At 42.9% G+C, this 57,671-nt stretch carries 60 protein-coding genes, 2 pseudogenes and 1 other annotated feature (2 of these 63 running past the window's edge); of the genes and pseudogenes, 17 read left to right on the forward strand and 45 right to left on the reverse strand.

Annotated features, from left to right (window positions below; genetic code table 11):
• The 5 genes from BLT91_RS11310 to BLT91_RS11330 form a co-directional block, all read right to left on the reverse strand.
• Positions 1 to 64 carry the 5' portion of an ABC transporter ATP-binding protein gene (locus BLT91_RS11310; protein ID WP_090820813.1) on the reverse strand. The gene continues 968 nt to the left of window position 1, outside the view, so 64 of the gene's 1,032 nt are visible here — the first part of the coding sequence; the start codon lies at positions 62 to 64; the stop codon falls past the left edge of the window.
• A 97-nt stretch (positions 65 to 161) separates the two neighbouring features.
• Positions 162 to 986, reverse strand: coding sequence for an ABC transporter permease (locus tag BLT91_RS11315; protein WP_090820815.1), 825 nt, complete (start codon positions 984 to 986; stop codon positions 162 to 164).
• 29 nt (positions 987 to 1,015) lie between these two features.
• Complete coding sequence (locus BLT91_RS11320) at positions 1,016 to 2,023, reverse strand: LacI family DNA-binding transcriptional regulator (protein ID WP_090820817.1); 1,008 nt, start codon at positions 2,021 to 2,023, stop codon at positions 1,016 to 1,018.
• 291 nt (positions 2,024 to 2,314) lie between these two features.
• Complete coding sequence (locus BLT91_RS11325; RefSeq protein ID WP_254776897.1) at positions 2,315 to 3,070, reverse strand: sugar phosphate isomerase/epimerase family protein; 756 nt, start codon at positions 3,068 to 3,070, stop codon at positions 2,315 to 2,317.
• Complete coding sequence (locus BLT91_RS11330) at positions 3,067 to 4,008, reverse strand: aldo/keto reductase (RefSeq protein ID WP_090820819.1); 942 nt, start codon at positions 4,006 to 4,008, stop codon at positions 3,067 to 3,069. Before BLT91_RS11330 ends, BLT91_RS11325 begins: the two co-directional genes overlap by 4 nt.
• 463 nt (positions 4,009 to 4,471) lie before the next feature.
• On the opposite strand from BLT91_RS11330, the gene BLT91_RS11335 reads away from it, so the two are divergent.
• Positions 4,472 to 5,395 carry a phosphotransferase gene (locus tag BLT91_RS11335; protein WP_090820821.1) on the forward strand — a complete coding sequence of 308 codons (924 nt, stop codon included), beginning with the start codon at positions 4,472 to 4,474 and terminating at the stop codon, positions 5,393 to 5,395.
• A gap of 105 nt (positions 5,396 to 5,500) precedes the next feature.
• Here BLT91_RS11335 and coaW read toward each other — a convergent pair whose 3' ends face one another.
• The 3 genes from coaW to BLT91_RS11350 all read right to left on the reverse strand — a co-directional run bounded on the left by coaW (position 5,501) and on the right by BLT91_RS11350 (position 7,972).
• Positions 5,501 to 6,331, reverse strand: coding sequence for a type II pantothenate kinase (gene coaW, locus BLT91_RS11340; RefSeq protein ID WP_090820823.1), 831 nt, complete (start codon positions 6,329 to 6,331; stop codon positions 5,501 to 5,503).
• Between the two features lie 32 nt (positions 6,332 to 6,363).
• Complete coding sequence (locus BLT91_RS11345) at positions 6,364 to 7,005, reverse strand: pyridoxamine 5'-phosphate oxidase family protein (protein WP_090821200.1); 642 nt, start codon at positions 7,003 to 7,005, stop codon at positions 6,364 to 6,366.
• Between the two features lie 88 nt (positions 7,006 to 7,093).
• A complete protein-coding gene (locus tag BLT91_RS11350; protein ID WP_175532246.1) occupies positions 7,094 to 7,972 on the reverse strand; it encodes a GNAT family N-acetyltransferase in 879 nt (292 codons plus the stop codon).
• A gap of 323 nt (positions 7,973 to 8,295) precedes the next feature.
• Between BLT91_RS11350 and BLT91_RS11355 the strand changes: the two genes are divergently transcribed.
• A complete protein-coding gene (locus tag BLT91_RS11355) occupies positions 8,296 to 10,878 on the forward strand; it encodes a PAS domain S-box protein (RefSeq protein ID WP_090820827.1) in 2,583 nt (860 codons plus the stop codon).
• Positions 10,879 to 11,139: 261 nt separating this feature from the next.
• Here the strand turns inward: BLT91_RS11355 and BLT91_RS11360 are convergent, their stop codons facing one another.
• The 8 genes and pseudogenes from BLT91_RS11360 to BLT91_RS11395 form a co-directional block, all read right to left on the reverse strand.
• A complete protein-coding gene (locus tag BLT91_RS11360; protein WP_090820828.1) occupies positions 11,140 to 12,645 on the reverse strand; it encodes a long-chain-fatty-acid--CoA ligase in 1,506 nt (501 codons plus the stop codon).
• 27 nt (positions 12,646 to 12,672) lie between these two features.
• Positions 12,673 to 14,115, reverse strand: coding sequence for a bifunctional 2-methylcitrate dehydratase/aconitate hydratase (locus BLT91_RS11365; protein ID WP_090820830.1), 1,443 nt, complete (start codon positions 14,113 to 14,115; stop codon positions 12,673 to 12,675).
• 26 nt (positions 14,116 to 14,141) lie between these two features.
• Positions 14,142 to 15,266, reverse strand: a complete 1,125-nt coding sequence (gene prpC / locus BLT91_RS11370) for a bifunctional 2-methylcitrate synthase/citrate synthase (RefSeq protein WP_217635208.1) — start codon at positions 15,264 to 15,266, stop codon at positions 14,142 to 14,144.
• Entirely contained in the window at positions 15,263 to 16,159 is an 897-nt protein-coding gene (gene prpB / locus BLT91_RS11375; protein ID WP_090820832.1) for a methylisocitrate lyase, read from the reverse strand. The genes prpC and prpB overlap by 4 nt, the downstream gene beginning before the upstream one ends.
• A gap of 21 nt (positions 16,160 to 16,180) precedes the next feature.
• Positions 16,181 to 16,567, reverse strand: coding sequence for a PaaI family thioesterase (locus tag BLT91_RS11380; RefSeq protein WP_090820834.1), 387 nt, complete (start codon positions 16,565 to 16,567; stop codon positions 16,181 to 16,183).
• Positions 16,568 to 16,598: 31 nt separating this feature from the next.
• The gene (locus BLT91_RS11385; RefSeq protein WP_090820836.1) at positions 16,599 to 18,380 is read right to left on the reverse strand and encodes an acyl-CoA dehydrogenase family protein; all 1,782 of its coding nucleotides are present in this window, start codon (positions 18,378 to 18,380) and stop codon (positions 16,599 to 16,601) included.
• Positions 18,381 to 18,400: 20 nt separating this feature from the next.
• Positions 18,401 to 18,571: pseudogene (locus tag BLT91_RS11390) on the reverse strand (acetyl-CoA C-acyltransferase); the annotation flags it as partial.
• Positions 18,572 to 18,596: 25 nt separating this feature from the next.
• A complete protein-coding gene (locus BLT91_RS11395) occupies positions 18,597 to 20,768 on the reverse strand; it encodes a heterodisulfide reductase-related iron-sulfur binding cluster (protein ID WP_090821205.1) in 2,172 nt (723 codons plus the stop codon).
• Positions 20,769 to 20,974: 206 nt separating this feature from the next.
• Here BLT91_RS11395 and BLT91_RS11400 point away from each other — a divergent pair, with 206 nt between their 5' ends.
• From BLT91_RS11400 to BLT91_RS11415, 4 genes are all read left to right on the forward strand, one after another.
• The gene (locus BLT91_RS11400; protein WP_090820838.1) at positions 20,975 to 21,559 is read left to right on the forward strand and encodes a TetR/AcrR family transcriptional regulator; all 585 of its coding nucleotides are present in this window, start codon (positions 20,975 to 20,977) and stop codon (positions 21,557 to 21,559) included.
• 31 nt (positions 21,560 to 21,590) lie between these two features.
• Positions 21,591 to 22,358: an electron transfer flavoprotein subunit beta/FixA family protein gene (locus BLT91_RS11405; RefSeq protein ID WP_090820840.1), complete on the forward strand. Its 768-nt coding sequence runs from the start codon at positions 21,591 to 21,593 to the stop codon at positions 22,356 to 22,358.
• Positions 22,359 to 22,402: 44 nt separating this feature from the next.
• The gene (locus BLT91_RS11410; protein WP_090820842.1) at positions 22,403 to 23,374 is read left to right on the forward strand and encodes an electron transfer flavoprotein subunit alpha/FixB family protein; all 972 of its coding nucleotides are present in this window, start codon (positions 22,403 to 22,405) and stop codon (positions 23,372 to 23,374) included.
• A gap of 83 nt (positions 23,375 to 23,457) precedes the next feature.
• Positions 23,458 to 23,847: a PaaI family thioesterase gene (locus BLT91_RS11415; RefSeq protein WP_090821207.1), complete on the forward strand. Its 390-nt coding sequence runs from the start codon at positions 23,458 to 23,460 to the stop codon at positions 23,845 to 23,847.
• Between the two features lie 117 nt (positions 23,848 to 23,964).
• Here the strand turns inward: BLT91_RS11415 and BLT91_RS11420 are convergent, their stop codons facing one another.
• From BLT91_RS11420 to BLT91_RS11450, 8 genes are all read right to left on the reverse strand, one after another.
• Positions 23,965 to 25,494: a solute symporter family protein gene (locus BLT91_RS11420; RefSeq protein ID WP_217635216.1), complete on the reverse strand. Its 1,530-nt coding sequence runs from the start codon at positions 25,492 to 25,494 to the stop codon at positions 23,965 to 23,967.
• A gap of 138 nt (positions 25,495 to 25,632) precedes the next feature.
• Positions 25,633 to 27,153: a solute symporter family protein gene (locus BLT91_RS11425; protein ID WP_090820846.1), complete on the reverse strand. Its 1,521-nt coding sequence runs from the start codon at positions 27,151 to 27,153 to the stop codon at positions 25,633 to 25,635.
• Positions 27,150 to 27,467 (reverse strand): DUF485 domain-containing protein, encoded by a 318-nt coding sequence (locus BLT91_RS11430; RefSeq protein ID WP_090820848.1) that lies wholly within the window; start codon positions 27,465 to 27,467, stop codon positions 27,150 to 27,152. Before BLT91_RS11430 ends, BLT91_RS11425 begins: the two co-directional genes overlap by 4 nt.
• A 130-nt stretch (positions 27,468 to 27,597) precedes the next feature.
• A complete protein-coding gene (locus tag BLT91_RS11435; RefSeq protein WP_090820851.1) occupies positions 27,598 to 28,365 on the reverse strand; it encodes a LytR/AlgR family response regulator transcription factor in 768 nt (255 codons plus the stop codon).
• Positions 28,362 to 30,116, reverse strand: coding sequence for a LytS/YhcK type 5TM receptor domain-containing protein (locus BLT91_RS11440; RefSeq protein WP_090820853.1), 1,755 nt, complete (start codon positions 30,114 to 30,116; stop codon positions 28,362 to 28,364). The genes BLT91_RS11435 and BLT91_RS11440 overlap by 4 nt, the downstream gene beginning before the upstream one ends.
• A gap of 167 nt (positions 30,117 to 30,283) precedes the next feature.
• On the reverse strand, positions 30,284 to 30,763 hold the full coding sequence (locus BLT91_RS11445) for a GNAT family N-acetyltransferase (RefSeq protein WP_090820856.1): 480 nt from the start codon (positions 30,761 to 30,763) through the stop codon (positions 30,284 to 30,286).
• A 26-nt stretch (positions 30,764 to 30,789) separates the two neighbouring features.
• Entirely contained in the window at positions 30,790 to 30,927 is a 138-nt protein-coding gene (locus BLT91_RS31515) for a hypothetical protein (RefSeq protein ID WP_175532247.1), read from the reverse strand.
• A gap of 278 nt (positions 30,928 to 31,205) precedes the next feature.
• Positions 31,206 to 31,388 carry a hypothetical protein gene (locus BLT91_RS11450; protein ID WP_090820858.1) on the reverse strand — a complete coding sequence of 61 codons (183 nt, stop codon included), beginning with the start codon at positions 31,386 to 31,388 and terminating at the stop codon, positions 31,206 to 31,208.
• Between the two features lie 181 nt (positions 31,389 to 31,569).
• Here BLT91_RS11450 and BLT91_RS11455 point away from each other — a divergent pair, with 181 nt between their 5' ends.
• Positions 31,570 to 32,205 (forward strand): FMN-dependent NADH-azoreductase, encoded by a 636-nt coding sequence (locus BLT91_RS11455; protein ID WP_090820861.1) that lies wholly within the window; start codon positions 31,570 to 31,572, stop codon positions 32,203 to 32,205.
• Between the two features lie 631 nt (positions 32,206 to 32,836).
• Positions 32,837 to 33,058, reverse strand: a binding site (T-box leader).
• A gap of 56 nt (positions 33,059 to 33,114) precedes the next feature.
• On the opposite strand, the gene BLT91_RS11465 is transcribed toward BLT91_RS11455, so the two are convergent.
• The 4 genes from BLT91_RS11465 to BLT91_RS11480 form a co-directional block, all read right to left on the reverse strand.
• Positions 33,115 to 33,474 carry a VOC family protein gene (locus tag BLT91_RS11465; protein WP_090820864.1) on the reverse strand — a complete coding sequence of 120 codons (360 nt, stop codon included), beginning with the start codon at positions 33,472 to 33,474 and terminating at the stop codon, positions 33,115 to 33,117.
• Positions 33,475 to 33,966: 492 nt separating this feature from the next.
• Positions 33,967 to 35,766, reverse strand: a complete 1,800-nt coding sequence (pepF, locus tag BLT91_RS11470) for an oligoendopeptidase F (protein ID WP_090820865.1) — start codon at positions 35,764 to 35,766, stop codon at positions 33,967 to 33,969.
• A gap of 43 nt (positions 35,767 to 35,809) precedes the next feature.
• Positions 35,810 to 36,484 (reverse strand): ribose-5-phosphate isomerase RpiA, encoded by a 675-nt coding sequence (gene rpiA / locus BLT91_RS11475; protein ID WP_090820867.1) that lies wholly within the window; start codon positions 36,482 to 36,484, stop codon positions 35,810 to 35,812.
• A gap of 297 nt (positions 36,485 to 36,781) precedes the next feature.
• Entirely contained in the window at positions 36,782 to 37,435 is a 654-nt protein-coding gene (locus tag BLT91_RS11480) for a YdcF family protein (RefSeq protein ID WP_254776898.1), read from the reverse strand.
• Positions 37,436 to 37,589: 154 nt separating this feature from the next.
• Between BLT91_RS11480 and BLT91_RS11485 the strand changes: the two genes are divergently transcribed.
• Genes BLT91_RS11485 through BLT91_RS33515 form a run of 3 tightly spaced genes read left to right on the forward strand, consistent with a single transcriptional unit; the run spans position 37,590 to position 38,527 of the window.
• Positions 37,590 to 37,895, forward strand: coding sequence for a hypothetical protein (locus tag BLT91_RS11485; RefSeq protein WP_090820870.1), 306 nt, complete (start codon positions 37,590 to 37,592; stop codon positions 37,893 to 37,895).
• Positions 37,882 to 38,412, forward strand: a complete 531-nt coding sequence (locus tag BLT91_RS11490; protein WP_175532248.1) for a PspA/IM30 family protein — start codon at positions 37,882 to 37,884, stop codon at positions 38,410 to 38,412. The genes BLT91_RS11485 and BLT91_RS11490 overlap by 14 nt, the downstream gene beginning before the upstream one ends.
• Entirely contained in the window at positions 38,405 to 38,527 is a 123-nt protein-coding gene (locus BLT91_RS33515; protein ID WP_302847490.1) for a hypothetical protein, read from the forward strand. Before BLT91_RS11490 ends, BLT91_RS33515 begins: the two co-directional genes overlap by 8 nt.
• Positions 38,528 to 38,564: 37 nt before the next feature.
• Here the strand turns inward: BLT91_RS33515 and BLT91_RS11495 are convergent, their stop codons facing one another.
• On the reverse strand, positions 38,565 to 39,104 hold the full coding sequence (locus BLT91_RS11495) for a P-loop nucleotide/nucleoside kinase family protein (RefSeq protein ID WP_090820874.1): 540 nt from the start codon (positions 39,102 to 39,104) through the stop codon (positions 38,565 to 38,567).
• A 253-nt stretch (positions 39,105 to 39,357) separates the two neighbouring features.
• On the opposite strand from BLT91_RS11495, the gene BLT91_RS11500 reads away from it, so the two are divergent.
• On the forward strand, positions 39,358 to 40,356 hold the full coding sequence (locus tag BLT91_RS11500) for a carbohydrate deacetylase (RefSeq protein WP_090820876.1): 999 nt from the start codon (positions 39,358 to 39,360) through the stop codon (positions 40,354 to 40,356).
• Positions 40,357 to 40,440: 84 nt separating this feature from the next.
• Here BLT91_RS11500 and BLT91_RS11505 read toward each other — a convergent pair whose 3' ends face one another.
• The 4 genes from BLT91_RS11505 to BLT91_RS11520 form a co-directional block, all read right to left on the reverse strand.
• Positions 40,441 to 41,307, reverse strand: a complete 867-nt coding sequence (locus BLT91_RS11505) for a VOC family protein (RefSeq protein ID WP_090820878.1) — start codon at positions 41,305 to 41,307, stop codon at positions 40,441 to 40,443.
• A gap of 72 nt (positions 41,308 to 41,379) precedes the next feature.
• Positions 41,380 to 42,270 carry a nucleoside hydrolase gene (locus BLT91_RS11510; RefSeq protein WP_090820880.1) on the reverse strand — a complete coding sequence of 297 codons (891 nt, stop codon included), beginning with the start codon at positions 42,268 to 42,270 and terminating at the stop codon, positions 41,380 to 41,382.
• Positions 42,271 to 42,309: 39 nt separating this feature from the next.
• Positions 42,310 to 43,179 (reverse strand): aminoglycoside 6-adenylyltransferase, encoded by an 870-nt coding sequence (locus BLT91_RS11515; RefSeq protein ID WP_090820882.1) that lies wholly within the window; start codon positions 43,177 to 43,179, stop codon positions 42,310 to 42,312.
• A 559-nt stretch (positions 43,180 to 43,738) separates the two neighbouring features.
• Entirely contained in the window at positions 43,739 to 44,554 is an 816-nt protein-coding gene (locus tag BLT91_RS11520) for an MBL fold metallo-hydrolase (protein WP_090820884.1), read from the reverse strand.
• 384 nt (positions 44,555 to 44,938) lie between these two features.
• Between BLT91_RS11520 and BLT91_RS11525 the strand changes: the two genes are divergently transcribed.
• Both BLT91_RS11525 and BLT91_RS32295 read left to right on the forward strand, forming a co-directional pair.
• Entirely contained in the window at positions 44,939 to 45,211 is a 273-nt protein-coding gene (locus BLT91_RS11525; protein ID WP_090820886.1) for a hypothetical protein, read from the forward strand.
• A 40-nt stretch (positions 45,212 to 45,251) separates the two neighbouring features.
• Positions 45,252 to 45,353 carry a YjcZ family sporulation protein gene (locus BLT91_RS32295; RefSeq protein ID WP_217635209.1) on the forward strand — a complete coding sequence of 34 codons (102 nt, stop codon included), beginning with the start codon at positions 45,252 to 45,254 and terminating at the stop codon, positions 45,351 to 45,353.
• Between the two features lie 191 nt (positions 45,354 to 45,544).
• Here the strand turns inward: BLT91_RS32295 and BLT91_RS11530 are convergent, their stop codons facing one another.
• Positions 45,545 to 45,943 (reverse strand): EamA family transporter, encoded by a 399-nt coding sequence (locus BLT91_RS11530; RefSeq protein ID WP_175532249.1) that lies wholly within the window; start codon positions 45,941 to 45,943, stop codon positions 45,545 to 45,547.
• A 703-nt stretch (positions 45,944 to 46,646) separates the two neighbouring features.
• On the opposite strand from BLT91_RS11530, the gene BLT91_RS11535 reads away from it, so the two are divergent.
• Positions 46,647 to 47,246: a hypothetical protein gene (locus BLT91_RS11535; RefSeq protein WP_217635210.1), complete on the forward strand. Its 600-nt coding sequence runs from the start codon at positions 46,647 to 46,649 to the stop codon at positions 47,244 to 47,246.
• 144 nt (positions 47,247 to 47,390) lie between these two features.
• Positions 47,391 to 47,715: pseudogene (locus tag BLT91_RS11540) on the forward strand (YjgB family protein); the annotation flags it as partial.
• Positions 47,716 to 47,727: 12 nt separating this feature from the next.
• Here the strand turns inward: BLT91_RS11540 and BLT91_RS11545 are convergent.
• A complete protein-coding gene (locus BLT91_RS11545; RefSeq protein ID WP_090820892.1) occupies positions 47,728 to 48,804 on the reverse strand; it encodes an NAD(P)H-dependent flavin oxidoreductase in 1,077 nt (358 codons plus the stop codon).
• A 171-nt stretch (positions 48,805 to 48,975) separates the two neighbouring features.
• Complete coding sequence (locus BLT91_RS11550; protein WP_090820894.1) at positions 48,976 to 49,788, reverse strand: DUF2935 domain-containing protein; 813 nt, start codon at positions 49,786 to 49,788, stop codon at positions 48,976 to 48,978.
• Positions 49,789 to 50,291: 503 nt separating this feature from the next.
• Between BLT91_RS11550 and BLT91_RS11555 the strand changes: the two genes are divergently transcribed.
• Entirely contained in the window at positions 50,292 to 50,771 is a 480-nt protein-coding gene (locus BLT91_RS11555) for a C40 family peptidase (protein ID WP_090820896.1), read from the forward strand.
• 65 nt (positions 50,772 to 50,836) lie between these two features.
• On the opposite strand, the gene BLT91_RS11560 is transcribed toward BLT91_RS11555, so the two are convergent.
• Both BLT91_RS11560 and BLT91_RS11565 read right to left on the reverse strand, forming a co-directional pair.
• The gene (locus BLT91_RS11560) at positions 50,837 to 51,196 is read right to left on the reverse strand and encodes a hypothetical protein (protein WP_090820898.1); all 360 of its coding nucleotides are present in this window, start codon (positions 51,194 to 51,196) and stop codon (positions 50,837 to 50,839) included.
• A gap of 146 nt (positions 51,197 to 51,342) precedes the next feature.
• On the reverse strand, positions 51,343 to 51,573 hold the full coding sequence (locus BLT91_RS11565) for a hypothetical protein (RefSeq protein ID WP_090820900.1): 231 nt from the start codon (positions 51,571 to 51,573) through the stop codon (positions 51,343 to 51,345).
• A 217-nt stretch (positions 51,574 to 51,790) separates the two neighbouring features.
• Here BLT91_RS11565 and BLT91_RS11570 point away from each other — a divergent pair, with 217 nt between their 5' ends.
• Positions 51,791 to 52,135 carry a DUF1904 family protein gene (locus tag BLT91_RS11570; RefSeq protein ID WP_090820902.1) on the forward strand — a complete coding sequence of 115 codons (345 nt, stop codon included), beginning with the start codon at positions 51,791 to 51,793 and terminating at the stop codon, positions 52,133 to 52,135.
• 173 nt (positions 52,136 to 52,308) lie between these two features.
• On the opposite strand, the gene BLT91_RS11575 is transcribed toward BLT91_RS11570, so the two are convergent.
• From BLT91_RS11575 to BLT91_RS11605, 7 genes are all read right to left on the reverse strand, one after another.
• Entirely contained in the window at positions 52,309 to 53,136 is an 828-nt protein-coding gene (locus BLT91_RS11575) for a glycerophosphodiester phosphodiesterase (protein WP_090820904.1), read from the reverse strand.
• A gap of 43 nt (positions 53,137 to 53,179) precedes the next feature.
• Entirely contained in the window at positions 53,180 to 53,938 is a 759-nt protein-coding gene (locus BLT91_RS11580; RefSeq protein WP_090820906.1) for an MgtC/SapB family protein, read from the reverse strand.
• Between the two features lie 15 nt (positions 53,939 to 53,953).
• Positions 53,954 to 54,955, reverse strand: coding sequence for a CehA/McbA family metallohydrolase (locus BLT91_RS11585; RefSeq protein ID WP_090820909.1), 1,002 nt, complete (start codon positions 54,953 to 54,955; stop codon positions 53,954 to 53,956).
• Positions 54,952 to 55,413, reverse strand: a complete 462-nt coding sequence (locus tag BLT91_RS11590; RefSeq protein WP_090820911.1) for a hypothetical protein — start codon at positions 55,411 to 55,413, stop codon at positions 54,952 to 54,954. Before BLT91_RS11590 ends, BLT91_RS11585 begins: the two co-directional genes overlap by 4 nt.
• 107 nt (positions 55,414 to 55,520) lie before the next feature.
• Positions 55,521 to 56,366, reverse strand: coding sequence for an ABC transporter permease (locus tag BLT91_RS11595; RefSeq protein ID WP_090820912.1), 846 nt, complete (start codon positions 56,364 to 56,366; stop codon positions 55,521 to 55,523).
• Entirely contained in the window at positions 56,363 to 57,505 is a 1,143-nt protein-coding gene (locus BLT91_RS11600) for an extracellular solute-binding protein (protein ID WP_090820914.1), read from the reverse strand. Before BLT91_RS11600 ends, BLT91_RS11595 begins: the two co-directional genes overlap by 4 nt.
• A 32-nt stretch (positions 57,506 to 57,537) precedes the next feature.
• A protein-coding gene (locus tag BLT91_RS11605; protein WP_090820916.1) for an ABC transporter ATP-binding protein crosses the window boundary here: on the reverse strand, positions 57,538 to 57,671 show its 3' end. Its footprint extends 889 nt past the window's final position; the window shows 134 of its 1,023 coding nt (coding positions 890-1,023); its start codon lies off the right edge, out of view; it ends in the stop codon at positions 57,538 to 57,540.

Here is a 57,671-nt window from a genome sequence, read left to right on the forward strand (position 1 = left end):
CTGTTACGCCTTCTCCTGTTTTGTAGCGCTTCGTCAGTTGTTGAACGGAAAGCTGAATGTCCATATGTGCCCCCTAAAAGTTTTGTTGAGCATTGCTTCTAAGCGATTACTTCGAAACAAAACTCGCATCGGAAGCATACGCTTGGCTAATGGGTCTATCGTCATTTGAGTTGGAAGCCGCTGGACATAATATCTGCGCTCACAAAGCGCTGTGCAGCCAGCAGTAGGATGATCGTCGGCGCTGTCAAAATAATGGAAAATACAGCACCCGCGTAGGCCGGATAATCGCTGATGATCGAATACATGACGATCGGCATCGTTTTATAATTGGGGATGCCCACCAGAAAAGTACCCTGCGCTTCATCGAGCGAGTTAAGGAAAGTAAAGATCGAAGCCACGATAATGCCCGGCATCGCCATTGGCAGCGTAATGCTGCGGAATACGCGAAATGGGCTCGCTCCCACATCCCTGGCCGACTCCTCCTGAGCCTTATGCACATTGCGGAAAGCAGCGGTTGGAATCCAGGTCATAAACATGAGCACATTGATCATATGGATCAATACAACTCCTATCAATGTGTTCATCAGTCCGAGCTTATAAAAAAGCACGGCGATCGAAACATAGAGTCCCATTTTCGGAAAAGCATGTGTCAGCAGAAATGAGAACAAGAAAAACCGACTAAGTGGGAAACGTATGCGAGCAAACGCGTAGGCTGCCGGGATACAAAGCACAATGGACAGAGCGGTCACGATGGTTGCAATTCCAAACGACAAGCTGATCGATTTCGCGATATCCTCTTGCTTGAACACAAACGTCCACCATTTCAGTGACCATTCGTGCGGTAAAACATCCGGGTAGCTCCATTTGCCGGTAAAAGCCAGTATGGCCAGGTTGAGAAGCGGGCCCAAGAAAAAGATGACGAACACTACAAGTATGAGAAATTCCACGATTTTCCGTGGGCCTATCGCTTTTAAATACCAACGCATGCGGATTAACCACTCCTTTTCAATAGAAATTAATGGGTCGATTGTCGGACAATCAATTTGGGTACAAGCTGCTTGGGATTCTCAATGTTCGGTTCCTGACGGATGAGCTTGTCTAACAAGCTAAAGGCCTGAGTCCCCATCTCCTCTGTATTGACCCTGACGGTTGTTAAAGAGGGTGAGAACATAGCGGCAAAATCGATATCATCAAAGCCTACAACCGCTACCTGTTCAGGAATACGTACCGACTGCTCCAACAAAAACTTCATGGCGCCCAGCGCTATCATATCGTTGGTGGCAAATATTGACGTATACCTGCCTGCGCGAAATTGGTCCCAATTGCTGCGCATTAATTCATACCCTTCTACGAAGGTGGAAGTCGATGCATGTAAGATCGAAGAGGATGGGATCGAATCCCCTATTCCTTCCAAGTAATTTTTAAAACCTTTCAGCCTCAAATGATGGCTGCGATGCGTCTGTGGTCCGGCAATCGCGAAAATTCGCCGATGCCCTAATTCTGATAGATACTCAGCGGCCATCCGTCCACCTTCTTCGTCTTGATTCACAATATGGATGACACCGTCGACGTCTGTGGAGCCATTGACCATCACGTAGGGGACTCCGAAGTTAGTGATGTAATCAATGACGTTCTGTTGCAGGCGACTGATCAGAATCAGTCCGTCCACTCTTTTTTCCATCATAAAATCAGCGGAGCGCAGCGACATTTCGTGATCCGTTGTAACGAAAACGGAATAATTCAAACTTGCAGCTGTCATTAAAATGGCATCAAGGATTTTGCCGTAAAACGGATGAGATGCAATAGGATGATGCCGGCGATAAATCAGTACGCCAATGTTATGCGTTCTTTGTGAAACCATAGCCCTTGCCACTGCGTTGGGCTTATATTGCAATTCTTCAATCAGTTGGAGCACCTTATCGCGTACCACTAAACTGGTATAACCCTTTCCAGAAATCACTCGCGAAACTGTTGATTTGGATACTCCGGCACGCAGGGCAATTTCCTTAATCGTAAGTTCCATGCTGCAACCCCATTTCTTCGTGTGAGACCGTTCCCACATATCAAAAATAACGTATGACTGTTTTTCCTGTGTTAACCAGATGATAAGTAATTGTAAAGACTCAACTATAACCAAACATATCCATATACTCGTGAGAAACCATGCTCCCTAATAAAACAAAAAAAGCTCTGAGGATTCTATCCCACAGAGCCTTTCTATGTCCGGAAGTTTTCTTCCAACCTCAAAAAATGATTTATCCGCGCTACCAACTTGAATTCCGTTAAGATTGTAACCTCACCTTCATTTCAGAATTCAGACGATTGACTTCTCTAGCTCCAACAAATTATTTAAGCTTAAGGCTAAGCTATCCATTGGGTTTCCCGGACAATAGTCTTGTTCAACAGCAAACCACTCTACGCCATTTTGTAATCCCCATTTCAGAATCGGCACAAAATCGATTAAGCCGGTTCCGATTTCTGCGAAATATTGTCTGCCGTCTGCTGTCATATCTTTTAGATGGAGAATTGGCATGCGGAATGCATAATTTCGAATGAAAGACAGTGGGTCTTGACCAGCCTTTTTAACCCAATACGTATCAATTTCCGGATGAATTGTTGGATCATCGAGCACATATTCAAGGGCAAATTTCCCGTCAATCGTTGTATGAAATTCAAAATCATGATTGTGATATCCGGCTCGGAATCCCGTGCCGCTTACATTCGCAGCAACATCGTGTAAATCTTTGCGAACGCTGGCATAACCTTCAGGGTTCATCAATTCATTCGGTAACGAGTGACAGATGAAATCCTTTGTATCGAAAAGGCGTGCTTCCTCCAAAACAGCGTCTAGATCATGTTTCATACGATCCAAACCGACATGAATACCAGCAGTTCGTAATCCAATTTCTTTCATTATAGCGGCGATATCTGCAGCAGGGTACCCGTGTAATCCATCGATTTGAACGGCTGCCCAACCCATTTTTTTCAAATCTCTCAATACGGTTGGAAAATCCTTTTTGACTTCATTTCTCAGTGTATATAATTGTGCTGCTAATTTGTGTCTGATCATTTTACGATCTCCTCCCTTTGCAAATCTAGCCATTCGATCTCTTGAGAAGTTAATTCAAGATTCATTGAAAGTATCGAAGATTGAAGCTCTTCCGGATTCCGGGGCCCAATGATCGCACAAGTCGGAAACGATTGATTAAGGACATAGGATAAGGCAATTTGAATCGGTGTTACCTGTTTTTCCTTCGCTAGCTTCACTGCGCGGCGATAACGCTCCCAGTTATTTTCGCTATAGTAAACTCTCACCATTTCCTCATCAGCCCGATTGTCCGGCGAGAAATTCCCTGAGAAAAATCCGCCTGCCTGAGATGACCAAGCTAAAAGCGGCAGTTGATTACGCGAATGCCAGGAACAAGTTTCGTCGTCGGCCGAAACGCAGCCCTCCCACCTAGGCTCATTTGCCTTTGCAAGACTCAAGTTTGGACTGTTAAAAGCAAACCCAATAAGATTATGTGAAGCAGCATATTCATTAGCTTCCTGAATTCGACGGAACGACCAATTCGAGGCTCCGATAGCCCGTACTCGCTTAGCTTGAATATGTTCATTTAACTCTTCTATAATAGGCCCGACCGCTACGCTTGGATCATCGCGATGCAGCGCGTACAAATCGACATAATCAGTGCCAAGTCTTTCTAAGCTTTCCATTAAATCCTTGCGGATTGCTTGCGGATTCACCCGACGACCCGGACTGCCATCATCATGATGAGCGCCTTTGGTCAAAATAACGACATTCTCCCGGAGCTGCTTCTCTGCCAGCCATTGACCAAGAATCTTTTCTTTATTCCTATATTGATGTGCCGTATCAAACATATTGCCGCCAGCAGCGATGTAGGCATCCAGCATGGTCCTCTCCGGCTCTTCCAGCTTTCTTAAATCCCCAGTTCCCATAATTAATCGGGAGATTGCTTTCTCCACTCCCGGTATATGCATAAACTTCATATTGATCCCTCCGTCTGCGTTATACATCTTTTTTAAAATAGGCCGTAAGCTCAACTCAAACTTGAATTCCTTTTCGTTGAAGCGGTATGGCATCCAACTAAATATTCTGGTATCGTTACCAGAACGACGGTGAGAAGTCATCTGGTAGCGTTTTCAAACGGTTGATTAAAATACTCTGGTTCGCTTCCAGAACTAAAATTAAACTCTCCTAGTATCGTAACCTAGTATAGTTAAACTAATCGTAGAATATCTCAGATACTTTTATGTGTCAATTTGTTTTTTTCTGTTTTTTATAACATCTCTCTTAACCAATTATTCCCACCATTTTTACCATTTGTTACTACTTCATGCTTTTCTGGGCATACTGAAAAATAATTTTATTCTTAAATCAGAAATCAACTGATCCTTCGAATTTCATTATTGAAAGCATATTATTAATAAAAAAAGGGAGGTCGATGAAAAATTGATCCAGTTTAAACCGAAAATGGATCTCAGTACGGCAGAAATTTTTTTACAAAATGTTTTGAACGGTCCAGTTTCTGGTGTACAGCCGATCGAACAAGGCGAACTGAGCAAAGTTTTCAGCTACAGCCATCAAGGCAAGGATTTTGTTATCCATTTTAACAGCAGCAGAGAGGGTTTTGAGAAAGAGCGGTATTTGCATGAAACCTTCTCCTCCCAAGGAATACCAATTCCGCGAATCTTGGAGATAGGCAGAGCAAACGAATTATATTTTTCAATTGCGGAAAAAGCTTCAGGCAGGACTATCATCAGCTATCCGGAAACTGAAATAAAACAAATTCTTCCTGATCTTGTTGAACAATTTACAAAGATCAACCAAGTAAGATTAGGCCAAACAAAAGGGTATGGGTGGATTCAGCCTTCGGGAGACGGCTCCTATGATAGCTGGCTTGAATTTCTTATCTCTTTCTTTCGAGAAGAGCAATCCGGCTTTTGGAACGGTTGGTATGCGCTTTTTGAGCACAGTTTCTTAGAGCAGGATGTATTCCAGTACATATATGACATCATGATTGATTTGTCCAAGTGTTCACCCGAAAAACGTTATCTCGTGCACGGCGATTTTCATTTGGGGAACATGCTCACGAACGGACGCACCATTACCGGCATCGTCGACTGGGAGATGGCCATGTACGGAGATTTTGTATTCGATTTAGCCACGCAGCACCTATGGACACCGCAGCTGCAATTTCCCCAAATGGTACGCGGTGCTTGGGCAAGCGAAGGGCATGATATTCCCAAATTCGAGGAGCGACTTCTGTGTGCCCTGCTCTTCAAAGGCTTGGATGGACTCAGGTTCTTCGCCAAAAAAGGCGACCGGAATGCCTACGACATGGTGAAGAGCGAGCTTCTTGGGCAAACAAAATAAATCCCCATCCATTCATTCGGCACTTATTTCGTTAGATTAAAACTATATTTTCAAGGTCTGCCCATTAAAGCGTCAAGGGCTGCAACGTGGCAGCCCTTCTGAAATTCAACTACTATTCTTAGTAAATATAAGGTTATTTGAAAATAAAGCACCAATAGCTCCGGAAAATTCACCATTTTCAACAAAGATGGGGAACGCTCCTCTAAGAATTGTATAACTTTTCACAGTCTCAATAAGAAGGTTATTTTGAATAAATGAGGATCCAATAAAAACAACCGATGGTACACCGCAACTCTTTGCCGCAAGAACACTAGTTGTCGCTACGGTTTCGCCTACCAGTCCGATTACCGAAGCTAGAAGTTCTTCGTGCGGAACCTCATCTTTAGAATCAAAATGTAAAACTCTCCCAAAATTACTAGCAGTTAAGTCTCCCGGAATTGGAGGTTCTGCTCCCTCATAAATGTGTTTCACTTTCAAATCAATTCGATCTCTAACTCCCTTAGCTGCTAATTTAACGATAGATTCATAATCAGTTATACCGGTGAGCAAACGAGATAATCCTAACAAAGTACCGCCACCAACACCGGTTCCACCAATACGTTCATGTTTGCTACTCCCAACATGGTGTATCGAAGTGCCTGTACCCACATTAGTTAGTACATACTCTTGCTGTTTTGGATCGGATTTATGGAGAAGATATTGTACTCCGCGAATTGTTGCCTCAAACTCAACAATATGTAAAGGTTTTCGTATCATGAATGATTCAAATAAAGCAGCTTTGCCACCGGTGAGACAAATCTTTGCTCCTTCTAACTTATTAATCTTTGAAACAACTTGTTCTATTTGCGTTACAGGGAATTTGCTAAAACTAAGAGATTTATTTTCCATGCATACAACTTTGATTAACGTACCACCGGCATCAATTCCAATAAACATAATTGCTTTGTACTCCTCTCAATGTATCCCCATCAGTAAAGCCGCGTATTATAGCCTTCATTCAGTTCTCTTGCCACTTGTTCCGCAGTAACATCTGGGATCTTTGCATGATCTACCAACATTTGAGGAACCGAAGGAAAGAATTCTTTGGATAACCAAGAATCCGGGGACCATAGTCCTGATCTTATGAACGCTTTTGCACAGTGCGCATAACACTCCTCCACCACTACACCAATACCAAACAAGGGGCTACGACCATTTACAACACTCTTATCAAGAAGTTCTGGATCACGGCATACAAAGGCTCTCCCGTTCACTCTTAGGGTTTCTCCTAAACCTGGAATAATAAATAGAAGTGCAATATGAGGATTTGTTAAAATATTTTGAATTGAGTCCATCCTCCGATTGCCAGGACGTTCTGGAATAAATAAATGATGGTCATCGAGAACCATTACAAACCCAGGTGCATCTCCCCTTGGAGAAACGTCACATTGTCCACTCGAATTCGAAGTAGCCATTGATAAAAAGGGAGATTTGGAAATAAACTCTCGGCAATGCTGGTCTAGAGTTGGTATCACTTTATTTGCTGCTCTCTGGCTAGGATACCCATATAGAGAACGCAACTCCTCAAATTGTTCCTCTGTAGAAATGATTTCGCGAAATCCAGAACTCATACTTGCACCTTCAATCTTTGGATATACCAGCATAATACTTTATGTTAAATCAAGCTCCTAGCTTTAAACTCTAGATTTAGAATCTCTCCTACATAAGACGTGTCATATGTACTTGTTCCACAAATGAGGTAAATCCTAAACTCTCTAATAGCTCGATGAGCTCCTTATTGGAATCTCTTAGGTTCATGGCCAATCGCCTACATGAGAAAGATAATGGCGCATATAGTTCGTTTAACGCAGCTTTAAGGATATCTACCGCATCCGTACGGTCTGGAATCGATTCACATTGGTAAAGAACGATGGTTGTCAGGTTTCCGTCTTCTCCGAAAATACGCTTAAACAGTGCGTAACCAACCGCTTCATCGTCATTGGAAACGATTAAGCATTCCCCTTCTTTCATACTGGCCCATTGCGTTTGCCATGCTGAGAAATGCTTATAGAAAGACAGTCCTCTGACTTCAAGTGGTTGCCCTCTTTTTGTAATGTAACAGCGTGGATTGGTCGGTGCCAAAAGACTGGCGTCCAAAACTTCTGTATGCTGTAAACTAATTAGCTGCTCGGTAATTTCATATCCGACATATTGATAGAGATTTACCGCGGATTCGTTTTGAATGAGCGCTTCCAGAAAAGCGATATCCACTCCCTGTTCACGATACAACTGAAAGTTTCTTTCCATTAGTTTTTTTCCGATCCCTTTTCCCCTATGCTCAGGCGAGATGCCAGTGCCACCGTTCCAAGCCACTTTCTTTCCTTCAATGAATCGGAACCCATTCATCACGAAACCAATAGGTTCACCGTTTGCATACACCGCTAACGAGTGCTCTAATGAAAGTCCCTCGCTGACTACTCTTAAAAGAAACCTGTCCAAGTTCATAGTAAGATTTACAAAATAACCTTCGAACCCCTTGTTCCACAACGTCAAGATGTCTTCCGCCGATAATTCACTCATTTTTTTATAAGTCATCATAAACCTTTTCCTCCCGTTTTTATGCTTATATTTACCGTTCCGGAAGCATTCTGGATTAATTTGGAACATTGGTCACCTAGCACAAAATATTTGGTTATTCATGTTTCGTCCCTATGTCATTTATTTACATTATATAACGTAGGGAGTATTTCGTTAAGCATCTTTCTTTCCTTCCTTTCTTCCTATCATTTGTAATTTGGCAAAAATCGCTGTTCATGCGGCATTCCAAAAATTAAGTCGATAAATGCAGGAAAAAGATGATAATGGTAGAAACCATAACTTAATCTAGTGTCCTAAGCCCTAAACAGGAGGAATTTTACAACATGTCCATTGACCATAGATTAATAAATGAGTCTTTATTTATTCAAGCATTTAATTATGCACCGATTGGCATGGTTCTCGTAGCTGCGAACGGAATCTTTCTAAAAGCTAACCCAGCTATCTGCTCCATGTTAGGGTATTCTGAATCTGAATTAAAAAATATAACCTTTCAAGAGATCACTCATCCAGAGGATCTAGAGCTTGATATTCTATTCATGACCGAATTACTCGCATACAAACGCGATTCGTATCAGATGGAGAAACGGTATATTCATAAAAATGGACATATCGTATGGGCAATTTTAGCCGTTTCATTAGTCCATGATGACGAAGACGCCACTCAATTCTTTATTTCCCAGATTATCAATATAACCGATCAAAAGCATATGGAGATCAGCTTACGTGAGAAAGAACGTCTTCTGCATGAAAGAGATCTTCACTATCGATCCATTGTGAATCATAGTTTTGATTTCATTTCCATACATAACCCGGACGGTACTTATCAAGACCTATCCGCTTCCTATTATGAGGTTCTTGGGTATTCGTCAGAAGAAATGATTGGCAAACCAGGTTTGACATTTGTTCATCCTGATGATGTTCATAAGGGGACTCAGGACTATGAGGCTGTCCTTCAAACAGGTAAACTGCCTAACCTCGTTTATCGAATACGCAAAAAGAATGGTGAATATTTATGTCTTGAAGCAATCAGCATCACCATTACCGATCCTAACACGGATGAAATCATAAAAATTATCGTCGTATCCCGAGATATTACCGAACGAATGAGAATGATAAAAACGCTGGAGGAAACTCAAGAATTATACCGGATTATTTCAGATAACGCGCAAGATATCATTACGTTTGCTTCACCAGATGGAGTAACACGTTATATTTCACCCGCTGTTAGAAATTTACTTGGCTATGAAATGGAGGAATTGCTTGGGATACAATGGACCGATGTATGGCACCCAGAAGATCTAGCCGATTTTACTCAAATGGGTATCTTTCAAGATTCAGATGTCGATATTTTTAAATGCCGTGTTCGTCATAAACAGGGTCACTACGTTTGGTTCGAGACGACAGTCAAAATAATCCGCAATGAAAAAGGAGAAATCGCTCAAGTTTTGGGTGTAGGCAGAGATATTACAAAACGTAAACAAGCTGAAGATGAGTTATGTACGACACAAGAAAGATTAGAATCCTTCATTAAGAATAATGGGGATGCAATTTGGGTAGTTGACCGTGATGGAAAAGTTAAGGAAGCCAACGCTGCCTTCGAGAAGATGTTCCAGTGGCACTCCCAGGAATTAATCAACCAGACAATGCCCATCATACCTGAACATCTCAGACAACAGTCCTTCGCTCTTTGCGAGCAGGTCCTATCTGGACATTCGGTTATCGGTTACGAAACGATTCGACTGTGTAAAGATGGAACCTTAATCGATGTGAGTACAACATTATCCCCTATACGAGACACAATGGGGCATATTATTGGAATAGCTGGTATATGCCGCGATATTACAGAGAAGAAACAAGCGGAACAGAGTTTAAAGGCGACCAAAGAACAGCTGGAATCTTACATTGATCATAACGTTGATTCCGTCTTAATTTTAAATTTGGAATACAAAGTTGTAAGGGTAAATCATGCCTTTGAAATAACGTTTGGATGGTCATCATCAGAAATCGTCGGAACGAATGTGTTCGATCTTCCACTCATTCCAAATGATCTTAAGCCTGGGGTAGTCTTAGCGCTTGAAAGAATGCAACCCTATTCTGTCGAAACGGTTAGAAGGAAAAAAGGCGGAGACGAGATTCCCGTCATGGTATCGTTATTTACGATTCAGGATGAGGCTAGGAACCCCAATGGTTGGGCAGTTACCCTAAGGGATATAACCGCAAACAAGAATGCGGAAGAATTGCTGATCAACTCTGAGAAGCTGTCTGTTGCAGGTCAATTGGCCGCGGGAATCGCTCATGAGATCCGTAATCCCATTACAGCGATTAAAGGCTTCATGCAGCTCTTGAAATCGGGATATTCAGAGAAACAACTGTATTATGATATCATGTCTTCAGAAATTGAACGTATCGAAATGATTCTCAGTGAGCTGTTAATCCTGGCAAAGCCTCAATTGGTTCATTCCGAACGTAAAGATATTCGAATTCTTTTGGCTCAGGTAACCACGTTATTAGACACGCATGCCATTATAAACAATGTCCAAATAGTAACGGAATTTGAACCGGGTATCACCCATATTTTGTGTGATGAGAATCAATTAAAACAAGTGTGTATCAATTTCATTAAAAATGCGATCGAAGCCATGCCGCAAGGGGGAACCGTCGTTATTCAATTAAAAAGTAAAAGCGAAGATACGATACTTCTGCGTTTCATTGATCACGGATGCGGGATCCCTGAGCATATCCTATCTAAACTAGGACAACCCTTTTATACCACGAAGGAAAAAGGAACTGGCCTCGGCTTCATGGTCAGCAAGAAAATCATTGAGAATCATAATGGAACAGTGAATGTATTCAGCAAAGAAAATGAAGGAACTACGATTGAGGTCCGCCTTCCAACAGCATATTAACGTTGATCTTTATAAACGACAACAACTAGAAAACATAAAAAGCGGGAAGCAGCTGCAACTGGGGAAGCTTTTCAAGTTCATTTGAAAACCAACTCCCATGGTTCATACTTTGGCTTCTTATCGCTTCTCTCCTGAATACAATCGGCGTTATTCCAGTGGGAATCCAGCCTTATATTAATGAATTACTTTCATAGTAGAAACGGAGTGAAATGAACAAACAAGCTGCCCCCATTGAAATAGGAGCAGCTTGCTAGTTGTTACTTAGGCTTGTTCTCTAAGCACTCTGCGCATCGTTTTGCCTGAACTATTCTTAGGCAGCTCTGACATAAACTCTACGATTTTCGGTAACTTGTACTTGGCTAGTTTATCTTGACAAAATTGTAGAAGATCATTCATCGTCAAGCTTTCGTCCTTACAGACAACGAAGGCTTTGACCGTTTCCCCATAATTCTGATCAGGAACACCGACAACCGCCGCTTCGAAAATAGCCGGATGTTGATACAACACTTCTTCCACTTCTCTGGGATACACATTGAAACCACCCACGATAATCATATCCTTCAAACGGTCGACAATAAAAATGTAACCGTCTTCATCCATTTTGGCCAAATCGCCTGTATAGAGCCATCCGTCTCTCAATGAGGCCTCTGTCGCCTCGGGCATACCCAAATAGCCCATCATCACATTCGGGCCTTGCACTATCAATTCGCCAACTTCTCCTCTTGGCACTTCATTTCCGTATGTGTCGACCACTTTATTGGTCACATTCGGGATATCTACACCGATAGATCCCGGCTTACGCAAACCGCGCAGCGGGTTGAAGGCTGTAACTGGAGACGCTTCGGAAAGTCCATAGCCTTCGTTTACATGGACTTTATACTTCTCCTCAAACTTATAAAGAACTTCAACTGGCAGAGATGCTCCCCCTGCTGCACACTTGCGGATCGAAGCAAAGTCTTCTGCTGTTGCGCCCGAAAATTGAAGCAAGAAGTTATACATCGTTGGAACGCCTGCGAACATGGTCGCTTGCTGCTCACGAATCGTTTTCACCACATCGGCTGGGCTGAATTTAGGAACAACCAAAATCGTTGCTCCCGCAGCGATTGGGCCGTTCAGACAAACAGTCATACAGTAAACATGGAACATTGGAAGTACGGTAACGATCCGATCTTCATGACTGAGTTCAAACAACTCGCCAACTGAATGGGCATTGGTTGCCATATTGCGATGGGATAGCATGGCACCTTTCGGTTTTCCTGTTGTTCCCGATGTGTATAAAATGACGGCTAGATCATCTTCATTCATGAGAGCGGATTCAATATAATCTCTGCCAGCTTCCATTAACTGCTTCCAAGCAAATCCTGCTTGCACATCGCCTGTGTAGACTGCTAGTTTCAAGGTAGGCAGCTTGTCTTTAAGACTAGTTAACACGGGCTCAAGCCCAGGAATAGCTATAACAGCTTTTGCCTGGCTATTGTTCAAAATATAAGCGATTTCTTCGGACGTATACGTTGGATTGATGGGAACAACAGCCGCTCCTAGGTGTAGAATGCCGTAATAGGCAATGATAAACTCTGGCGCATTACCAAGCAGTATTGCTACCTTGTCGCCTTTTCCAATACCATGGGTTGATAATCCGGATGCACAACACTGAACCTGTCGATTCAGTTCCTCATAAGTTACGCTCTGATCACCAAATACATAAGCACTCCGCTCTGCGTATTTGGCAACACTTTGTTCCAAGTTCTTATTCAAGTTCAAACTCATGATACACCCTCTCCTCTTTGAACGGTATCAAATAACAAACAGATCAACAAATTCATTCACGGGTGTTAATTCAAGTTTGGTCTGGTCTAAGCATAACGCATAGATCTCTTTGCTCTGTTTAGAAGGGAATCTGGTTGCCAAATTGGCTTCAAATTTCTGTTCTAGCACAGGAATACCTTCCGGACGTCTTCTACGATGGCCAATCGGGTATTCGACTTCCACCTTCTGAGTGGATGTGCCGTCTTTAAAAAACACTTGTACGGCATTTGCAATCGAACGCTTTTCCGGATCGTGGTATTCTTTGGAGTATCTTTCATCTTCAACCGTTACCATTTTTTCGCGTAATGCATCGATTTTAGGATCGTACGCGACGGTATCTTCATAATGATCGGCTGTTAAATCGCCATGAAGAAGTCCAATAGCTGTCATGTACTGTAGACAATGGTCGCGGTCTGCCGGATTATGCAGAGGTCCTTTTTTATCAATGATACGGATGGCCGATTCATGAGTCGTAAGGATAATTTTATCAATTTCATCTATTCGGTTCTTCACCTGATTGTGAAGCTGCAAAGCGCATTCGACTGCCGTTTGCGCATGGAATTCGGCTGGGAAGGAGATCTTGAACAGCACCTGCTCCATCACATAAGATCCATAAGGACGTTGAAACTTAAATTCATTTCCTTTGAACAGCACATCGTAGAATCCCCAAGTTTTGGCTGTAAGAGCGGAAGGGTAGCCCATTTCGCCTTTTTGGGCCATGAGGGCTAACCGAACTGCTCGGCTAGTTGCATCACCCGCAGCCCAAGATTTGCGGGATCCTGTGTTAGGGGCATGTCGATACGTTCTCAACGCTTGCCCATCAATCCATGCATTTGACACCGCATTAATGATTTCTTCTTTGGAAAGCCCAAGTATAGAGGAAACAACGGCTGTAGATGCTACTTTCACTAAAATGACGTGATCTAGGCCAACACGGTTGAAGCTGTTTTCCAAAGCGATAATACCTTGAATTTCATGTGCTTTTATCATGCCCTCCAGCACGGTACGCATTGTAAGGGGAGCTTTGCCTTCAGCAACCCGTTTGCGGCTAATGTAATCGGCCATAGCCAGTATGCCGCCCAAGTTGTCGGACGGATGGCCCCATTCCGCAGCCAACCATGTATCGTTATAATCAAGCCAGCGGATCATGCAGCCAATATTGAACGCAGCCATAACAGGGTCGAGTTGATACTGCGTGCCTGGCACCTTGGCGCCGTTCGGAACAACTGTACCCGGCACGATCGGTCCAAGATGCTTCGTGCATTCTGGGTAACGCAGAGCAAGCAGACCGCAGCCTAACGTATCCATGAGGCATAAACGAGCTGTTTCATAAGCCTCTTTGCTATCAATATTGAATTCGGAAACATAATTAACAATGTCTACAATGACTTGATCCGGTTCGGGTCTAACGTTACTGATATGAGCTGACATTTCAGATCCTCCAATATGATGAATGATTAGTTGCGATGCTCGATTGGGAGCCAGGCTGTTGGTTTAGGACCAGTATAGTCAGCGCTTGGACGAATTAATTTGTTATTCGAGCGCTGCTCCATCACATGCGCAGCCCATCCGGCCGTACGTGAAATGACAAAAATAGGTGTGAACATCGGTGTTGGAATGCCTAGCAGATGATAAGCCGATGCGGAGTAAAAATCTAAATTCGGAAACAGCTTTTTCTCACTCCACATGAGGTTTTCTATGGTTTCCGAGATATTATACAAAGCCATATTTCCTGCTTCTTCACACAATTGTCTGGACCATACTTTAATGACATCGGAGCGTGGGTCAGAAATCGAGTACACCCGATGTCCGAAGCCCATAATTAACTTTTTCTCAGCCAGCATGTTACGTAAACCAACCTCAGCTTCTTCAGGTGTATCAAACTGCTCAATAAGCTCCATTGCAGCTTCATTCGCCCCTCCGTGCAGCGGTCCTCTCAATGTTCCGATTCCTGAAGTAATGGAAGAATAAAAATCGGATAAGGTTGCTGCCGTTACTCGGGATGCAAACGTAGATGCATTAAACTCATGTTCAGCATATAAAATGAGCGATACATCCATGCAGCGTTCATGCATTGCGCTTGGCTTTTTGCCATGAAGCAAATGCAAGAAGTGACCTGCAATGCTTTCATCGTCCGTCTCCGTTTGAATGCAAGTGCCGTTATTATGGAAGTGGTACCAGTACAACAGCATGGAACCGAAAGAAGCCATCAGACGGTCGGCGATATCAAATTGCTGATAGGCCGCACCTTCTTGTTCCACCGTTCCAAGCATGGAACAGCCTGTGCGGAGAACATCCATAGGATGAGCGCTCCCCGGCACCAACTCAAGTACATGTCTGACTTCTTGCGGCAGCCCGCGAAGCTTGGAAAGTTTTTCTTTGTATCTGATTAATTCACTCTGATTCGGCAGTTTACCGTATAACAACAAATAGGCGGTTTCTTCAAATGTGGCATGCTCCGCCAAATCGCTGATGGAATAACCCCGGTAGTTAAGTCCTTTCCCTTCCTTGCCTACTGTAGCAATGGCTGTCTGTCCAGCACTAATGCCAGCTAATCCACCCGTTTTTTTTGCCATTGTCATTTGAGTTCCCCCTTCTCTCCTTCGAATAATTCATCCAACTTTTTCTCATATTCAAAATATTTCAAGAAGTCGTAAAGCTCCATCCGGGTTTGCATAGAAGCAATCACATTTTTCTGCGTTCCTTCAGTGCGTATCGTGTTATACACATTTAAAGCTGCTGCGTTCATAGCACGAAAAGCGGAAAGCGGATACAGAACCATGCTTACGCCTGCTTCCCCCAGCTCCTCTGTCGTAAATAAAGGCGTCTTTCCAAACTCCGTGATATTAGCTAGAACTGGAACCTTGACAGCTTCCGCGAATTTGCAGTATTGATCTAGATCGTAAACGGCTTCCGCGAAAATCATATCCGCACCGGCTTCAATGTAGGCACAAGCTCTTTCAATGGCCGACTCTTCCCCTTCTACCGCCAAAGCATCCGTACGCGCCATGACTACAAAGCTCGGGTCGTCTTTTGCATCGACGGCTGCTTTAATCCGATCCACCATCTCCGCTTGGCTGACGATTGCTTTATTCGGACGATGTCCGCACCGTTTGGCCATCACCTGGTCTTCAATATGAACACCGGCTGCTCCAGCAAGGCTCATCTGACGAATAGTCCGGGAAATATTAAAAGCACTTCCAAAGCCTGTATCTGCATCAACCAGCACAGGAAGCGACGACGCGGATGTAATCCTCCGAACATCTTCAAGCACATCATTCAAGGTTGTAATCCCTAGATCAGGAAAACCAAAGGAAGCGTTTGCAACTCCGGCACCAGATATATACAAAGCCTTAAACCCTACATGTTCTGCCATCATGGCAGCGTAGGCATTCACAGCCCCGACCACCTGCAGCGGCTTCTCCGTTTCGAGCGCTTTTCGAAACCGAAGCCCTGGTGATTCTAGCTTACTCATTCTGATCCCCTCATTCCTTTTCTAATTAATGACACGGAAAGTTGATGTCCCCATGGCTGACAACTCACCGTTCTCACCCGTAATCGTGCCGCTGAGCGTTATCATTTTTCGTGATTGATGAACAATTTCAATAGTGGCAAACAGCTTGCCTTCCCTAAGTGCGCTAAGAAAGTGAACATTTATACTCGTCGTGACAACCTGCTCATTAGGTCTAGCCCGCATAGCGGCAGCGCCCATCGCGTTGTCGAGCAATGCGGAAAGCACACCGCCATGGACGATGCCTAGGACATTGAGATGATGAGGTAACAAATCCAAGCTAATCACTAGTTTATCTTCATCGGCACTCTCGAACTGGCATCCAAGATAACCCCAGAATGTATTCTCAATATCAACGAATGTAGGCTGCACTAAGCACTCTCTCCTTCAAGAAAGCAAAAGACTATATTGTGTATCTCTCAACCTGAATAACTCGTGCGGCAATGCTGCGTTTTAGTGCTAATGAATCCAGTGGATTCACTTGACTAAGCTTCTTCAGCACGGATAATTGCGTGCGTAATGCATCACCGGAGTCCATTGTCATAAGCGCTTCCTTTGCACGGGATTCAACTTTCTCAAAAGCTTCGCGTATAAATACTTGTGTCATCTCGATCGCATTTACCGCTTTGTCTTCACCTGATTTCTGGGCGATCTTCTTCGTGCGCAGCAGGACGCTTTCCATCGCGAATACCTGAATCATGATGTCAGCAAGGTGGCTTAACACCTCTTGTTCTTTATCTAAGGCCTTTTGATACTTTTGTACAGCGAGCCCCCCGACCATGAGGAATATTTTCTTCGTCATATCGATCAAGTGCGTTTCTTCTTCCAACAAGTCATCAAAGAACTGATTAGGCACAAATGATTGCAATTCGTTTTGCAGCTCAGCCGCTTTCTGAAACAACGGCAGCTCACCTTTGGTTGCTTTTTTCACGAGCGTTCCCGGAATAAGCAGACGATTAATTTCATTCGTCCCTTCAAATATACGGTTGATTCGTGAATCTCTATAAATACGTTCGATTTTGTATTCTTGAATAAATCCGTATCCACCATGAATTTGCACACCTTCATCCGCGATGAAGTTAAGCGCTTCCGAAGCGAATACTTTGTTAATCGAGCATTCAATTGCATATTCGGCAATTGCCTTCGTAGATTGATTCCCAGCGTCAGGAGCATTGTAATCGAGGTGCTGCAGCGATTCATCGAATAAGCCCGCTGTGCGGTAAAGCATGCTCTCCATGGCGTAATTGATGATATTCATTTCCGCCAGTTTTTTACCGATTAAAGGGAATTTAGCAATTGGCGTATTGAATTGTTTGCGCGTATTAGCGTACTTACTCGAAAGTTCGATGGCCTCTTTCCCAGCACCCACACACCAGGCTGCCAGTTTGTAGCGGCCAATATTCAAAATATTGAATGCGATCAGATGGCCTTTGCCGACTTCACCAAGCAGATTCTCTACGGGCACATGTACGTCTTCAAAATAGAGCGGACGCGTCGAGGAACCTTTGATTCCCATCTTTTTCTCTTCCGGCCCTAGTGTAAAGCCAGGTAAATCGCGCTCTACGATAAAGGCGCTGAAATCCGTACCGTTCACTTTCGCGTAAACGATGAAAACGTCAGCAAAGCCCGCATTGGTGATATACAATTTGGAACCGTTCAAAATATAATGCTGACCGTCCTCGCTAAGCACCGCGGTCGTTTTTGCGCCGAGCGCGTCGGAGCCTGATGCTGGTTCAGTGAGACAGTAGGCAGCGATTTTCGTCCCTGAGGCGAGATCTGGCAGATACTTTTTTTTCTGTTCAACGGATCCGAAATAGACGATTGGCAGCGTACCGATACCTACATGAGCTCCGAAGGTCAGAGAAAACGAAGAGCCTTTCGCAAACGATTCGCTGATGAGCGTTGAGCTTACCTTGTCGAGACCAAGACCACCGAACTGCTCCGGCACATCAGCCCCGAGAAGACCGAGTTCCCCGGCTTGGCGCATTAATTTTACGGATAACTCATAGTCTAGCTTCTCGATATGTTCGTCGTTCGGAACAACCTCTCCCTCGATAAAATCAAGAGTCATTTGGTTAATCATTCTATGTTCTTCCGTGAAGTCTTCCGGTGTTGTCACCTGAGAAAGGTCGAGATCTTCAATAATGAAACTGCCACCTACCATTTTTTTACTTGCTGTTGTCATGTGAATCGCTCCTTTATTCGTTATTGGGGATGAACTTCAAATACACCTGCTGCACCCATTCCTCCTATGCACATGGATACAATACCGTATCCGCCGCCGATCACATTCACTTTCGCCTCGTCGATGCCTAGGTGGCGAATGCTGTGCAGACATTGGGATGCGAATGCCTCATTAATTTCAAATACGTCAAGATGATCACAGCCGTACGAATTTATTTCATGAGAGCGCTTCCTCCTTGGCTTGTTTCTGTAATGGCAAATCAGTTTTCAGATCACCGAAAACAGCAAGCTCCAAAATCTCCGCGATATCACGGGCCTTCACTTGATCTTCAACCTCTTTCATTTTCGTGCCATCTTCCATCATTGTGAGACAGAAAGGGCAAGCTGACGAAATAACGGTCGGTTTGACGGCTAGTGCCTGCTCGGTACGAGCAACGTTAACACGCTTGCCAGCGCTTTCTTCCATCCACATCATGCCGCCTCCAGCACCACAACACATCCCGTTTTCACGAGATCGCTCCATTTCAACAAGCTCCACACCCGGGATCGCTCGCAAAATGTCCCGCGGTTGATCATAGACGTTGTTGTATCGGCCCAAATAGCAGGAATCGTGATACGTAATTCGTTCACTTACTTCATATCGAGGATTCAGCTTGCCCTGCTTAACCAAAAGGTCGAGCAGCTCCGTGTGATGCAGTACTTCTGCTTCAAGTCCGAACTCAGAATATTCATTCTTCAGTGTATTGAAAGTGTGCGGACAAGCCGTCACGATCTTCTTAACTTTGTATTTCTCGAATGTAGCGATGTTTTCCGAGCATAGTTGTTGGAAAAGGAATTCGTTGCCCAGTCTGCGCGGCGTATCGCCCGAGTTCTTTTCCTCATTGCCCAATATCGCGAAGTTGACGCCAGCTTCATTCATTAAACGCACTAAGGCGCGTGATACTTTGCGGCTTCGGTTATCATAGGAGCCCATCGAACCAACGAAGAACAAAATGTCAAAGTCAGGGTTCTCTTTCACAGTAGGAACCTGCAGCTCACCGTTTGGATCAATCTCCTGTACCCATTTGACTCGGTCGTTACGGGAGATCCCCCATGGATTTCCTTGGCGCTCGATGTTTTGAAGTGCTCTCTGCCCGTCATGCGGCATGCTGCCCTGGGTCAATACAAGATAACGGCGCATATCGACAATTTTGTCCACATGCTCGTTGCCGACCGGACATTGATCTTCACAGTTGCGGCATGTCGTGCAAGCCCAAATTTCATCTTCTGTCATTACATCGCCAACCAACTCAATCTCAGTCGCAGATTTATCACCGGCAATCCACGCATGCTTCTGTGCCTCAATGGTCGGAGCAATATCCGTTATACCTTCACCTTGCCATGCACCAAGCTTTTCCTCATATTGCATGGTATGAACGCCACCTCCGGAGAAAGCGAACTCTGGCACCCAAGGAGACTTGGATGTAATCGCTGTGCCTTTTTCCGTCAGATGGTCGCGAAGCTTCACGATGAGGTGCATGGGCGAAAGTATCTTTCCAGTGCTTGCCGCTGGGCAAACATTCGTGCAGCGTCCACATTCAACACAAGAATATAGATCAAGCATCTGCTTTTGCGTAAAATCTTCGATCTTGCCAGCCCCAAAGGATTCCGCTTCTTCATCTTCAAGATCAAGCTTGCTCAGTCTTCCAATTGGTTCAGTCTTTCGAAGCAGAATATTAATCGGAGCAGTTAGGATGTGAAAATGTTTAGATTGCGGAACGTATACGAGAAACGAAAGCAAGATCAACAGGTGGCACCACCATGCCGTATAGAACCCAACCGCTGCGCCTTGCTCAGACATACCTCTAAATGCAGCTGCAATTATGGAGGAGAATGGCGCGTAGCCGGAAGCAGGCAGTCTATCATGTACTCGCTCGAATGCAAGGCTGAACAGGACAGACAGCATGAGGAAGAAAATAAAGAAGACGACAATGCTTGGCTTCCAGCCTCTTTTAAGCCGTTTCAGCTTTTCCACATATCGGCGATATGCTGCATACCCCATGGCCAACAAGATGAGCGCCACTGTGATCTCCTGTATAAGCCCGAATGCCTCATAGCCTGGGATCGGCAGCCCGCGTCCGATAAGTCCTTTGAGGATTAAATCAAGAGCCCCGAACTGCAATATAATGAAACCATAAAATACGATGATATGCATGAGTCCGCTTTTACGGTCTTTCATTAACTTTGTTTGCCCGAATACTTGGGTCATGAATACGCGCAGCCGTTCTTTCGCTTCCTTTTTCAAACCCACCGGCTTCCCGAGCTTTACGTATAAATACCTATGATACACGGCCTTATAAAATAAGAACAAAGCGTACCCCGTGACCGCCAAAAATAATACCAACTGCATCCCTTGCCACATGATGTTGTCCATCTCCTTTACGTCATTGCGGTGTAAAATAAAGAAAAAATAAGCGCTTACAATATCAGAATAAAATATCATCCCGAACCCCTAAACAACGCCTTGACAACGGTTTTTAGGTATCATATGATGAAATTGAAAAAATGACTGACTAGTCATTCTCTAATCCCTATTTTATCACCGAGGTGTTTTAATTGACAAGGAAAAAAAATGAAAAGCATTCTGAGATCCTAAAAGCGGCCCTCGAAGTCTTTGCGGAAAACGGTTTTCACCGCTCTCAGGTATCCAAAATTGCCAACACTGCAGGTGTAGCTCAAGGTACAATTTATCTTTATTTCAAACGTAAAGAAGACATCCTTATCGCCCTCTTCCAAGAAATTATGAGCGATTTGGTTGCTAAATTTACCGTGGGTATCCAAGAAAGTAAGGATGTAAGAGAAGCACTGCATAAGATTTGCCACATTCACTACAGTGAAATGGAGGGAAATGTGAATTTGGCCCTTGTCACTCAAATTGAGCTTTTTCAAAGCGATCGCGAGCTGCGCAAAACAGTTGGTGAAACGGTCAAGCCTTATATTAAATTAATTGAGGAATTACTTCTGAAAGGGATCGAACAAGGACTTTTTCGCCCTAGCATGGATGTCAAACTTGTCCGATTGCTGCTTTTCGGAGCCATGGATGAGGTTGTTACTTCTTGGCTCATCTCGGGCCGTAAATATTCCCTTGCCGCACAAACGGAAGGAACCATTGATTTCTTCCTTAACGGCATTAGCAAGTAATTTAAGTACGTAAACTGAAAGGAGCCTATAAATGGATATTATCGTATTACTAAAACAAACCTTTGACACAGAAGAAAAAATAGTTATTCACAATGGCGTTATTTCGGAGGATGGGGTGAAATTCGTGGTCAACCCTTACGACGAGTATGCTGTTGAGCAGGCTATCCAGATTCGTGACGAGCTCGGGGGGAAAGTGACTGTGATGTCCGTCGGACCCGAACGCTCTACGGAAGCACTTCGTACTGCTTTGGCGATGGGAGCCGACGAAGCTGTACTGGTCTCGGACGACCGGATTCCTGTGGATGAAGCCTCTGTGTCCCGCGTGATCGCTGCCTATATTGGCAAACAGCCTTTCGATCTCATTCTTGGCGGCAACTTTTCCGTTGATACCGGAGCTGGTCAAGTGGCTGTGCGTGTTGCCAGGCTGCTCGGTATTCCACACACCTCTTCCATTACGAAGCTCGAGATCAACGGCCAAATAGCCATCTCGCACCGGGATACGGAAGGTGATCTTGAAGTTGTTGAGGTTCCGCTCCCAGCACTTTTCACAGCGCAGCAAGGTCTCAACGAACCGCGTTACCCTTCTCTTCAAGGCATTATGAAGGCCAAAAAGAAACCGTTCTCCCAACTGACATTGGAAGATCTCGGGCTAGCAGCAGATGAGCTAGCAGCCAAAACTGCGAGAATCGATCTCTCCCTTCCTCCGGAACGAAATACAGGAAAAATGCTGAAAGGCGATCTCGCAACTCAAGTGTCTGAGCTTGTTCAACTGCTTCGGCAAGAAGCGAAAGTGATTTAAAATAACCGAATCAATCATTTACGCCATCCAGGAGGAATCATCTCATGAGCCAAACTTTTCTAACTGTAGCAGAAGCCCGCGGAGGCAAGCTCCGTCAGGTTGCATTCGAAACTATTGCCGCTGCTAGCCTATCCGCAGCGCCCGGAGACACGATCACAGCGGTCCTGCTCGGTTCCGGCATTAGTGAACTAGCTTTCGATTTAAACGCGGCAGGTGCGACTAAAGTATATGTCGTCGATCACCAAGCGCTTGATGTTTACAACCCAGAAGCGTATATGATCGCCCTTAGCCAAGTATTGGAAGAAGTCAAACCAAATGTTGTCTACTTCGGGCATACCGCTATTGGACGCGACTTAGCCCCACAGACAGCCGTGCTGCTCAATGCCGGATTGCTTTCAGATGTAACTCATATCGAACGAAACGGCGAAGAGATTGTGTATACCCGCCCACTTTATGCCGGCAAAGCTTTCGAGAAGAAAACATTCAACTCCGGCATCAAAATCGTAACGGTACGTCCTAATAATATTAAGACTGCTGAGCCGAATGGTACAATGGGTGAAATCATTCCCCTTACTTACCCCACCCCTTCCCTGCGTACAGTCGTTAAAGAAGTGGTTAAAAAAATGTCAGGTAAGATTGATTTAACAGAAGCAAAAATCATCGTGTCCGGCGGTCGCGGCGTCAAGAGCGAAAGTGGCTTCAAACCTTTGGAAGATCTGGCTAATTTACTTGGAGGTGCAGTAGGTGCTTCCCGTGGAGCCTGCGATTCAGGGTATTGTGATTACTCACTGCAGATCGGTCAAACCGGCAAAGTAGTTACACCTGAAATCTACATTGCCTGTGGGATTAGCGGTGCCATTCAGCATTTGGCTGGCATGAGTCAGTCCCGAGTTATCGTAGCGATTAATAAGGATCCTGAAGCACCAATTTTCAAAGTTGCCGACTATGGCATTGTTGGCGACCTGTTCGAAGTTGTTCCAATGCTGACCGAAGAGTTTCGTAAAATTGTTGTGTAAACCTTAAGGAGGTTATGGCTATGATCGTGTCCGAAGAAATTTATCAGTCCTATGGTATGGATAAGGAAACCTTTATAACGTTTATGAAGGAAAGAAGTCAGAACACCGCTATTAGGACGCTTGGCATTGAATTTATGGAGCTTACTCCCGATCGTGTCGTGATGACCATGCCAGTCGGACCGGCATCACACCAACCCGCAGGGATTCTACATGGAGGAGCTTCTGTCCTATTGGCTGAGACTGCAGCCTCTATCGCATCCGAGATTAATATCGATAAACAAAAATATGCTGCCGTAGGACTTGAAATTAATGCCAACCATCTCAAAAGTAAAAGAGACGGTATCGTAACTGCTGTTGCAACCCCTCTTCACAAGGGTCGGAAAACAATGGTTTGGGATATTAAAATTTCCGATGAGGATAATCACATGATTTGTATTTCACGGTGTACGGTCGCTATCATTGATAAAAGATAATTTTCAGCTTACTAAATGATGCCTTTTCCATTAACAGCAGTTACAAAAAGCAGTCCAAAGATGAGTGTCTTGGGCTGCTTTTTCTGTTCTTATTTACTCCATGAAACATATAGGAGCTTATTCTTTAGAACCATCCACTGCTGCCAATTGGGATTGAACCACCATTTTTTGGTAATTATCCGAAAAATTCTTCTTCGAAGTCAGCAAGGTTCCCAGAATCCCTCCAAGGAATCCCAGTGGTATGGAGACAATTCCCGGATTTTTCAGAGGAAACATCGCTTCACGACGAATCCAACCGGAGGACGGATCCATCACATTGGGACTTAGAATCACGAACAAGATTGAAGCGACGAGACCCGTTAGCAGCCCGATAATGGCTCCTGTTGAATTGAACCTCCTCCAGTACAGCGTTAACAACAGTAAAGGCAAGTTCGCCGAAGCGGCTACTGCAAAAGCCAGCGAGACAAGGAATGCCACGTTTAACCGCTGCGCACCTAGAGCTAGCACGACAGACAACAGGCCGACCACTACCGCTGAACATTTGGCAACCAACATCTGCTGGGCCTCGGTGGCTTTTCCCTTTTTCAGCATACTGCTGTAAATATCATGAGAAAAAGCGGACGTAGCAGCTAGCACCAACCCAGAGACAACAGCCAGTATTGTAGCAAAAGCAACAGCTGAAATGAAGGCCATCCAAAACTCGCCTCCGAGTGCCTTCGCAAGTAAAGGGGCAGCCATATTATCCTCTCCCATTAGTAAGGTCCGGTCAACAAAAGCAGCAGCTCCAAAACCAAGGAAGATCGTCATCGCATAGAAAGCGCCTATCACCCATGTGGCATGAAGGATGGACGACCTGACGGTCTGCACCTCTTTAACCGTATAAAACCGGGAAATGATATGCGGCAGCCCAGCCGTACCCATTATCAAAGCCAAATTAAAAGAAAGCGTATCCAAGGGTCCCGAAAACAAGTTCCCAGGCTGCACAAACTTCTCTTTTAATGGGGTTGCTTGCGAAACGTAAACATATAGATCGAATAAATTCCAATTGAACCTTGAAAGGACCATCAAGCTGATCATGAAGGTACTGCACACGAGTAAAATAGCCTTGACGATTTGCACCCAAGATGTGGCCAGCATACCGCCAAAAGCCACATAAATTGTCATCAAACTGCCCACTACAAGGATAGCCGATGAATATTCCAGCCCAAGCAGTAAATGAATGATACCCCCGGCGCCAACCAACTGGGCAATCATATAAAAGATTGTGATCAAAATGTTGTTAATCGCGATATAACCTCTAAGATTTTTCCCTTGAAACCGCACTGCAATCGCATCCGCCATCGTAAATCGTCCCAGATTATGCAATGGTTCGGCGATTATATAGAGTACAATCACGTAGGAGGCTAGAAAGCCTATAGAATAGAAAAAACCATCAAAGCCATAAATGGAAATTGTCCCCGTGATACCAAGAAAAGAAGCGGCACTCATATAATCACCGGAAATAGCAAGACCGTTTTGCAATCCAGTGAGTCTGTTTCCAGCGACGTAAAAGTCATTCGTATTCATAGTACGTTTTGCCGAATGGTAAGTAATAACCAGTGTTCCGATTACTACGGCCACGAAAAAGACAAACGCGGAAATGTTCATAACAACCCGTCCCTTCCTTGGCTGCTCTTTATTTTCTACTAGAAGAATATCATAATTCAGCATTTAAAAGAGTAAAAACATGCAGCAAGCCTTAAAAACGGCTGACTGCATGTTTTCTGTAGCCAAGAAAAGAGCTGCTTACATGCCCGTATTAGCTTTGACTTTAATTTCCGTATATTTTACATCGTCTTTTTGCGTGGAAAGTATCGTTCCGATATAGGCGCCGATGAATCCAAGCGGAATGGAAATAATACCGGGATTGGCCAAATTAATAAGTGGATTGCCCTCCAGAATTGCCTTTCCAGCCACTCCCCAAATATTGGGGCCCACGGCAACAATAAGAATACAGCTTACAAGTCCACTCAACATCCCGACAATCGCACCTGTCGTGTTAAACCTTTTCCAATATACCGTGAAGAGAATGACCGGCAAATTGGCGCTGGCCGCAACTGCAAATGCGATGGATACCAAGAATGCCACATTGAGCTTTTGAGCAAACAGTGCCAAAATAATCGAGAGCACAGCTACACCAATTGAAGCAAAACGAGCTATTTTTAATTCTTCCTTATCCGTTGCTTTTCCTTTACGAACAATTTGTCCGTAAAAGTCATGGGAGAAGGCCGAAGCAGCTGAGAGAACCAGTCCGGTAACTACCGCTAAGATCGTGGCAAAAGCAACCGCGGAAATAAAGGCAAACAAGAAGTCCCCGCCAAGTGCTTTGGCCAAGAGCGGAGCAGCCATGTTACCGCCCTTATCAATAGCTGTGATATCCTTTGCGCCAACAAAGGATGCGGCACCAAAGCCAAGGAAAAGGGTCATGACATAGAAAATACCGATAATCCACGTTGCCGAGACGACAGAGCTTCTTGCCGTAGCTGCATTTTTCACCGTATAGAAACGAGTAAGAATATGCGGCAATCCTGCAGTTCCGAGCACCAATGCAAGGTTGAGGGACAGCGTTTCAACTGGAATCTTATACTTGTTTCCAGGATTTAAAAACGCCTCTTTCAAAGGGGTCGCGGTTTGCAGTTGTGTAAACATTTCCGTAATACTAAAATGGAATTTGGACAAAACAATGAGAGACAGGATCAACGTGCCGCCCATCAAAAGGACCGCTTTCGTAATTTGTACCCAACTCGTTGCCCGCATACCGCCAAACACCACATAAATGGTCATCAGAATGCCAACGATTAATACAGAGGAATAGTAGTTAAAGCCGAATAACAATTTAATCAAAGCACCTGCGCCTACAAGCTGGGCAATCATATAAAAGATTGAAATGGTGATCGTGTTTAATGCGGCAACCCCACGAACTTTCTGGTGTGAAAATCGCGCCGCAATCATATCTGCCAACGTATATTTCCCTAAATTTCGAAGCGGTTCAGCTACTAAATATAAGACGACAAGATAAGCAACTAGAAAACCAAGGCTGTAAAAGAAGCCGTCAAATCCGGTCAAAGCAATCGTCCCTGCGATTCCCAGAAAGGAAGCTGCCGACATATAATCCCCGGCAATCGCTAGTCCGTTCTGCCAACCTGTTAATCCTCCTCCCCCCGTATAAAACTCATTCGAGCTGTCTGTTTTTTTAGCTGCATAATACGTAATAATCATCGTCAATAAAATAATACAAAGAAATAAAATGACGGCTGTAGGACTCATAACTGATTACCCCCGATATCCGATTTTATTTCTTCGATTTTTCGGTCGAATTCTTTGGATTTCCTGGAGTAAATGATACAGAGTGCCCAGGTCATCACAAACTGTGCAAAAGCATACACCCATGCCCACGAAATAGGGCCGATTGCGGGATTATTCAATACTTTTGTGTAAGAGGTCAGGATCGGTAGCATAAAGTAAAAAACCAGGAAAAAAACTGTCATTGGGATGATGAATCGTTTCTTGCTGCCGATTAATTCTTTGAATTTTTCAGACTGTTCCACTTCTCCATATTGAATTGGCTTGCCGTTTGACATTGCATCGTCCCCTCCTCATGAAAGCGCTTCAAAATAATTATATGCTATTTTTTGCTCTCTGTATGAAGACTGTCGCGAATCGTCATATATCCCGCTCGAAGTGCCAAAAAAGGAGCATTAAACGATGTAACTATTCGCCTTTGAGCAGCCTAAACAACTCCTTGGCCATTTCCCGCGACACAGGGATTTGTGTTCGTTTTTCATTTTTCAAAATCAAATTATACGCTCCGTTGAACCAAGGAACCAATTCATCGATACTATTCAAATTAACCAGATAACTGCGATGAGGACGAAAGAAAGGAAGTTCCCCAAGCTTATTTTCCAATTCCTGCAGGCTGATTTTTGACATATAGATCTGGTTGGAAGACGTATAGATATGGATGCTCTTCTCCTCTCTCTCGGCATAAAGGATGGTTTCGGGATCAAGCAGAACATGCTTCTCCCCATCCGTTATCAATAGCTTGTTCCAATTCCTTGCTTTGGAAGAGAATAATATTTTGTTCGCCTGCTGTGTTGGAACTGGGATGTTGGAAAGCTTGCTGCGAATCCGCGCAAGTGATTCCTTTAGACGCTCGTGACTGTAGGGTTTGAGTAAATAATCAACGGCATTCAACCCGAACGCCTCAACCGCATGATCATCATGGGCCGTTGTAAACACAATTAGGGGCGCTATTGCGGCGGTTTTCAACATACGGGCGGCCTGGATACCATCTAATTCCGGCATCTGAATGTCCATAAATACGGCATCCGGCTCCCATTCGTTTACAAGCTCCAATAACTCCTTACCGTTGGATGCATTAGGCAGCAGCTCAACATTCTCTTCTTGCCCTAACAGGTAGGATAGCTCTTTACGGGCCAACCACTCATCTTCCGCGATCATGACCTTAATGGTTCTCACCTGCTAATTCCCCTCTCGATACTAATCCTTGGAATGCTAAACGTAAATCTACAGCCGCCGTCCGATTTATTTTCAATAAAAAGTCCGGATTGCTCACCAAACAAACCAATCAACCTCTGGTTGACATTGAAGACACCAATCCCGTTCCCCTCCAAGCTATTTACCGGTTCTTTACCCAATTTCTCTATCAATTCCGGGGCCATGCCGCTACCATTATCTTCGACTGAAATTTCTAACGAATGGTTGTTGTTTTTCACTTCTATTCGAATTTGCCCGCCGTGTGTCCTGTCTTTCAATCCGTGTTTGATACAATTCTCAACCAAGGGCTGCAGTGTGACGGGGGGAATCATAAACATCGGCAAGTCAGAGTCCAACTGTACTTCCATGGTTATTTGGTCCTTGAAGCGAATCTGGATAATTTCCAAATACGAGCTAAGGTGGATCATTTCTTGTTGAATCGAAATTTGTTGAGACGCAATAATCTTAATGTTAAGCCTCATGAAGGTACTTAACTGCATGGTGATATGTCGTGCCATATCAGGTTCAATTCGAATCAGGGAAACGATTGAGTTCAATGTGTTGAATAAAAAATGAGGATTGATTTGAGACTGTAGAATCCTCAGTTCGGATTCTTTCATCAATGCTTCCATACTCTCATGCATAGCCACACTGAGCTGATAGGACAGCAATTTACCTAATCCTTGGGCAAGTACGATTTCAACGGAACGAATTTCCTGAGGTTTCTTAAAATAAAGCTTGATTAATCCGGCAACACGTCCAGCCTGTTTGATCGGAACAATGATCGCGGCTCCAAGCACTTTATGATTCGGTTGTATTTCCTCATGGTTGAATGCGATTTGCATCTTGCCAGTGGCGATAGCTTGCCGAGAAAGCTCCGAGCGAATAGGCTCACCGGGAATAAGAATCATGGCACCGAACCCTACGTGGGCGAGAATCTTTTCTGAATCGGTAACAGCAACTGCTGCCGTCTTAAGCTCCCTTAGCAGCAATCGGGCAATTGCCTCTGCAGATTGGTAGGTTAACCCCTGCTTCAGATGAGGTAGTGCAGCTTCAGCAATGTGCAGGGCCCGCTGAGTTTCATAGGCAGCAGCGCGTTCTTCTTCCCGAAATACAACGCGCAGCATCGTTGTGAATATCGCGATGGAAATGCTGTTGGTGAGCACCATCGGGATGCCGATCATGTCTACAAGCTCAATAGCATTCTCGGATGGCTTAGACACAATAAGGATAATACCCATTTGCATGATCGGCGCGAACATGCCGATAAATATGGCTTTTGCTGAAGAAATGACCCGCTCCTGCAAGAAAAATCGTGCCACGCCGCCCGCTAAAAATCCGGTCAGCGGTGCGGCGATCCCGCCCGCCAAGCCTGTAAATCCACTCATTATATATAAGTGAACGCCAGTAATTAATCCTGCCCCGATCCCGACAATAGGACCTCCCATTAAGCCTCCGATGACAACGCCGACCAGAGCCGAATGGGCTAACGCTTGATTGGCTTGCAGAGGGAGTATCCAAAAGGACGAGGAAATGACTCCCCCCTCGATCACCACACCCGCATATGTGCCAAGAATGCCGAACAAACCAAATAAACAAATGAAATAAATGGTATTCATAATGGACATTTTTCTGTCCAAAAGCTGACGAACCAATGGTATTCGCGTAAGGATAAACGTCACGATCAACAGAATGCCCATTCGCTCAAAAAGCAGAAGTGTGAGCGCTTCCATAATCCCCCTCCTGCAACTCATTTTATCATAGAGAACTTAAGATGTTATCCACTACTATAACACGAAAAAAGTCACACGTTTGGTAAATAAATACCAGCCTGTGACATTTTTCGCGTTTTTCGGTTATCCAACAGATCATCTGTATTCCTGTGTAATACGTTTCATACTTAGAAGGTTAACTTCATTATCCAAGAAGTTCCTAACATGCCGTAATGCTTAAATCCAATTTTCTCATATAACCGAACTGCCATATGATTATCGGGGTCAACGCTTAAAGAAAGTGATTTATATCCATCGGAATTAGCCAGTTGAATGATCTCTTTCATAAGTATCGTCCCTATGCCTTGTTGTTTAAAATCAGGTAGTATAGCGATACCTAATTCTGGTGTTTTGTTATCAACAAATCCATATCCTTTATTCGTCTCGTCAAATAATCTATACCATACAGCCCCTACTGGTTTATCGCCATTCAGAGCAATTAAAGCTCTATCTCCTTTTCTTCCCCAGCCCTCATTGTATTTCTTGATATTAGCAGCATTTAGAAGTTCATCTTTGGAAGGCTTACCTTCCAATATATAAATTGACTCATAATGCATATCCATTAAAAAATTATATTCCTTTTGTTTCAATGGTCTTACAATTACCATATAGTCACCCCTTTGTAATTGGTTTTTTATTCTGCCTTCAACGTTTCATCTTGCAGATTATATTCCACATCTCCTGGAGTGCTTAATGTTACTACACATTGTAGGAGGATTAAAACAGTCCCTGAGGATAGGAATGTAGCTTGGAAGTATAGCAGTCTCTTCATGTAATCCCCCTCCAATACAATTTACCATATTCTAACTATTTGGAATGAGAAAAAATAAGTATTATTAAATATTCCAAGAAAAAAGAGCATGTTGTCTCGGCAACATGCTCTTTCCAGTTTATCTCTATTTATGTTTCTGTCCAAAATAGAATCCAATTGCCCCTTCAAAAGGACTCGTAATATATAAATAAACCTGCCTATTACAAGCTAATTAGCCATCAATAGTCAGGTTTATTTTTCATACTCTCATCTGTATAAGTGAGTTCATGTTTATATCCTTACGTTGTCTCACGTTCAATGACTTCATCGAGTTCTGAGCTATGCTCGTTTGCCGCGGCTATGATCTCTTGATCGACTTTATTTTTTCCCTGTATTTGCTCTGCTGCTTGTGCCTGATTGTTCAGTTGTTCTTCCACTTGGCCGGTGCCATGCGCTCCTTGCTGTCCACTGGTTGTTGTCATAGTTAGAAGTAGCTCCCTTGCTTTTTTTTAAATGGATACAACGACCATACTATGCTCAAATTTGTGGATTCTTATACAAATTTTAAACAGAATATTAGTAAATAATTTAATGTTTGCTATTTACTTTAAATAAGTTATAATATAACTGTAACTAATTTATTGATAGAAGGGAAGTTTTAAAATGGCAACTGTACTTTATATCACAGCACATCCGCATGATCACCAAACATCATTCAGTTTAGCGGTAGGTAAAGAATTTATTGACGCTTATCGTGAGGCAAATCAATCCGATGAAGTCATTCATGTGGATCTGTACAAACAGGATATTCCTCAAATTGATGCTGATGTATTTAGCGGTTGGGGAAAACTTCAATCAGGATCTGCTTTTGACCAGTTGAGTGATGCTGAAAAATCAAAAGTAGCACGTTTAGGCGCAATCGTAGATCAATTCGTGGCTGCCGATAAATATGTTTTTGTTTCTCCAATGTGGAATTTCTCTTTCCCTCCAGTTTTGAAGGCTTACATTGATGCAGTTTCCGTTGCAGGTAAAACTTTCAAATATACAGAAAATGGCCCTGTTGGCTTGCTAACTGACAAAAAAGGACTACATATTCAAGCTAGTGGCGGCGTTTATTCCGAAGGTCCTGCTGTTGCGTTTGAAAGTGGTCATAGCTATTTGAAGAAAATTGCACAATTCTACGGAATTCCATCTTTTGAAGGCATTTTTGTTGAAGGCATGGCTGTAGCGCCTGATCAAGCTCAATCCATTAAAGAAAAAGCAATTGTTAAAGCAAAAGAAGCTGCAACTCGTTTCTAATCATTTAATAAATCACAAAAAACCCACTCAATTAGAGTGGGTTTTTTCATGTATCAATAAATTTGGTTGTTTCCAGCCACTTTCGCGCGATACATGTTCCTGCTGCTGACACATTCGTCTATAAATTATTCCATTCTTTTATAAGAGGCTTTAGTTCATCTACGGTAGTATCTATAAACAATCTTACAATCTCATCAGTAATGTATACGGGTAAAATGTGAGGTTCATTTCTTTCATCTCTTAGGTTCTTAATCGTGCGTTCAGCATACTGTGATATTTCTTTGCTCGTAAGTAAATTAGGAATGGCGTATTTTCTTGAATCAAGCAAAGAGGTAAAAATTCTATTTGACCACTCTTCACTCTTATAAAGATTATAATCGATTTGACAAACCTCTATATTGTATCGTTGTATCCCAGTTTCGCTAACTCACATGAGTATTTTCCAGGTCCAGCGCCATTATCTAAAACATTCCCCGAGTTAGGCAAGTATTGCCTCATGTAATGCCAATTAATGGTGAACTCTAGAGGCTCCCGATCTAACCTTCCCTATTCATCAAAACTCGAATAATACGCAATCACATTTTCCACACGTATTCCCTCCCTTTTTGGAAACACAAAAACCCATCGCCTTCAAAGAGGCGATAGGTTCAACCTTCGCGGTACCACTCTTCTTGATTCGTAAACATATCTACGAATCCTTAGATCCCGATTACGGAGGTAACCCGTTAAGATCTACTATAAGTTCGATCTTACCGCTCATGGGCGAGTTGGGGAAACTATTGGCTATCTTGCACGAATTCGACAGCTCTTTGGGCAATAGTTGTTCCTTCATACTCCCAATCATTGCGTTATAATTTGAAATTTTAACTGATTAGCCTAGTATATATTTCCATTTAATCGTTGTCAATCCTAGCCGCCATATTTAACTTCAATCAAGTAAAGAGGATTTCCATCAGGATCACCAAAATAGGCTATCCGAGTTGCTTTGTCCTCCATGATAGGAGAAAATTCGACGCCCCGCGTTTGCAGAGTTTCCATTGCAGCAGCAAAATTCTGCGCTTCCAACCCGATTGAAATACTCTCTGAATTCCCAGGATTGGGGCCGTGTTCATTGGATGGGTGTAACCCGATTGTTAGTCCCGGGGCTTCGATTTGTGCCCAGCGCCCTGGTACTTCATACTGCAACCTCAGTCCCAATATGTCCACATAAAACCGGACTGCTTTGTTTAAATCGGATACCATTACAGTCACATTCCCATTTTTGTACAAGATAATCTCTCCAATCTTTGGTGCGTATCTCTAGTTCCTCTTGCGAGACTTAGAATGAATGCAATATATCGCATACATATACTGAATGCAAGTTATTCGTTAGCAACCCTGAAAATTTCAGACTTTAGTGCTCTTGAGCTACCCTTACACACTTTGGTTGGCAAAGCCGTCGATACGACCGTTTGATCCAATTCTGAAAACACTAGGCCATGAAGCAGGCCGATTAAAATCAATTTCTTGTTGTTTCCTTGCTTTTTCAAGTAACACCTCTACTCATTCAATATGGTTGTTGACTAACTCTTTAAGCATAAATACGTTAGACAAATCCATCATCAATCGTAAGTAGTTAAATGTTCTCGGTCTGGAGACGTAATCAGGCTGGCAATTCGACTTCTGTGGTTTGGCACTGAACAACCATTAAAAAACCCGCGATCTATGCGGGGTCATGCAATTTTGTTTAGTTTTATCTCTATGCAGATTCCATAATAAGCTTTAGAACAAACGCTCCAACTCGTCTACCAATGATCCGACATAAGCAACTGCGCTGCGGATCGGTTTTGCATCTGCCATGTCGACACCAGCATGCTTTAATAAGTCGAGCGGACGTACCGTACCGCCGGCCTTAAGAACTTCTAGCCAACGATCGATAACAGGCTGCCCCTCTTCCTTCATAAGCTGCACAACTGCTGTCGAAGCCGTCAAACCCGCAGCGTAGGTGTATGGATAAAGCCCCATGTAGTAATGCGGCTGACGCATCCAAGTCAAATTAGCACCCGGTTCTAATTCCACAGCATCCCCCCAGAACTCAGAGAGTACATTTCCTTTTAAAGAAGACAGCTTCTTCGCAGTCAGAGCCTCGCCCGATTCTGCAAGAGCGTATACTCTACTTTGCATGTCGCCTTCGAGCAAATGTGTCACGAAATTATGATAATACGTATTCAACAGCTGCAGTATAACCCATCGCTTCATCCTTGGATCACTAGATTGCTTCAAGATGTGCTCCGCCAACAGCAGCTCGTTCATCGTGGATGGTGCTTCGATGAAGTAGGTTGACGGTCGGAAATTCGTGTACCGTTGATAGCGTGCCGCGAGCATCAGGTGACCGGCATGACCGAGCTCATGCGCCAAGGTGAAGGCGCTTCTCATATTTCCGGCCCATGTAATCAAAATGAATGGATGAGCGCCGTATGGTGAAGCGCAGAATGCACCAGTTGATTTACCGACATTGTCTGCGTAGTCAATCCATCGCTGTGACAAGGCTTGTTCCATCAACTCTGTATATTCTGGTCCCATGACGTTCAGCGCTTCCAAGATTGTCGAACCGGCTTCTTGAGTGGTAACCGATGGATTGAATTCCGGATCAAACGGAGCTTTCAGGTCGCAAAACAGTAAGCGATCCAAGCCGAGCACCTTTTTTTTCAGCTTCATCAAACGCTGCATGTGAGGAGCAAGCTCCATGCGGATGACATCGAGAATCGTATGGTACATCTCCTTTGTCACCTGCTGAGGCTGCAAAAGCATATCCGTTACAGATACATATCCGCGCAAGTTAGCTGTCACGGTTTGTCTCTTCACTTCGGTCGCATAAGTTGCTGCGAACGTATTCTGATATTTCTCTAGCGTCATTGTGAACGATTCATAAGAAGCCCGGCGAAGCGTTGTATTCGCGGAGAATTCATAGTCCGTCTCAAAAAGGGCAAACGAAACCGGATGGGTCACGCCTTGTTCGTCGTTAACGGAGGAAAAAGACATGTCTGACAGCTTGCTGCGTTGATATATATTGTATGGCGCTCCCAGCACTTCACTAAGAGATGCCAAGACGGCCTCCGTTTCTGCACTCAACTGGTGAGGCTTCGTTTCGAGCAGATCATCCAGGCTTTTGCGAAATGGCTCAAGCCGCGGCTCTTCCTTTATGTATCCCTCAATTGTCCCATCGGGCAAAGCTAGTATTTCTGAACGTATAAACGAGAGCGCAGCTCCTATCCCGGATGTGGCGTCTCCCGAGCGAATAGAGTCCGCTTGGTTTTGTGGGTTACTCGTGTCTTCCGTGAAACGCAGCCTGGCGTATGTCGCCACTCGCATTGTCCTTTCAAGTAATCCTTCTTGTGCCTCCAGGCAGTCCGCCAGATGGCTCGCTCCGTTCTGCAAATTCCCCTTATATTGCTGTATATGAGTAGCAAGCTCTTGTAGAGTTTTCAGCTCCGTTTCCCAAGCCTGGTTGCTAGGGAACAGCTCGGAAAGATCCCATGTGAGTTCGATTGGCACTTCGTTTCTGAGCAATCTTTGTTTCATGATACCTCTCCTCCGATATGAATCTACTTAATTCAGTTTGAATTCAAATTTCATTATTCAATTCTTTAACAAATCCATCTTGATAACCAACAATTACTTTCGCAGCCATATTTACAAATAACCCATTATCAACAACACCTGTTATCCTATTGATCTCGTCATGGAGTTCTCTTGGCTGCTCGATACTTCTAAAATCACAATCAATAATGTAATTTCCGTTATCAGTCGTGAATGGATTATTTTCAAAAATTCTAAGTTTCGGAGTACATCCGAGAGCGCTAAGTTTTCTCAATGTTATTTCATAACCGAATTTCACAATTTCAACAGGTAAGGGGAAATTCCCAAGTCGATTTACGATCTTGCTTTCATCGATAACAATAATAAGTTGTTTACTTGAAGAAGCTACAATCTTCTCGCGCAACAGAGCGCCTCCCCCGCCCTTTATTAAGTTCCATTCATCGTCAACTTCGTCAGCACCATCAATCGTGACGTCAATTTCTTCTATCTCTGAGAATGGAATTAAGTGGATTCCCAATTCCTTAGCCAGGTTTTCTGAGTGAATTGATGTTGCTACAGCCTTAATATGAAGACCACTATTTATTTTTTTTCCTATTTCTTGAATTGCCCAATAGGCCGTAGAGCCAGTACCTAATCCGACAATCATACCATCTTGTATGTATTCCACTGCTTTTTCAGCAGCTGCTCTTTTGGACTCCACAAGACCACCCCTATAAATAAATTTATTGGAATTCCGAATATCGTTCTCAAATGATTTTACCACAATTAGATGACTGTAGTAACGTTATCGCTTTTTATTATGGTTTTTTTTGTAACTTATTAGTAACTTAATCATGAACTAAACGTTGAAGTAAACTCACCACTCTAGCCTATGCATGTCCCTTTATTTCAAAATACAAAAGAGGAGCGCAACGTAGCAAGCTAACCTTCGTTCATCAAAGGTATCCACTCGGCAGTTATTGTTTACCGTTATATTTCAATTCTACATTTCCTATTTCTATGAGATATTATCGTCTTCAATTGCACCCATTCTTATATACTCTATTATCTTTTTAGATTCAGTTTCAATCCTTTTTGTTCCCTCAGCATCTAACCACCAATTGTCTTTCCTTGTAGTTTGGTCATCTACTGGACAAAGCGTATACTCAATCCATTTGGGCATGTAGGTTTTTAATGTAAGATAAGACCTTCTCATGTGATAGGTACTAGTGACAACAAGGATTCTTCTTAAATTATGCAACATAAACGCCCTATCTAATATCATCAATGAGGAAATAACATTCTCTTTAGTATGTTTTGATTCTTTTTCTATGAGAATATCTTCGTCGGGAACACCTAATTCTATTGCTTTTTCCATCATTACTAACGCCTCAGCTTTATTAGACTGCCCTTCCCATACTGTTCCACCTGAAAATAGAAGTTTTGGTGCCCTGCCATTCTTGTATAACTCAACAGCCTTAGGTACCCTATATTTAATACTTTTGTTACTTCCAAAAACAAAAATACAATCACCAGATTGACCATCGTCCCCAATTCCCTCAAATATTAATTTTGCTATTTGCTCTTTTGTTAAATTATCGGGGTCAAGACCTGAAATTCTCATTATAAACGCCTCACTAAAATTATTCTTAAATACTACATATTTTATCATGTTCCAAGAGTTTTTGTTATAAGTAAACTGCCCGATAGGTTAGAGACGGAGCACACCTTCAGCGCATTTTCAGCAACCTTTCAATTAAGATTCAGTTGGCTACCCAGCCTATACTTCTAATTGTAAGACAAACAATAGAGAGGAAGGATGAGAGATGGGAGAAGGTCATATAAGAGGCTCGGAAAATTGGCACCAATTCAGAGGCAACTCTTATGAAGGCATGCACCATGGCTTTCATGGATCGCCGCTTCAGAGCATTGTAGGAATGCTAATCGTCGTTTTACTCGGATTTTTGTTGTGGAGAAGATTTCGAACACATAAGCAGAACAACTGGTTTGCAAATATCGATGCGGCCACGCCAACGGTTTCCTATCAGGCGCCCTTAAGTCACAAGGCGAACATGTTGGATGAATGGGAGCGAAACATACACAAGGAGGAGAAATCAAATGGGGATTTTTAAAAGAGTAAAAGACATTGCCTTAGCCGATATCAACGAGATGCTCGATAAAATGGAAAATCCGATCACCATGGTCAAGCAGTACCTACGAGAGCTGGAGGAACAAATCGCTACAGCCAAGACCGCACTCGTAAACCAGTTGATCGCTGAGCGCAAGTATGAAGCGTTGGTCAGCGAACTTGAACAGGTCATCGGGAAGCGTGTCCGACAAGCAAATCTCGCGCTCGACCGAGATGAAGAAACGATCGCACAGCAAGCTGTAGAAGAAAAACTCATTTGTGAAAAAAGGCTCCAAGTGTATCACGAGCAGTATCAGACAGTGAAGCAGCAGATCGTAATACTACAAGAATCACTGCATAAGTCGAAGGTTCTGTACGATGAACTGCAAGCCCAAAAGTGGTTTCTAATGTCCAGAGCAAATGGCGCCCAGGTAATGCAAAACCTGAACCGAGTCGTCGCTTCCGTAAATTCGGATACCATTCAACAGGTTTTTCCAGAATGGAGGAGCAGGTGTGGCTGATGGAAGCGAGAGCCGGCGCGGACGTACAGGTCGATCAGCTTTTTCACAATCCCGCCTCGTCTCGAACGAATACCATTTTCAAGTACGAGGTACAGCAGGAGCTAGAGCGGCTTAACGCTTCAAATAACAGCTCCTGCTTTATAGTTCGCCGCTTAATAACTGGGTTCAATATACACATTAAAACCAGAGTGGTTTTGGATAATTTCTTTTACAATCTCAGCTGGCAGTTTGAGTGTAGTGTCATAAATAAATTGGTTATTTGATGGAGAAGTTTCCATTTTGTTAAGTAGAAATAAAGATCGTTCTAAGGAATGAATATCCCCCCTTTTACTTAGACGTTCGATTAATTTTTCTTTATCAGCTCGTAGTACGACATAGTTTAATCTTACATTTAAATCTGATATATGTTTACAAAACCAATCAAGCTCATCCTCTACTACAAAATCAATGACTACGTTTAACTCATGTTGAATAAAATTCCTCGTTAAAGCAAGGATGTTCTTCCACGTTAGTCTTAACCGTTCCTCCCATGATGGATGTGATTCTCCCTTAAACATATGAAGTATATCATCGCCCTCAATAAGAACGCATTGCTTAACATTTTGTGCGAGTTCTTTCGAAATTGTTGATTTCCCTACTCCTAGCGGACCAGATATGAGATAAATTACGTGTTTCCCGCTTAACTCTTTCATTTCAAATTTCCTCCTAATCCAAATTATTGTTGGATAACATCATGTCAATACGAGGCACGCTCTAAAAGAGTGGAAAATGAGGGCAATGTTCTCTCAAGGCGTTACCAAGCTTCTTTTAGTTACTCCATTATTTTTGTAATAAAAAAATAATAGTAGAATACCGTGATTTCCAATCATTTGTCCCTTTCCGATTACATAAGTACTGCATTTGATAATCGATAGAAGATTGTACCCAGAGAGGACTGATTACAGTATGAAATATTTAATTGTAAATGCCGACGATTTCGGCATATCGCCCGGTGTTAATAAAGGAGTTGTAGAAGCCTATAAGGCAGGTGGGATCACTAGTACTACCCTTATGGTTAATATGCCTGGATTTAAGGATGCAATAAATTGGTCTCGCTCACTCCCCGATCTCGGAGTTGGTCTGCACTTTAATTTAACATACGGAAGACCTGTTTCAAACCCGAATAGCATCCCTTCTCTCGTACAAAAAGACGGAACATTTTATAATATTAAGACTGTTTGCACCAGAGATGAACGGGACATCGAAACTGAACTTACTGCTCAATGGAATCGATTTCTCGCTTCGGGTCTCCGGCCAACTCATTTGGATTCTCATCATCATATTCATCAGATTTTTCCTTCTGTATACAAGACAATGGCTCATTTAGCTGAAAAAGAGAACATCCCCATGCGGCGGTCACAAACGACTGATGAAACAGTCTATCCCTCGCCATTGATGACGGATTATGTAATTTTAGACACATATGAGAAACAAGATGGACTGAATCTTTTACTTCAATACCTCAACCAGCTTCCAGAAGGTACGACGGAATTGATGTGCCATCCTGGATATGCCGACGACATTCTGCGCGAAATCTCAGAGTGGACGGATGCTAGGGAAGCTGAACTGGCTGTTTTTCGTGATCCTGCAATCAAGCAAACATGTCAAGCGCTCAATATCCAGCCTATACATTACGGAATGCTAAGTTCAATTTTAAAACAACCTTCCTTAATCACCGGCCAAGAGTCCTTATCAAAAAAATCAGCTAGAAAAAGAAGAAACACTCTTGTATTAAAACGCAGACGGAACAAGATAAACAATTTTTCCAATAAGTTGAAGAAGAATAGATGGAAACCGAAGAGTAAAATGGTAACTTTCACTGCCAAATTCAAAACAACAAAAAAACGATCAATGCTGCGCGCCAAATCGTTGTTGATCCCTAAATCAAGACGAAAGAACTTTTGAGTTTCCATTTATCATAAAAATAAAGAAATAATAATGAAGAAGCATGTTACGCCTCCCGGCTGCAGCATGCTTCTTTAATATGAATTATTCAGCGAATAATAATCTCAATTGTATCCCTGAAGGATCTGTAACAGTCAAGACATCATCTAGATCAGTTGCTTGCACGCCCACGCTCTGCAGCCGTTCTAATGCTTCATTGCGTGTCTTCTCAGTAGGGAAAATTAGAGTGTAATATTCAAGCCCCGTTCCATTCGAAGGCCGTGATGGCGCTTCTTCGCCAGCCCATATATTCATTCCTATATGATGATGATACCCACCTGCGGATATGAATAGGGCTTTCATCGTCTCACTGGCATCAACGGCCACATCGAAGCCAAGAACATCACAGTAGAACTCCCTAGACTTCTGTAGATTTTTGACATGAAAATGGATATTTCCCATGGTTGAACCAACAGGTAGGCCGCTCCATTCGAAGCCCTCAGCTTCTTTCAGCACACCTTCCCAGTCGATAGGATCTGAGGCCATGATGTAATTGCCATTCTCATCGCGGCGCCAAGTGTTTCTGGGTCGATCGCAATAAATTTCAATACCGTTATTGTCTGGGTCTGTAATATATAAAGCTTCGCTAACTAAGTGATCAGCTTGACCGATGTGGATGCCGGATTGAATGAGATTGCGTAAAGAAGCACCAAGATCTTTGCGCGATGGCAGTAGGATAGCGAAATGATAAAGACCAGCAGCGGATCTTCGTTGAGTGACCTGTGCATGTGGAATTTCTTCTAGCAAGAGAAAAGGATGGATGCCATCAACCGTTAATTCTGCTTGCGTTGATGTGGATTGAAGGACTTTCAAGCCAACGATCTCTAGATAAAATCGAATGGAACGCTCTAGATTGGATACGTTCAATTTAACCAGACCAAGCTTGATATCTGGAGGTAATGTAGTGGACATGTAAAGCTCACCCCTTTTATATTTACTATTTATAATTTAGCCCACAAACTGCATTTGGCCTTTCATTTCGCTTTATTTACAAATGACTGAAAAGTAATGCTCAAAAAAATGATTTCGGTTTACTGCTGTTGCAATTTGATGACTACCAGCATCGCTTTCACGAAAGCTCATCATTCCAAGTCTCTGCTCAGTTTTAAAATCAACATCAATAAAACCTCTCTGATATTCACATAGTTGAGGTTCAAATAAACAAGCTGCTACAAGCGGATCATGGAATGTCATATCATTATTTTCCAACCATGGTGAGCCAAAATCTTCAACTGCTCTCATAATATCAGAACTAAAAAGATCATCTTTCTCATGTCTATTGAGCATAAGCTTGGTTGTCACATTGAGTCCAAAGGTTTTAATGATGGGCACGTTTGTATTGTAAACAATGGCACAAGCATGAGGATCTAACCATGAATTCCAGTTAGCCTCTGGCAAATCCAACCTATTTTCCGACTCTTCTGAAAACACACCACTCATGATATATAGTTCTTTAATCAGTTTAGGAATTTCGGGATCAATCAGAAAAAGCAAAGCAATATTTGTTAAATGACCTATGGCTAAAAGTGAGATTTCATATGGATTTTCATGGATGGTTTTACGCATAAAATCAACGGCTTGATACTTTTGAAAAGAAGTTTCATGCTCCCAGTTTGACAGTTTGACTGCGCCATCAGGTGTTGGATACATACCGCTAGGTAACAATTGCTTGTCCGTACCAGCATAAATGGGAATACTTTTACCTGCAGCCTTACAAATAGCATCAGCAACCATGGCTCTTTTTTCAACTTCTCCACCTACAGTGGTAACTCCTATTAGTTCACACGAAGGGTGACGAAGTAGATAGGCTAAACATAGAGCATCGTCTATGTCGCCACCAATATCGGTATCTAACCATACTTTTTTGGATGTCATACCAATTTCTCCTTTCGATTGTAATAACTGATGTTTAAATTAGTACACACCTTCAGCATTCCGGGGAAGATTTCTTACGTGATGCAGATGTGCTGTAACTCGTTTATCTTCAAGAACTGGATAATTAAAGCCGAAATGATGCGCAACATCCATTGCCGTTTCCCTAAAAAGATCGCACATAACAAAAAGCGCCTCCCAAATGTTCTCGTAATCTGCGTCTGGAAATGTTTGAACAAATGCCTCCCAATGCTTGGATTCCAGATATTTCTCAAAATACTTCCCGCACTTGCCTGGATCAACGACCAAATCGGTGCGTGAGCCTATATGCCACTGAAGCATCAAAGTCAGCATATCCCGTACAGGTCGGTCATACATAAACTTCGCATAAGGAAGTTCCATACGCCATAACCCTTTTGCAATATATGTACTTACCCACCAGAACTCATTGCAACAGTTAGCAAATTGTTTGGCTGTTGGAGGTTTTATCAAATAATCTTTAGTGCTTGGCGCTGGAAAAGGTTCTACTATACCGTCTTTATCTAGCAGCAGCAGACTTAAGCTGTCTGTTTTAAAGTCAGCCATTTTATTGGCAGCATAAAGTGTAAGATCAATGCGATTTCCATCAGTAAACAACATGAGAAATGCAAATCTGTCCTGAACTTGATATGTTGGAGATTCCATTTCATCGGGGGTCTGCATGATGAGTATTTCTCCGAAATTTTCAATCCAACTTCGATCACGAACAAAATGATCAATTGAGGACACGATAAAGACGATATCATAGTCCTGAAATATGTCGCGGGGAGCATTCGGATCAACACGTGAGCCGTTCATTATGACCGCGCGTACACGCTCGTCATCTTTGGCGAATTGGCTAATAAAATCAAGCATTTCGTTGTCATTTCTCATTTAGCTCTCCTCCCCTTTCACCCTGTCATTGAATTTTCATTGTATACAAATAATTCCACGTAGTTATTCAACTATCCTCCCGAAAGCGTAACCAATTTCCTATATGTTATATAAAAATATATTCATATCTCATATCAACCATGTAATGCGTATATAGATAGCAATTATGCATGAATAAAAAGGAGCTGATTCCATCCGCTCCTTTTTACAATTTCGGTTTACTGGAATAATCATAAATTACCCTGTTGTGCGTTTCAAAATAAAGAAAAAGAACTCCTTTCGGAGTTCTTCTCGACGGTGAATTAATTGATGGTACTTATGCATTGATCCTTACTTGGCTCGGTCATTACCTCATCCATTATTGCAGTACGTGTACTACATTAAGTGTTTGCGGCACATCTCCTCGCTTCTATATGGATTCAAAAACAACTTCCCTGGTATTTATCTCGTTGAATGTTCAACGGAACCACACCTCTCTTGTTTCACCGTCGTCAATTATTATGTCCGATCCAATTGATTCTATACATCCTGTTTGAATTATTTTAGTCCTTGCATAGCGCTAGCAATATTCACTTCTTATAATGCTTACATTTTCCTTGTGACAGGCTTCGGTAAAGGTGGATAGGAAGGCATGTTCCTTAGAGAGCGCATCGAGAGCGTGCTCATTATTCGTAAGGACCGCCTGACAAAGCCGATTCAAGTAATCTGATGCCATGTCAACACGTCTCTTCATCTCTCCCGATTCCGCAGTGGCTTGCCCATGACCTGGAACAAGCAAGTGTATTGAATGAGCATCGAACATAGATTTTATTTTATCCAGCGTTTGGCTATACGCCTTCGCGCTCTGATATATAAAAGGCAGTTCAAAATCCGATAAATAATCTCCTGGTATCATGACACCCAGAGGTTCGATTATGGTAATCAATCCATCTGCTGTATGTCCCGGCGCTTGATAGAAAGTCATAATCGTGTCCCCCAGACAAAGCTGCTGGCCATCCTCGTGAATCACGATATCCAGCTTTGGAAATTCGATGGGATAGTTTCTTACAATATAATTTTTGGCATCAAACTCCCGGATCAATTGAAGTTTATGTTCTTTCTTCGGATGATTCTGCAGTCCAAAACTCCCTATTGTTTTTGCATCTGGAAACGCTTGATAGCCAATGATATGATCGAAATCTCCGTGTGTAAAAAGAAGATACGTGTCCCGATCTCCTTTAATCGTATGTACATAATCTTGGATCGCCTTGACTTCATTCGAAAGCCAGTTCGGATCCACGATGAGCACCATCTCCTTGGTTTGTACAACCGTGGAGGTCGTCTGAAATAATTCGCTCTGGAACACCGTTAGGTGTTCATTCTGGTATTGAATCATAGGCGTTAACCTCCTCTCTTCTATCATAGCCCCCAGCTCCTGTTCATACAAGCTGTCAAGTACTAAGAGCTTTATCACAATAGTGGTGTTTATTCAAAAAACAGTGATAGTTGTACCCCATCTCAAAACAGGCCTTTGCTAACTGACATTTGTCCATTCATTTCAAATGCCATTGAAATACAATAGACTATCTTATAACAGAAGGGAGCGAGATGGAATGGGATATGCTGCAGGAAGTTGTTATAGCGGTGGTATCGGTACAAGTATGGCTACGGTTTTGGTCCTCTTCATTCTTTTGGTTATTATCACCAGTACTTTTGTATGGTAATTCGTAACACACCTTAAACTTTTTAAAAGAATACATCCTTCGGAGGAGGTGTGGGGATGTCAATCAACAAAAATCGGCTAAAATCCCTCATGGGCAAACATGTTTACGTTATGACACGCCAAGGGCAAGTTTTAGATGGCATTTTGGATAAGCGCACACATGACAAAATCTATCTTCGTTCAAATGCCAACCTCGTAAGCACAAGCGCATTTACACCATTTACACCGTTCAGCCCATTCTTCAACCCAATCACTCCACTTGTCCTTTTTGATTTATTGGCCATTGAGGAGTCCCCGTTTTTCTTCCGCAGGTCCCCGTTTTTCTTTTGAGAAAAACGGCATGATATTACGATGAAAGGAGTGACTGAATATGGGATATGGAACAGGAGGCTATAGCGCCGGTACAAGTTCAGCAGCAGTATTGGTTCTCTTTATTTTATTGGTTATTATTACTATGACTTTTGCAATATAATACGTATCAAAAGTTAATATATTAAATTTAGATCCTCAGCATGTTGCTTTGGATCTCTTTTTTTTGATCGAACGAATCTTGGGATGAATTTTGGGAAGCTTTTCAAGTTCCAGTATACCATGGGAAGTTCGGCTATCTCGATCGAAACGTTTAAAAAACCTTGAAGGAACTGGTATTGTCCATGTATTTTTTTAACCCCACACTCCTAAAATTATGACTCCGATTGTAATTACCGTTGAGGTAAGAATTCGCTGTATACCTTGTTTTTCTCTCAGAATAACAATCCCCAGTATTGTACCAAATACATTTCCTATCTCCCTCATCGGAGCTAACTGTGACAATGGAGCTAGAGATAATGCATACAAAAACAATAAATAACCGCCTGGTGCAATGAGGCCGCCAATCAAAATAAACCTCCAATTTGTTCTCAATTCTTGGTGTAATCCCTTAGATACGAAAACCGCCCAAGAAAGAGCAATTAAATTACCAATGTTTGTTGTCTCATTCAATACAACTGGAGATACATATTTCAGTGTTATTTTATCAACAGTGATATAACTGGCAATACAAATGACTACTGCTAAAGCCACTAAAGGGACTTTCAGTGAACTGACTGTACTTCGCATTAATTTTAGATGAAAGTATGAATTGAGCGCCCGTGAGGTTTATGAAGGAAGTATTCAAGTCGATTATCGTCCAAGGCAGGAAAATGAGAATGGCAACGATTTGGCAGAACCAAAGAAAGACATTCTTATTCCTACTCCTCTTTGTATAAAGATTCCAGATCGAATGAAGGAAACCTGAACTAAGGACAAGTAAGAGAGCTATGGCGACCATATCTCACGCCCTTTCCATCAAAGTAACCCAAACGATTCGCTCTCTGTATTACACGAGTGAAGCATGCAATCATGATAATACTTAAAGTTACTTTGATATCCCCATTGACTCCAAAACAGGTTAACTGCATCATCGAAATATTCCATTTTATCTCGTAATTCATATACATCGAACATTCAAATAATCCCTCCCAATCGTTCAGCCTCAGCCTTCCTAATGTTACTCTAATATAAGACAAGGTTATAGAGTAATGTTGAATAAAATTTATAAGAATTGCTGACAATGTTGGAGAATTAGTTATCGCGCATCACTTCTCGAAGTCGTTCGTGCCCACAATTCGGACAACTCGTACTTCTTTCTCTTTAAACACTTCCATTTGAATATACTGCCCGCAACTAAAAAAGAAATGATGTGAACCCCGTGCAGACTTCGTTAAAAATAAATTTAATGAAATGCGTGAATTTGTTAATTACAATTTTAATGACAGTGATGATGTCGGCATGTAAGCCTGATTCGTCCGCAACCGCAGGAGCAGCAGACGTTCATCCAGTCGACAATTCCGCACAATTCGCCATTCCTCCAACGGGTGAGATCGCACTCGCGTCCAAATTCTCGTATTCAAAATTAGAAACTACACCCAAGATGGAACGAAAAATACTCTACTCACTGAATGAAAACCAATTGTCCAAACCACTCACGGAAATCCCTTACTACCGTCAGGGAAAGTCCGAACTTTTACCTGAGACCGTATTCAAACAGTATAAGGAAGGACATCAACCGTGGTTGAGCAGTCCTGTCATTGTCGCATTAGTCAACTGTTCTAATTTGATATCTTTGGAAGAAGTAGCTGAGTTGCAGAATAAAGCCCAAAGCAGCGAGAAGAAAATCATAATTGATCCTGACAGGGTAATTACCGAAATCAGCTGCGAAACCCCTTATGTAAAGGTGCAGATGAGCAAACCCGGAGGTATTACCTACGACATTACAATGTTCAAGCCACATGGTACGGAAGTGCTGTTCGTTAAGGAAATTGTTGAAAATACGCCAATAAAATAGAGACTGGTTAAGTATTGGCCGAGATAATGTATGAATACATCGTTGAATTTTATAAGAAAACCTAGAGCAGCACCATCAACAACAACACTCCCTGCGACTCCGTCTGCTACCCCCGCAGCAGGCACCGAAGCAATTAGCAAGCAGCTTAAAACATTACTAGAGCTTGCCAAAAATGGCCAAGTACCTGGCATTAAGTATGCTGCTCATACAGGTATGATTGACGAGGTCAGGCATGCAAATTTTCGATGTCCGTTCAAGTGACCCTACTTTGCAAAAATTAACACTTAAAGAGATTGAGCATACTTTAGGCAAGCCTGCTGACACGAAATTAAATGGAAACGACACAATTTACATCTACATGGCCAATGAAGCATTTCAGCTTAAGTTCATTATCCCTAAGTCGACGGGTAAGGTGGACCATATTTCGGTCTTCTCTCCCAAAGATTCCGTAAACTCTATGGCTGAATAATATATTAATTTGCTAAGAAAATATAGAAAGAGCCTGCTGCATCGTCTGTGCAACGATATCTGCTGCATGTTGGCCGGAAGTCAACATTCTTGTCCCTTGTCCAGCCCACAAGGACATATAGTCCGCATTCTTTTGGATGGCGGCAGCATTGCGAATATCACGCGTCAGTGTGTTATGTGTTGGAAAAGGAAGCGGATCGATCCCGCTTGCGTCCCATTTTCGGATAAACTCGTTACCTATTCCGCGTGCTGGGCGACCCGAAAAAGCTTTCGTCAATACCGTGCTCTCTTCTGTACTTTCCAGTAGGGCCTGTTGATAGGAAACATGCGCTCCGGATTCGATTGCTGTCAGGAATCGAGTTCCCATCTGAACTCCTTGCGCTCCAAGTGCTAAAGCCGCAACAAGCCCCCTGCCATCCATAATACCTCCGGCGGCAATGACCGGAATTGTGACTCGATCTACAATTTGCGGTACTAACGCGAATGTGCCGACGTTCGCTCCCATGGGATGAATGGAGATGTCGAAAGTCCCCCGATGTCCTCCTGCTTCGCTTCCCTGGGCTACTACAGCATCACAGCCAGCCTGCTGAGCTAAGATTGCTTCCTGTACTGTGGTAACCATTGCCACAACTTGCATCCCAGCCAACTTAGCCTGCTGCATGAGCGGTTCAGGAAGAACGCCGAACGCGGTGCTGATCACAGGCACCTTTTCTTCCAATACTACCGCAAATTGTTTCTCAAAAAGGTCAGGTGACGTCACTCCTTCTTTATCTGCATGAGAAATGCCAAGCACGTCCCGTATCTGGTTCAGTTCACGTTGGACTTCCACGATTCTCGAATTGTCGTCGGAAGCGTGTACCACAAAAAGATTAACACCAAATGGCGCATCAGTTAGCTTACGAATTTCACAAATAGCCTCACGAATTGCAGCCGGCTCCATGTAGGCTGCTCCCAGTGTACCTAGTCCACCCGCATTGGACACGGAAGCCGTCAATTTCACCGTTGATGGCCCTCCTGCCATGCCTGCCAAAAAAATCGGATACCTGATGTGAAACCGCCGACACAGTTCTGTCTCAAATTCAATTTTCAAACGTTCATTCTCCTCTCCATGGATAGATTTACCTATTTTAATATTAACATAATTCGTTATTTTCCCCCAAATGCTTCTAGAACTATGCAAGTAAAAAGACAGCCTCACGGCCGCCTTTTTTTACCTTTTAAATTATTATTACAGCAATAGCTTTAAGCTCTTAAAATGTGATTATGACTCCACTCTCGGCTTTGTCGGGTCACAGTTCAGATGGTTCACTTCGGACACCCAGGACAACTTCGTCAAATAGTAGCATTCTTCCCTAGCCATATGATCTGCCATCAATGGCATCAAAGTACCTAGAATCTCCCGCGTTAACCCCATCTCTTCCAACTCTTTTAAGAACTCCATGAACAAAAGCATTTCTAACTCAACCTCTTTGTTAAACCAATTTAGTGCCGGGAAATTTCGAAGTCCCGTACGGGTATAGCCGGCTAATTCCACCGCTTTCAAATAAAACTCTTCGAAATGTTTAGTAAATTTGTTACTTTTTTCCTTTAGTCTCTTTTCCACCAAGTCCAATCTACAGCTAACAGAAGCTGCATGACCAAACGCATCCTGCAACCAAACCAAGTGGTGATGAAGTGGGTCTTGTAGCGGTGGAATTTGTCCTGCTTGCAGAGACTGGAAGATGGATAGTGCCTCTTCTACCTCATTGACCATATGGTTTAGGAATGTTGGAGGCAAATTGATTTTTATTTTTCCACTAAGATGACGTTTTAAAAGGTGTAATTTGAAGAAGCGTAATTCTTGCCCTTTTTGGAAAGCAGCCTTATTTAGTTCATAAATAGAATACACGGTTGACTCGGCTCTAACTGATTCCAACATACTATCAAATGATTGAATAAACATCTCGGCCCTGGTTAATTCCTCTCGCTCATCCGCCGTTAGTGATCCATGAATAAATCTGGCATGGTCCCCCAAGATCTGCAGCCAAAATCGGAGCTCAAACAAAGTTGCCGCCTCAAGACTCGTATATTTCAATTCTCAATGCCTCCTTAAGTCCTTTAATCACTTTTTGAATAAGGTATGCGCAATCGCCTATAGGAGTGATTTATTTACATTTGTAACTACAGTCCAAAACTAAAAATAAAAATGGAGTGCTAAGTATTAACTTAACACTCCATTTTTATATCGTCACACATGCCAAATTCCTTCTTACTCCTCGATCTTAAAGATGGAATCAATAATAATCGGAAGATTGTCTCTAACCGAAACCGCCCTTGGGAAAATTATACTACATGTTCCTGTTACTACGCATTCGGATCTACTTGCGAAACACCGAATAGCATTCGCTCATCTAGATCCCTCCAATTACAATTCTAATCATTACTTTATCACACAACTATTTGTTATAGACAATGAATTTGGACAATATTACCTATATAACCAATAATCCTCTAAAGCCGATCCATCATTTTCTATGGTACATTAATCCCATAAACACTTCATAATACCAAATATGGAATAGGGATGTGTCATACATATTGAAAAAATTAGTTGTTGCTACCTCAGTCGCGCTGACACTTTTATTTTCTACAGCTGGTTTAACAATGCCTACTACGGCTTCCGCAACAGAGATTTATGCTACAAATGGTCACAAGTTTGTAAATACAGCTAAATCTTATATCGGTAGAGTCACATACCGCTTTGGTACTAGGGATCCGCAGCATTTGACTTTTGATTGCTCTGCTTTTACTCAGTTTGTTTTCAAACAAAACGGGATTAGTATCCCATGGGGATCAAGTGCACAAACGCAATTCGGTTCTCGAGTTCCTGATAAAGCACATCTAGCCATTGGTGATCTTGTCATGTTCAGCGTGAATAAGCCTGGCCATATTGATCATGTAGGTATTTATATCGGAAATGGACAGTTTATCAGCAATACCAAAAGTTCTGGAGTTGTCATTTCATCTTTGAATACTGGCTACTGGAGTACTCGCTATATAACAGCCCGTCATTACTAGAATCAAATTATATATTAAAAAGAGAGCTCAAGGAATATATTTTCCTTTGAACTCTCTTTTTTCAATTACTTATTAGAGCTTTCAAGGATATGATTCAAAATACGTTGTTTTATTTCCATTGGGTTTTCAATTTGAAAAACAACTTTTCCAAATTCATGATTATTTAATTCAATACTAACTACATCTTTATGATTCTCATAAGAAATGAAACACCATTTATCCCCTATCAGAAAACGTCCTTCTCTAATATCAGCTATTGAAGTGCCGATTCTAAATTGAAACATGGATAATTCAAAGTCATCCATTGAAACATTTGTTATCGTCGAATACGGAATTTCAACTTGACGTTTCAATGCAGCAGCACTTATTAATCCCGATAGATGAAGAATTAGCGTATCCTTCGTAAATTCAATTGTTCTAGACATTTAACTACCTCCGCTTACATTTCGTTTTCGGGTTTGTATACCCCGTTGCCATGCGTCCATTATCCTCTATCCATTTTCTCTCCTACTTTGATGAAAGCACCTATAATACGATTGAGTATGAAAAATCGTTCAGCTTAAAAGCGTCTTTATTCATTTAGTTTAGTTTCTTTAATGAGATCTTTCTTCCAAAAATCTATCACAATATGGTCTGCTAGCTCCATGGAAGCCCATGAATTTTTATATTTAAAATCGTATTCTTCCATCTTTTTTATTGTCGATTCTACTTCTGATTTTCTTACTCTCAGTTCCATCGACACGCAATTATTAATAATTGTTATTAACTCATTCATTTGTTTGGAGTTTTCTGGAATCGTCATTTTCTTCTCACCCTTCTACTGATATGGCTCATATTAATGTTTGTATTCCATAATTATTCACCATACGCTAGCTTGGTAAACCTAAATATATTCCGAATAGGAATAAGCTGCCCATCTATATATGAGAATGATTTCATCTAAAATTGGTTTTGCTTTTTCTAATACTTTTCATTAGAATTATTACATTCGCTAACCACTTTGCAAAGAAGGAACCAATATGCCCTTTCTCAGATTTAAAGGTTTTCAAAGAGATTTCATTTCTTCGATTTCACCTATCATCATCCAGGAATTTTCAAAGGTAACAGGCGTAGTGCAACAAAAAGTAAAAATCGAGCTTCTTCTTGTGGAACAATTAAACAATTCTCCACAATCACTCGAAATACTTATGTTTCCTAGAGATCAGGAGATGCATGATAACATTGTTCAAGTACTGTATACCATATTAAGCGAGCATGGTTTTCCGGATGTTCATATCTTTTTTATCCTGCTATCTCCTCATCTGTACTATAAAGAAGGACAGCCATTAAAAACCAAGAATGAAGATCCAATCTCAATAACATGACGATATAGAGTGATAAAGAAAGCAAAAAGACACGCTTAAAGCGTGTCTTTTCTCTATTAACCTAGACCGATTAAGTCGATATTCATTTGTTCGTTCACTCCACGACAGGGAACCAGCCAGGGGCGTGCATAATCACTTGCCAGAGCGGGGCCGGAATCGCGAGACGCAGTTGATCATGCTTGCTCAGCGTCCGTTACCTTACCGTACCGTCCTCTTGGGATGACAAGTTGGTCATCGGCGCCATTTTGCCTCATTAGTTCTTGTTTTAATTTCAACAAGGCCGCTGCGTTCCGTGAAGTAATTGACCGAACACCCATCTCAATAAAATGCTTCATCTGCGCTTCTTCGTTTACCGTCCATATGCATACATCAAGGTTATTACTAGCTGTTATATGAAGCAGTTCGGCTTGAACAACACGGTAATTTAAGTTGATACCGAAGCAAGCCGTGCTTTTAGCATCTTCACAGCATATTTTCGCCGCTTCTTCGTAGTTCTTAGTAAGAAATAACGCAGGATCTACGTTCAGTAGCTTTCGTATGCGCGGATTGACGTGTTGAACTATTTTTGCACGTTCGGTCTCACATCCTGACAGTATGACCTGCTCCAATAGCCTGTTCTTCTCTATCCAATTGGAAATAGGTTCGATACAGGCATCAGATTTAAGATCCAGATTCATTATTTTACCGCAAGCCTGAAGGATGGGGAGAACCGACTCCAGGGATAGGATACGAATGGTCTCTCCTGGTGCACCATTATGGGCTTTGATATCCAACTTACTTAGTTCTGCATAATTCATTTGGGAAATCCAGCATTCTGTTCCATCTGCCAAGTGAACGTTATCGTCGTGGGAAAGCACAAGGACCCCATCCGAGGTTATTCGTATATCTTCTTCGATAATATCGACCCCGAGATTCAGCCCGGTTTCAATGGAAAGCAACGTATTATCCGGTGTTCCCATACAACCGGTGTGAGCTGTAATTAGTGGAAATGGCTTTATCATTTTTCACCTCTTCATTAAAATAAATCCATGTCACGCCTCTTTGTTAATGTACCTGCCTGACTCCTTGATGGGTAATGTCTAAAGACTTGCCGCCTGACTCGGTCCAAACCACAAAATCTAAAGTATGGATCCGTTCCATTGCCTCCATGAGTTTAACTGGACTTTGTACATGAAGGACGAATTGCAGCTGCATGGTTGATGCTTCTCCGGAGTCGGTGGATGCCCCTTTGCGAATCATCTTGACGTTGACAATTTGAATCCCCTCCTCACTGAGGGCAGTAGCTATTTGACCAAGTGCGCTGGGGTTATCGAGCGTCTTGATCGTCATCTCATGGTTTCTCCGGTTTCGCATGACATGTTTCTCCCACTTGTTAAGGACAAGCAAGCTGATTAATAGGAGTGTTGTGGAGAAAAAGGCTGCATATAAAAAGCCGGCGCCAACACATAAACCGATTCCTGCTACTACCCAGATAGAAGCAGCTGTTGTCAAGCCACTTATGACCGAACCATTGCGCAAAATGGCTCCAGCACCGATAAAACCAATACCGCTAATCACCTGAGCTGCGAGACGTGCCGGATCAAGCCGGACATTCGGTTCGTTAGCAAACTGGGAAAACCCATATATCGAGAGAAGCATGATCGTAGTCGACCCTAAGCAGACTAAAATATGTGTCCGGAAACCTGCCGCGTGATTATGCCATTCACGCTCTATTCCAACGGCTCCCCCCATGAAGACTGCCAAGACCAATCGAAGAAGCAGCTCGCCGTGGCTAATTGTCCAAATACTTGCTGTTGCCGTCATGCTAGGTCACTTCCTTCAAGAGAAATAAATCGCGTTTGTGAATCCAATCATTGTGCTCACGTTACAGAAAACACCGTGCATCTCAGCGCGCAACCATTGAACATCGGTTAAATCTAGCGCTCGGCAGACTTTTGGTAAATCACGGGTCAGTTTAATCGAATCCAGTTGTCCTTTATTACTAACCAACTTCATGTCTAACGCGTGATCTGGAAGCTCCCAATATCCGGTTCTTGCAGAGAAGTCAACACCAACTGTGATTTCGGTAAGCTGACCTGGGTTAAGCTTAACCTTATCCCCGATATCGGCCTTTTCACAACCCTCTGTACTTACACTGAGCTGCGGCAATGGTCCCATCGATACAGCTACCGCTCCGCGTTTTAGTGCGTCGAGTGCGGCCATTGCTAAGCCAGACGAAGAAATGACCGTATCCCGAATTCCCAAGTACGTTGCCGAAATAGGCTCAGAAACGGGATCGGATACGTGCCAATCTCTTCCACTGGTGGCTGCAATCCGATGACCTCGGTTCAATAAATCTGTCCACATGGCTAGCGCGCGGCTGTTATTCCGCCTTATGGATGGAAATAAGCCGGACCATACTTCGATATAATCGATATCGTTCCAATCAGACACTTCAAACTCCCAAAAACATCCCGTACACATTGGACTGCCTACACGAAATGGATGGGCTACTCCGACAAGTCCGCCTTGGCGGTGGACACCTTCTATGCCTCGGTGGATATGGAAAGGGCTCAAATTCCGCCAATCCACATACTCAGTTAAACCAAGTGTCAGCATATGTCCGAAAAAAGTCGTCCACTCTAGACCAACGATCACCTCGACACCCGTCGCCGCAACGACCTCATCCCGATTTGACAAGCCTGTCATCGTATTGTGGTCTGTCAAAGCAACCCCGCGCAAACCCAGTGCTTTTGCGGCCTCTGCAAGCTCCATAAGGGATTGCTTGCCATCGCTGTGAAAGGTGTGGCAATGCAGCTCAAATGGCAGCCATTGCTTCATTCCCCTTTACCTCCATCCCATACGTGAAGGCGATATCGGCATTGTTCAGTAACTATGCAATGAAGATTGATCATGATTTTCAGCTGCCCTCTCGGAAAGTTCCCTGGAATTAATCCGGGGGAAGCCTCTTCTGTCGTAATCGTTACGTGTTGAACCGGATCATGTCGGTGACCGGCACCTCGAAACCCGTTTTCATCATCAAATGAAAGTGTCATTAAATTTTGCAAAGGTAGAAAATCCCGCCAATTGTAAGAGGGTCTATGCTCTTTTAGAATAAATTGACCCAGCCCTTCCTTAATGAGCTCCTCAGCCTTCCCTTCATCCTCCAACGTTTTCGGTTCATAGGCGAATTCTGCATGCAGCTCTCTGCATTCCTGATGCAGGTGAACGGTATATGTAATATGGCTCTTGGAACAGCTTGGTGTAACGGTTCCATCCGCTTTGAGTAGTGTTTTCATTACTTGTTCCTCCTGCCACAATTTCACTCATCGTTATCAGACTTTCTCCATTTGAAAAAAACACCTCTCCCGTATAAGGGAAAGGTGCTCTCTCACTAGCATAACCCTTAATGCGACGAAACTTTGTCGTCCTTAATCATCGTTCGGATATAGAAATATCCCATAAAAGAACATAACACGAACATAAATACGGCGGTGGCACTGGCCAACTGTGTTTCCTGATAAACCGAGAAGACTTGCCGCATGGCAACCCCAAGAACTTGAGGTGAGTTAGGTCCAATCAGGAAAGGCGCTGTAAAACCACCGATTATGCCCATAAAGCTGAAGGTAATAGCTACAAGCATCGTGCGATAGGTAAGCGGTACAATCAGTTTGAAAAAGATTTGCATTCGCCCTGCTCCAATATCCTTCGCACTTTCAATCAAGGCGTTCGGAATTCCGGATAACGCTGAAGCGAGCAGCATCGTTGTGAACGGAATATTAAACCATAGGTTTGCTAGAATGATTCCCTTATAATCAAAAATGATCTTAGGAATCGATTCAACTCCGAGCGGCAGTAATAACCGAGATAACCAGCCGTGGTTCCCGTACATGTTGATGATTCCGTAGGAAGCGATAACCGAAGGTACAAACATCGGAATCATGTACATTTTCTTGATGCCGTTTACGATCCGACCAGTGCTAAAACGCATGTAAATGGCCAGCGCATAACCGATAAGAACGACCGCAATCACTGAAATAATAGTCAGCTTCAGCGTAAATAAGATGTTGGCTGACATTCCCTTATCGGTGAACAACTTGATGTAATACTGTAATGTATAATTTCCGTTATCATCTCTAAAGCTCTCGTTGATGGCCAGGATGATCGGTGCGATCACGACAAAACATAAAAGTAGGAAGGATGGGATGACAAGCGATAGCCCAAATATCCCCTGTTTCACATTTTTATTCATTGGCCTGCAACTTCTTGCTGCCAGCGTTTTTGAACCTCTTTGCCGAGATCGCCAAGGTTGAATGTCCGATAGCCTGCAGCCACATCCTTAAACTCATCTCTCAGCTTCGATGGCATTTCCGTCCATTTAATGCCTGGGTAGCCGTACATTTTCTGAATGATAACCGTTTGTGCATCAGGTGTAAGAACAAAGTCAAGGAACTTAGCTACAGAATCCAAGTGCTCGGATAGCTTCGGAGCCATCAGATAAGTTGGTCCGCCAGTGAAGGATGGGCTAATTTGTGTCAGCTTCGTCGTTTCCGGAAGCAGCTTTTTGCTGATTTGCTCAAGCCCTTGGTCAGACCATGCAGGAATCATATCTACATCTCCGTTTGCCATTAAATCTAATGTACCTTGGTTTTTCTTCGGGTAAACCCCTTTTTGATACATGCTTGGATGAAGCTCTTTCAGAAGTTTAAAGCCTTTGTCCCATTGGTCTTTCCATTTCGGATCCTGGCTCGTGTTCGCTTCCGGTGGAAGAAAGTTATAAATGGCCGTTTGCACAAAAGAATCACCTGATCCACCGGTAGCAGGATCATTATAAGCAAAACGACCTGGGTTTTTACGGATCCATTCGTAAAGCTCATCAGCTGTTTTAGGAGGATTTTTCACTTTCGCGCTATTGTAAGCCAGAACAACAGCCGAAGCACGATAAGGAATCCCCTTCCCTTCCAAGTTCTTCAAGTTGTTTTCATCAACTTTACTCAAATTAGGAATTTTCGTTTTATCAAATGCAGCCCAAAGATCGCCCTTCATGCCTTTGGTCAAGTCGCTCAAGCTGCTTTCGTAGAGGTCAATATCACCTGATTTCTGGCCAGCCTGTTTGGCAGCGGTAATACGGTCAAGGGTGGATTGGCCGCCGGATCCGGAATCGATGTAAACCATCTTCACTTTAATGTTCGGGTTGGCTTTTTCAAACATCGGTATGAGTGTTTCCCACAGCTGTTTAACGTTCAGAGAGCCTGTAAAGTAGAATTGGAACTCATCCTGCTTCTGTGTGCCGCTCGCCGGTTTACTGCCACCACTGGCGCAACCAACCAAAGATGATAACACCAAAACTGAAGCTAATGCCACACTTAAACGTTTTTTCATACTGACCATCCCTTATTCCTCCTTGAAATATTTATTATTTCTTAGGCTGACTTGTAAGTCAGAACCTTGGAAAACGTGACACTTACAAGCTGACCAGCCTGCAGTTCTTTCACCGCATCTCGTGGTAAAAACGCTTTCAACATGCCGCAGTCTGTTTCCAATGAAACCTCTGCAT

Source organism: Paenibacillus sp. yr247 (genome assembly GCF_900103825.1).
Classification (GTDB): domain Bacteria; phylum Bacillota; class Bacilli; order Paenibacillales; family NBRC-103111; genus Paenibacillus_E.

Coding starts and splice junctions, on each gene's coding strand:
- prpB (WP_090820832.1), bottom strand. CDS start 16,159: ATGAGTAAGCTAGAATCACCAGGGCTTCGGTTTCGAAAAGCGCTCGAA.
- BLT91_RS11495 (WP_090820874.1), bottom strand. CDS start 39,104: ATGAAAGAGTTAAGCGGGAAACACGTAATTTATCTCATATCTGGTCCG.
- BLT91_RS11415 (WP_090821207.1), top strand. CDS start 23,458: ATGAAGGAAAGAAGTCAGAACACCGCTATTAGGACGCTTGGCATTGAA.
- BLT91_RS11485 (WP_090820870.1), top strand. CDS start 37,590: ATGGGAGAAGGTCATATAAGAGGCTCGGAAAATTGGCACCAATTCAGA.
- BLT91_RS11365 (WP_090820830.1), bottom strand. CDS start 14,115: ATGTCAGCTCATATCAGTAACGTTAGACCCGAACCGGATCAAGTCATT.
- BLT91_RS11330 (WP_090820819.1), bottom strand. CDS start 4,008: ATGAAGTTTATGCATATACCGGGAGTGGAGAAAGCAATCTCCCGATTA.
- BLT91_RS11320 (WP_090820817.1), bottom strand. CDS start 2,023: ATGGAACTTACGATTAAGGAAATTGCCCTGCGTGCCGGAGTATCCAAA.
- BLT91_RS11510 (WP_090820880.1), bottom strand. CDS start 42,270: ATGACATCCAAAAAAGTATGGTTAGATACCGATATTGGTGGCGACATA.
- BLT91_RS11420 (WP_217635216.1), bottom strand. CDS start 25,494: ATGAACATTTCCGCGTTTGTCTTTTTCGTGGCCGTAGTAATCGGAACA.
- BLT91_RS11500 (WP_090820876.1), top strand. CDS start 39,358: ATGAAATATTTAATTGTAAATGCCGACGATTTCGGCATATCGCCCGGT.
- BLT91_RS11575 (WP_090820904.1), bottom strand. CDS start 53,136: ATGATAAAGCCATTTCCACTAATTACAGCTCACACCGGTTGTATGGGA.
- BLT91_RS11480 (WP_254776898.1), bottom strand. CDS start 37,435: ATGATAAAATATGTAGTATTTAAGAATAATTTTAGTGAGGCGTTTATA.
- BLT91_RS11590 (WP_090820911.1), bottom strand. CDS start 55,413: ATGAAAACACTACTCAAAGCGGATGGAACCGTTACACCAAGCTGTTCC.
- BLT91_RS11315 (WP_090820815.1), bottom strand. CDS start 986: ATGCGTTGGTATTTAAAAGCGATAGGCCCACGGAAAATCGTGGAATTT.
- BLT91_RS11425 (WP_090820846.1), bottom strand. CDS start 27,153: ATGAGTCCTACAGCCGTCATTTTATTTCTTTGTATTATTTTATTGACG.
- BLT91_RS11490 (WP_175532248.1), top strand. CDS start 37,882: ATGGGGATTTTTAAAAGAGTAAAAGACATTGCCTTAGCCGATATCAAC.
- BLT91_RS11395 (WP_090821205.1), bottom strand. CDS start 20,768: ATGCAGTTGGTATTATTTTTGGCGGTCACGGGGTACGCTTTGTTCTTA.
- BLT91_RS11570 (WP_090820902.1), top strand. CDS start 51,791: ATGCCCTTTCTCAGATTTAAAGGTTTTCAAAGAGATTTCATTTCTTCG.
- BLT91_RS11455 (WP_090820861.1), top strand. CDS start 31,570: ATGGCAACTGTACTTTATATCACAGCACATCCGCATGATCACCAAACA.
- BLT91_RS11410 (WP_090820842.1), top strand. CDS start 22,403: ATGAGCCAAACTTTTCTAACTGTAGCAGAAGCCCGCGGAGGCAAGCTC.
- BLT91_RS11560 (WP_090820898.1), bottom strand. CDS start 51,196: ATGTCTAGAACAATTGAATTTACGAAGGATACGCTAATTCTTCATCTA.
- BLT91_RS11355 (WP_090820827.1), top strand. CDS start 8,296: ATGTCCATTGACCATAGATTAATAAATGAGTCTTTATTTATTCAAGCA.
- BLT91_RS11405 (WP_090820840.1), top strand. CDS start 21,591: ATGGATATTATCGTATTACTAAAACAAACCTTTGACACAGAAGAAAAA.
- BLT91_RS11360 (WP_090820828.1), bottom strand. CDS start 12,645: ATGAGTTTGAACTTGAATAAGAACTTGGAACAAAGTGTTGCCAAATAC.
- BLT91_RS11450 (WP_090820858.1), bottom strand. CDS start 31,388: ATGACAACAACCAGTGGACAGCAAGGAGCGCATGGCACCGGCCAAGTG.
- BLT91_RS11600 (WP_090820914.1), bottom strand. CDS start 57,505: ATGGTCAGTATGAAAAAACGTTTAAGTGTGGCATTAGCTTCAGTTTTG.
- BLT91_RS11520 (WP_090820884.1), bottom strand. CDS start 44,554: ATGATTCAATACCAGAATGAACACCTAACGGTGTTCCAGAGCGAATTA.
- BLT91_RS11350 (WP_175532246.1), bottom strand. CDS start 7,972: ATGATGACTTATAAAAAAATGAGTGAATTATCGGCGGAAGACATCTTG.
- BLT91_RS11430 (WP_090820848.1), bottom strand. CDS start 27,467: ATGTCAAACGGCAAGCCAATTCAATATGGAGAAGTGGAACAGTCTGAA.
- BLT91_RS11440 (WP_090820853.1), bottom strand. CDS start 30,116: ATGGAAGCGCTCACACTTCTGCTTTTTGAGCGAATGGGCATTCTGTTG.
- BLT91_RS31515 (WP_175532247.1), bottom strand. CDS start 30,927: ATGAAGAGACTGCTATACTTCCAAGCTACATTCCTATCCTCAGGGACT.
- BLT91_RS11565 (WP_090820900.1), bottom strand. CDS start 51,573: ATGACGATTCCAGAAAACTCCAAACAAATGAATGAGTTAATAACAATT.
- pepF (WP_090820865.1), bottom strand. CDS start 35,766: ATGAAACAAAGATTGCTCAGAAACGAAGTGCCAATCGAACTCACATGG.
- BLT91_RS11325 (WP_254776897.1), bottom strand. CDS start 3,070: ATGATCAGACACAAATTAGCAGCACAATTATATACACTGAGAAATGAA.
- BLT91_RS11595 (WP_090820912.1), bottom strand. CDS start 56,366: ATGAATAAAAATGTGAAACAGGGGATATTTGGGCTATCGCTTGTCATC.
- BLT91_RS32295 (WP_217635209.1), top strand. CDS start 45,252: ATGGGATATGGAACAGGAGGCTATAGCGCCGGTACAAGTTCAGCAGCA.
- BLT91_RS11515 (WP_090820882.1), bottom strand. CDS start 43,179: ATGAGAAATGACAACGAAATGCTTGATTTTATTAGCCAATTCGCCAAA.
- coaW (WP_090820823.1), bottom strand. CDS start 6,331: ATGTTTATTGGAATTGATGCCGGTGGTACGTTAATCAAAGTTGTATGC.
- BLT91_RS11585 (WP_090820909.1), bottom strand. CDS start 54,955: ATGAAGCAATGGCTGCCATTTGAGCTGCATTGCCACACCTTTCACAGC.
- BLT91_RS11505 (WP_090820878.1), bottom strand. CDS start 41,307: ATGTCCACTACATTACCTCCAGATATCAAGCTTGGTCTGGTTAAATTG.
- BLT91_RS11385 (WP_090820836.1), bottom strand. CDS start 18,380: ATGACAACAGCAAGTAAAAAAATGGTAGGTGGCAGTTTCATTATTGAA.
- BLT91_RS11580 (WP_090820906.1), bottom strand. CDS start 53,938: ATGACGGCAACAGCAAGTATTTGGACAATTAGCCACGGCGAGCTGCTT.
- BLT91_RS11445 (WP_090820856.1), bottom strand. CDS start 30,763: ATGGTAATTGTAAGACCATTGAAACAAAAGGAATATAATTTTTTAATG.
- prpC (WP_217635208.1), bottom strand. CDS start 15,266: ATGACAATGGCAAAAAAAACGGGTGGATTAGCTGGCATTAGTGCTGGA.
- BLT91_RS11525 (WP_090820886.1), top strand. CDS start 44,939: ATGTCAATCAACAAAAATCGGCTAAAATCCCTCATGGGCAAACATGTT.
- BLT91_RS11345 (WP_090821200.1), bottom strand. CDS start 7,005: ATGAGTTCTGGATTTCGCGAAATCATTTCTACAGAGGAACAATTTGAG.